General features: G+C 60.4%; 41 protein-coding genes and 4 pseudogenes. 23 read left to right on the forward strand and 22 right to left on the reverse strand.

Annotated features, from left to right (window positions below):
* Nucleotides 1-139, forward strand: a 139-nt coding sequence (tnpB, locus tag NCHOL11_RS13425) for an IS66 family insertion sequence element accessory protein TnpB (RefSeq protein ID WP_141397883.1), incomplete at its 5' end; no start/stop codon positions are given.
* A 53-nt stretch (nt 140-192) separates the two neighbouring features.
* Nucleotides 193-1,708, forward strand: a pseudogene (gene tnpC / locus NCHOL11_RS13430) (IS66 family transposase).
* A 431-nt stretch (nt 1,709-2,139) separates the two neighbouring features.
* Here tnpC and NCHOL11_RS13440 read toward each other — a convergent pair.
* From NCHOL11_RS13440 to NCHOL11_RS13460, 4 genes are all read right to left on the reverse strand, one after another.
* The gene (locus NCHOL11_RS13440) at nt 2,140-2,625 is read right to left on the reverse strand and encodes a thermonuclease family protein (protein ID WP_255254839.1); all 486 of its coding nucleotides are present in this window, start codon (nt 2,623-2,625) and stop codon (nt 2,140-2,142) included.
* A gap of 35 nt (nt 2,626-2,660) precedes the next feature.
* Nucleotides 2,661-3,260 (reverse strand): SOS response-associated peptidase, encoded by a 600-nt coding sequence (locus NCHOL11_RS13445; RefSeq protein WP_097093057.1) that lies wholly within the window; start codon nt 3,258-3,260, stop codon nt 2,661-2,663.
* Between the two features lie 8 nt (nt 3,261-3,268).
* Nucleotides 3,269-3,631 carry a hypothetical protein gene (locus NCHOL11_RS13450; RefSeq protein ID WP_255254840.1) on the reverse strand — a complete coding sequence of 121 codons (363 nt, stop codon included), beginning with the start codon at nt 3,629-3,631 and terminating at the stop codon, nt 3,269-3,271.
* A 331-nt stretch (nt 3,632-3,962) separates the two neighbouring features.
* On the reverse strand, nt 3,963-4,154 hold the full coding sequence (locus NCHOL11_RS13460; RefSeq protein ID WP_097093059.1) for a hypothetical protein: 192 nt from the start codon (nt 4,152-4,154) through the stop codon (nt 3,963-3,965).
* 212 nt (nt 4,155-4,366) lie between these two features.
* On the opposite strand from NCHOL11_RS13460, the gene NCHOL11_RS13465 reads away from it, so the two are divergent.
* Nucleotides 4,367-4,564 carry a hypothetical protein gene (locus NCHOL11_RS13465; protein ID WP_097093060.1) on the forward strand — a complete coding sequence of 66 codons (198 nt, stop codon included), beginning with the start codon at nt 4,367-4,369 and terminating at the stop codon, nt 4,562-4,564.
* Nucleotides 4,565-5,473: 909 nt separating this feature from the next.
* A pseudogene (locus NCHOL11_RS13470) lies at nt 5,474-6,106 on the forward strand (tyrosine-type recombinase/integrase).
* A gap of 176 nt (nt 6,107-6,282) precedes the next feature.
* Here NCHOL11_RS13470 and NCHOL11_RS13475 read toward each other — a convergent pair.
* The 4 genes from NCHOL11_RS13475 to NCHOL11_RS13490 are packed head-to-tail and all read right to left on the reverse strand — an operon-like array spanning nt 6,283 to nt 8,024.
* Complete coding sequence (locus NCHOL11_RS13475; protein WP_097093320.1) at nt 6,283-6,579, reverse strand: DUF1971 domain-containing protein; 297 nt, start codon at nt 6,577-6,579, stop codon at nt 6,283-6,285.
* Nucleotides 6,560-6,955, reverse strand: a complete 396-nt coding sequence (locus NCHOL11_RS13480) for a group III truncated hemoglobin (protein WP_097093061.1) — start codon at nt 6,953-6,955, stop codon at nt 6,560-6,562. Before NCHOL11_RS13480 ends, NCHOL11_RS13475 begins: the two co-directional genes overlap by 20 nt.
* On the reverse strand, nt 6,952-7,305 hold the full coding sequence (locus NCHOL11_RS13485) for a histidine kinase (RefSeq protein WP_097093062.1): 354 nt from the start codon (nt 7,303-7,305) through the stop codon (nt 6,952-6,954). Before NCHOL11_RS13485 ends, NCHOL11_RS13480 begins: the two co-directional genes overlap by 4 nt.
* Nucleotides 7,306-7,334: 29 nt before the next feature.
* Nucleotides 7,335-8,024: an alternative oxidase gene (locus NCHOL11_RS13490; RefSeq protein WP_097093063.1), complete on the reverse strand. Its 690-nt coding sequence runs from the start codon at nt 8,022-8,024 to the stop codon at nt 7,335-7,337.
* A 178-nt stretch (nt 8,025-8,202) separates the two neighbouring features.
* On the opposite strand from NCHOL11_RS13490, the gene NCHOL11_RS13495 reads away from it, so the two are divergent.
* The 6 genes from NCHOL11_RS13495 (at nt 8,203) to NCHOL11_RS13520 (ending at nt 15,561) form a co-directional block, all read left to right on the forward strand.
* Entirely contained in the window at nt 8,203-9,681 is a 1,479-nt protein-coding gene (locus NCHOL11_RS13495) for a sensor histidine kinase (RefSeq protein WP_097093064.1), read from the forward strand.
* Nucleotides 9,668-10,282, forward strand: coding sequence for a response regulator FixJ (gene fixJ, locus NCHOL11_RS13500; RefSeq protein WP_097093065.1), 615 nt, complete (start codon nt 9,668-9,670; stop codon nt 10,280-10,282). Before NCHOL11_RS13495 ends, fixJ begins: the two co-directional genes overlap by 14 nt.
* Before the next feature lie 430 nt (nt 10,283-10,712).
* The gene (locus tag NCHOL11_RS13510) at nt 10,713-12,869 is read left to right on the forward strand and encodes a TonB-dependent siderophore receptor (protein WP_097093067.1); all 2,157 of its coding nucleotides are present in this window, start codon (nt 10,713-10,715) and stop codon (nt 12,867-12,869) included.
* Between the two features lie 201 nt (nt 12,870-13,070).
* Nucleotides 13,071-13,217, forward strand: a complete 147-nt coding sequence (locus tag NCHOL11_RS18415) for a hypothetical protein (protein WP_217991081.1) — start codon at nt 13,071-13,073, stop codon at nt 13,215-13,217.
* A gap of 507 nt (nt 13,218-13,724) precedes the next feature.
* Complete coding sequence (locus NCHOL11_RS13515; protein ID WP_097093068.1) at nt 13,725-14,711, forward strand: TerC family protein; 987 nt, start codon at nt 13,725-13,727, stop codon at nt 14,709-14,711.
* 178 nt (nt 14,712-14,889) lie between these two features.
* Entirely contained in the window at nt 14,890-15,561 is a 672-nt protein-coding gene (locus NCHOL11_RS13520; RefSeq protein ID WP_097093069.1) for a cytochrome b, read from the forward strand.
* Between the two features lie 4 nt (nt 15,562-15,565).
* Here the strand turns inward: NCHOL11_RS13520 and NCHOL11_RS18830 are convergent.
* Nucleotides 15,566-16,351 (reverse strand): annotated as a pseudogene (locus NCHOL11_RS18830) (c-type cytochrome); the annotation flags it as partial.
* Between NCHOL11_RS18830 and NCHOL11_RS18835 the strand changes: the two are divergent.
* From NCHOL11_RS18835 to NCHOL11_RS13550, 5 genes are all read left to right on the forward strand, one after another.
* Nucleotides 16,286-16,576, forward strand: coding sequence for a c-type cytochrome (locus tag NCHOL11_RS18835; RefSeq protein WP_369680249.1), 291 nt, complete (start codon nt 16,286-16,288; stop codon nt 16,574-16,576). The pseudogene NCHOL11_RS18830 and the gene NCHOL11_RS18835 overlap by 66 nt on opposite strands.
* Before the next feature lie 4 nt (nt 16,577-16,580).
* A complete protein-coding gene (locus tag NCHOL11_RS13535; RefSeq protein ID WP_369680250.1) occupies nt 16,581-17,510 on the forward strand; it encodes a cytochrome c oxidase subunit II in 930 nt (309 codons plus the stop codon).
* Entirely contained in the window at nt 17,507-20,038 is a 2,532-nt protein-coding gene (locus NCHOL11_RS13540) for a cbb3-type cytochrome c oxidase subunit I (RefSeq protein ID WP_097093072.1), read from the forward strand. The genes NCHOL11_RS13535 and NCHOL11_RS13540 overlap by 4 nt, the downstream gene beginning before the upstream one ends.
* A 3-nt stretch (nt 20,039-20,041) precedes the next feature.
* On the forward strand, nt 20,042-20,326 hold the full coding sequence (locus tag NCHOL11_RS13545) for a hypothetical protein (protein WP_097093073.1): 285 nt from the start codon (nt 20,042-20,044) through the stop codon (nt 20,324-20,326).
* A 74-nt stretch (nt 20,327-20,400) separates the two neighbouring features.
* Nucleotides 20,401-20,997, forward strand: coding sequence for a DedA family protein (locus tag NCHOL11_RS13550; protein WP_097093074.1), 597 nt, complete (start codon nt 20,401-20,403; stop codon nt 20,995-20,997).
* A gap of 10 nt (nt 20,998-21,007) precedes the next feature.
* Here the strand turns inward: NCHOL11_RS13550 and NCHOL11_RS13555 are convergent, their stop codons facing one another.
* Nucleotides 21,008-21,442, reverse strand: a complete 435-nt coding sequence (locus tag NCHOL11_RS13555) for a VOC family protein (protein ID WP_037466032.1) — start codon at nt 21,440-21,442, stop codon at nt 21,008-21,010.
* Between the two features lie 172 nt (nt 21,443-21,614).
* On the opposite strand from NCHOL11_RS13555, the pseudogene NCHOL11_RS13560 reads away from it, so the two are divergent.
* Together NCHOL11_RS13560 and NCHOL11_RS13570 are read left to right on the forward strand one after the other, a co-directional pair.
* Nucleotides 21,615-22,446: pseudogene (locus NCHOL11_RS13560) on the forward strand (TIGR00266 family protein).
* 447 nt (nt 22,447-22,893) lie between these two features.
* Complete coding sequence (locus NCHOL11_RS13570) at nt 22,894-23,577, forward strand: CDP-alcohol phosphatidyltransferase family protein (protein ID WP_097093077.1); 684 nt, start codon at nt 22,894-22,896, stop codon at nt 23,575-23,577.
* Nucleotides 23,578-23,952: 375 nt separating this feature from the next.
* Here the strand turns inward: NCHOL11_RS13570 and NCHOL11_RS13575 are convergent, their stop codons facing one another.
* Together NCHOL11_RS13575 and NCHOL11_RS13580 are read right to left on the reverse strand one after the other, a co-directional pair.
* Nucleotides 23,953-24,354 (reverse strand): hypothetical protein, encoded by a 402-nt coding sequence (locus NCHOL11_RS13575; RefSeq protein ID WP_097093078.1) that lies wholly within the window; start codon nt 24,352-24,354, stop codon nt 23,953-23,955.
* An 11-nt stretch (nt 24,355-24,365) separates the two neighbouring features.
* Nucleotides 24,366-25,205: a TIGR02587 family membrane protein gene (locus NCHOL11_RS13580; RefSeq protein ID WP_097093080.1), complete on the reverse strand. Its 840-nt coding sequence runs from the start codon at nt 25,203-25,205 to the stop codon at nt 24,366-24,368.
* 467 nt (nt 25,206-25,672) lie between these two features.
* On the opposite strand from NCHOL11_RS13580, the gene NCHOL11_RS13585 reads away from it, so the two are divergent.
* Complete coding sequence (locus tag NCHOL11_RS13585) at nt 25,673-26,791, forward strand: App1 family protein (protein ID WP_097093082.1); 1,119 nt, start codon at nt 25,673-25,675, stop codon at nt 26,789-26,791.
* A 12-nt stretch (nt 26,792-26,803) separates the two neighbouring features.
* Complete coding sequence (locus NCHOL11_RS13590; protein ID WP_097093084.1) at nt 26,804-27,859, forward strand: DUF3616 domain-containing protein; 1,056 nt, start codon at nt 26,804-26,806, stop codon at nt 27,857-27,859.
* Between the two features lie 400 nt (nt 27,860-28,259).
* Here the strand turns inward: NCHOL11_RS13590 and NCHOL11_RS13595 are convergent, their stop codons facing one another.
* Both NCHOL11_RS13595 and NCHOL11_RS13605 read right to left on the reverse strand, forming a co-directional pair.
* Nucleotides 28,260-29,150: an ankyrin repeat domain-containing protein gene (locus NCHOL11_RS13595; protein ID WP_141397868.1), complete on the reverse strand. Its 891-nt coding sequence runs from the start codon at nt 29,148-29,150 to the stop codon at nt 28,260-28,262.
* A 335-nt stretch (nt 29,151-29,485) separates the two neighbouring features.
* Entirely contained in the window at nt 29,486-29,806 is a 321-nt protein-coding gene (locus NCHOL11_RS13605) for a hypothetical protein (protein WP_037463930.1), read from the reverse strand.
* Nucleotides 29,807-30,302: 496 nt separating this feature from the next.
* Here NCHOL11_RS13605 and NCHOL11_RS13610 point away from each other — a divergent pair, with 496 nt between their 5' ends.
* Both NCHOL11_RS13610 and NCHOL11_RS13615 read left to right on the forward strand, forming a co-directional pair.
* Nucleotides 30,303-30,623, forward strand: a complete 321-nt coding sequence (locus NCHOL11_RS13610) for a DUF485 domain-containing protein (RefSeq protein WP_097093089.1) — start codon at nt 30,303-30,305, stop codon at nt 30,621-30,623.
* The gene (locus NCHOL11_RS13615) at nt 30,620-32,323 is read left to right on the forward strand and encodes a cation acetate symporter (RefSeq protein WP_097093091.1); all 1,704 of its coding nucleotides are present in this window, start codon (nt 30,620-30,622) and stop codon (nt 32,321-32,323) included. The genes NCHOL11_RS13610 and NCHOL11_RS13615 overlap by 4 nt, the downstream gene beginning before the upstream one ends.
* A 117-nt stretch (nt 32,324-32,440) precedes the next feature.
* On the opposite strand, the gene NCHOL11_RS13620 is transcribed toward NCHOL11_RS13615, so the two are convergent.
* Entirely contained in the window at nt 32,441-33,736 is a 1,296-nt protein-coding gene (locus tag NCHOL11_RS13620; protein WP_097093094.1) for a cation:proton antiporter, read from the reverse strand.
* 308 nt (nt 33,737-34,044) lie between these two features.
* Between NCHOL11_RS13620 and NCHOL11_RS13625 the strand changes: the two genes are divergently transcribed.
* On the forward strand, nt 34,045-34,998 hold the full coding sequence (locus NCHOL11_RS13625) for a mycofactocin-coupled SDR family oxidoreductase (protein ID WP_097093095.1): 954 nt from the start codon (nt 34,045-34,047) through the stop codon (nt 34,996-34,998).
* A 326-nt stretch (nt 34,999-35,324) separates the two neighbouring features.
* Here NCHOL11_RS13625 and NCHOL11_RS13630 read toward each other — a convergent pair whose 3' ends face one another.
* Nucleotides 35,325-40,121 (reverse strand): autotransporter domain-containing protein, encoded by a 4,797-nt coding sequence (locus tag NCHOL11_RS13630; protein ID WP_176502274.1) that lies wholly within the window; start codon nt 40,119-40,121, stop codon nt 35,325-35,327.
* A gap of 210 nt (nt 40,122-40,331) precedes the next feature.
* Here NCHOL11_RS13630 and NCHOL11_RS13635 point away from each other — a divergent pair, with 210 nt between their 5' ends.
* Complete coding sequence (locus tag NCHOL11_RS13635; RefSeq protein WP_097093098.1) at nt 40,332-41,426, forward strand: helix-turn-helix transcriptional regulator; 1,095 nt, start codon at nt 40,332-40,334, stop codon at nt 41,424-41,426.
* Nucleotides 41,427-41,687: 261 nt separating this feature from the next.
* Here NCHOL11_RS13635 and NCHOL11_RS13640 read toward each other — a convergent pair whose 3' ends face one another.
* The 6 genes from NCHOL11_RS13640 to NCHOL11_RS13665 all read right to left on the reverse strand — a co-directional run bounded on the left by NCHOL11_RS13640 (nt 41,688) and on the right by NCHOL11_RS13665 (nt 47,605).
* Nucleotides 41,688-42,212: a glycine cleavage system protein R gene (locus NCHOL11_RS13640; RefSeq protein ID WP_097093099.1), complete on the reverse strand. Its 525-nt coding sequence runs from the start codon at nt 42,210-42,212 to the stop codon at nt 41,688-41,690.
* Nucleotides 42,213-42,530: 318 nt separating this feature from the next.
* On the reverse strand, nt 42,531-44,138 hold the full coding sequence (locus tag NCHOL11_RS13645) for a sensor histidine kinase (RefSeq protein WP_097093100.1): 1,608 nt from the start codon (nt 44,136-44,138) through the stop codon (nt 42,531-42,533).
* On the reverse strand, nt 44,138-44,506 hold the full coding sequence (locus tag NCHOL11_RS13650) for a response regulator (protein ID WP_097093322.1): 369 nt from the start codon (nt 44,504-44,506) through the stop codon (nt 44,138-44,140). The genes NCHOL11_RS13645 and NCHOL11_RS13650 overlap by 1 nt, the downstream gene beginning before the upstream one ends.
* A 37-nt stretch (nt 44,507-44,543) precedes the next feature.
* Entirely contained in the window at nt 44,544-45,986 is a 1,443-nt protein-coding gene (locus tag NCHOL11_RS13655) for an ATPase domain-containing protein (protein WP_255254842.1), read from the reverse strand.
* A 170-nt stretch (nt 45,987-46,156) separates the two neighbouring features.
* Nucleotides 46,157-46,684: a hemerythrin domain-containing protein gene (locus tag NCHOL11_RS13660; protein WP_097093101.1), complete on the reverse strand. Its 528-nt coding sequence runs from the start codon at nt 46,682-46,684 to the stop codon at nt 46,157-46,159.
* Nucleotides 46,685-47,170: 486 nt separating this feature from the next.
* Nucleotides 47,171-47,605, reverse strand: coding sequence for an AMP-binding protein (locus tag NCHOL11_RS13665; protein ID WP_141397870.1), 435 nt, complete (start codon nt 47,603-47,605; stop codon nt 47,171-47,173).
* Nucleotides 47,606-47,820: the final 215 nt, after the last annotated feature.

Here is a 47,820-nt window from a genome sequence, read left to right on the forward strand (position 1 = left end):
CATGGATCGGGGCCGGTTCATCTGGCCGATCACCAAGGCGGGCAAGGTCAGCCTCACCGCGGCGCAGCTTTCGATGCTACTCGAAGGCATCGACTGGCGGCGTCCCGAACGCACCGCGGCGCCCTTGCTTGCAGGGTAAAAAGTGGCGGATTAGTGTGGGTTTTACTGGCTTCGCGGAGCCCGTTTTGCTAGGTGTTCCGGGTGTCGGAACCAGCCTCTTCCAGCATCGACAAAGACGCCCGGATCGCCGAGCTCGAAGCCGCTCTCGCGGCTCGCGATACGCTCATCGATACTCTCCGCCACCAGCTCGCTCAGCTTCGCCGCATGACCTTCGGCCAGTCGTCGGAGAAGCTCGCGCTGCAGATCGAGCAACTCGAGCTTGCCCTCGAGGAACTCGAAGGCGAAGCCGAGGTCGCCGATAGCCGAACGACCGAACGGGCACCCGCCGAGCGACCCTCACCGGTGCGCGCACTGCCCCATCATCTGCCGCGCTCCGAACGGCGGATCGAGCCCGAGGCCGGCAGCTGCACCTGTCCCGATTGCGGCGGCGCGCTGCGCCCGCTTGGCGACGACAGCGACGAGCAACTCGACATTGCTCCGGTTCAGTGGCGCGTCATCCGCACCGTGCGGCCCAAGTATAGCTGCCGCGCCTGCGATAGGATCGTCCAGGCACCGGCGCCGGTGAAGGCCATAGCACGCGGCAAGGCCAGCTTCGCCACGCTCGCCCATGTCGTCGTCCACAAGTTCGATCACCATCTGCCCCTCTATCGCCAGGCAGAGATGATGGCGGCGCAGGGCATCGACATCGACCGCTCGACCCTCGCCGGCTGGGCGGGCCAGGCCGCGCATCCGCGAGGAAGGACTGAAGGCCGCCAAGCTCCACACCGACGACACGCCGGTGCCGATGCTCGTGCCCGGCAAGGGCCGGACTGCGCGGGCGCGGCTCTGGGCCTATGTCGTCGATGATCGCGCATCGGGCGCCGCCACCCCGGCGCTCGCCTGGTATCGGTTCACGCCCGATCGCAGCGGCATCCATCCGCAGAGCGAGCTGGGGTCATTCACCGGCCTTCTTCAAGCCGACGGCTATGCCGGATATGACAAGCTCTACCAGGGCAACGGCATCCAGGAGGTCGCCTGCTGGGCGCACTTCCGCCGCAAGATCTTCGAGTGCCACCAGACCAGCCCAACCCCGCTCACCACGGATCTTCTCGATCGCATCTCCGGGCTTTACCGGATCGAAGAGGACGTCCGCGGCCAGCCGCCCGATGTCCGGCGCCGACACCGGCAAGAGCAAGCAAGGCCACAGATCGACGCGCTTCGCGGCGCGATCGACGACGCCCTACGCCGCCTGTCGCCCAAGTCGGCGATGGCGAAGGCGCTCGCCTATGGTCGCAAGCGCTGGGACGCGCTGACCCGCTACATCGACGAGGGCATGGCGGAGATCGACAACAATATCGCCGAGCGCGCCATCCGATCGATCGCGATCGGGCGCAAGAACTGGCTGTTCGCCGGATCGAAGGCCGGCGGCGAACGCGCCGCCGCCATCTACTCCGTCATCGAGACGGCCAAGCTCAACGGGGTCGAGCCGCAGGCCTACATCGCCGACGTCATCGAGAAGATCGCCTCAGGCTGGCCCGCATCCCGGTGGGACGAGCTCATGCCGTGGAACTGGCAGTCCGAGCAGCAGCAGATCGCCCAGGCCGCGTAGCTGCGGCCTTCAGGAAACGCTTACGATTGAGGGGCCATTCAAGTTGTAGTTCGACGGCGTAGGCCTCCAACTTTGCTGCTCGCTCACCTTCCATCTCAGTATCGGCGGCTTCGTCGGCGAGGGACCAGCCAGGTTCGATTCCCAGCAACCAGATTGACCGATTCTCGGGCGAGCCAGGGTCGCCCCCTTCGCACGTCGTGAGAAAGGCCGCTTCGTCCTCAACGCGGTTACGGAAAGCGGCGGCGGCTGGTGAGAGCGGTGTCACGATCATTGTTCATCCCGTTAATGATTTTGGTGCTGCCCCGACCGAAAACACGATGGCTTTCGGATTGGCGGCGAACACAGGCTTGAGGTCGTCATAAGCGCCTAAGCGTAAAGATGAAGGTTGAGCTGGCAGGCGATTATGCCCGTGCGGCTGAATTCGCTGACGTTCAGCACCAGGGCTCCCGCCTGCCGCTCCATGTTCGGGCTAGCCCCTCGCTAACCAACACATCACCGAGTGACTGACCGCCCCGTGTCAACACCCGCAATTTTCTCCCATATCGATCAGTATCGCGATCAAGCGTGGCCACAGTGAATGGCCCGGCATTGACCAATTGGTGAAGCCGCCGCGTCGCACGCTCGCCTAACTCTGCTTCTGCTGGGCAGCGCGGCGGGTGCGTTTCTGGCGCATCAATATCGGCAACTCTGATCTTCTCCCCATCAAGCCAGATCGTATCGCCATCAACCACGCAGTTGGTGCCGCCGCCGGTATGGCAGAGGGCAAAGGTGCGGGAGACATCATCCCCGGCCTTCGCTCCATCGGGCACTGAGAGCGAGGCGAGTCCTCCGGCGATGCCGATGATGGCGAAGCTTGCCAGCATGACAGGCGAACGGGGCGCCTTTTTGCGGCGGCGGAATTTGACGACATTAGACATTGGCTGGGATTAGGGCCTTAGCTTCGTTACGTAAATCAAACGTCACCGACGGCCATCAACTGGCTAGGATATGCGCACGTCAGCGATAGCGCATCGTCAAGATCCCCGCGCAGCCAGCGGTCATAGTCGTCCGGGTGAAGGATGACAGGACAGGCCTTGGGGTGGATAGCGCCGACAACATGCGTGGCAGCGTCGCCATCATAGCCACAGGTCAGGAAGGAATAGACCGGCAGGCTTTCCGTGGGTCGCCATATTCCAGCGAAGGCGAAAACCGGTTGGCTGGGGACGCGAAACCAGAAGGGCTTCTTCTTGCCTGTGTCAGGCATTGGCTCGACCGACCATTCCTGGAACTCAGTGACGGGCACCAGACAGCGCCGGGAGGGATTTGCCAAGGCAGACTTCCAGAACGGGCTGGTATAGTTACGCACGTTGGTGACGGGCCGTCCCTGGAATGGAAAGCCCCAACTCATTGCCGACAGAATGCGCTGGCCTTCCTGCTCCCGCACGACGTGGCCGGGCTTGCCCGGAGCGACATAATCCTTTTTGACCGCGATCTGGTCGGCCGGATCGGGAAGCGCGCCGAATAGCCGGGCGAGCTCTTCGGCACTGCTGCGGGCCTTGTAAAGATTGCACATGGTCGCTCCTAGTTGAGCTTGGTCGGCATCACTCCCAACATATCAAGCAGCTGGTTGCCTGTCCGGTCCTCGCCATCGTGCAGGATCGTGGCAAATCCGCCGATCAGTTTGCCGAAATGTTCACCCGCCAGGCGAATATCGCGCGGGGTTCGCTTGGTGTCGTCAGCCGTAATCAGCATGGCGACACCCATGGCGAGCGCTTCAGCCAGCATCGGCATCGCGATGGAGGCATGGCCTTCCTTCACTTCGCGCGAACCCATGGCATAGGTTACCGCCTGAAGGGCCACCTGCGCACAGACATGGCGATATTCCCCGGGTGAAAGATTGTCGGGGATGTCGAACAGTTCTTCTGGGACAGCCTTGTAGCTCATGATCCTATCCTCTGAAGCGGTTTACCGCGCGCTTCCATTCCCGCTCATCCGGCAGTGGAAAGCAATAGCGCGGCGATTCCCTGCTTGTTTCAATGACGGCTGGGCGCACCTTCCGGCCGTGCCGTTTTAGACAGGTCTTGCAGTGAAAGCGCCGTCGGGCGTCCCGAAAGTCATCGCTCCAGCCTTTCCTCTCAAATTTCCACCAGAGCCCGTGAGCGTCAAAGAATTCCTCCCTGCCGCAGCGGCAAGCCACCCTCACCGAATAGCGCCAAGCTGCGGCTTCGAAGATGCAAGTCGCTACCTTCAGCCCATCGCGATAGCGGGCCATGGATCACAACAGCGCGCCTTGCTCGACCGGCTGAAAATAGCGGGCAGCGGCGACGGCGTTTCGATAGTGGACGGTCTGAAGGCGCTCAGCCTCATCGAATGGCACCGGCGTCCATTCCGACGAAGGGTATACCGTATCGTAGATTGCCTTGGCGCCACTGCGCAGTGGCGCCTGATTAGGGGTCTGCTCTGCCATCGCAGAATCACCTTTCCTACATGAGAACAAATATGGAACATGCCTCACAGAAAAGGAGTCGGCAATGATGAATATCGATGGCGCGTTCCTGATGGGCGTGGCGGCAATTCTGACGAGCGTGGCGCACTTATGGAGAGCGGCGCGGTCTGGCAGGGCGGAGGAACCTTGGCGTGGTTCATGCGCTCATCGCAGGCAAATTGGAGAGATGACGCATGAGAAATCTGATCGGAACAGCAGTTGGGGCAGCGATCGACCGGCGGGACGGTGACAGCGGCGTGAAGGGCGCGATCATTGGCTATGTGGCATCTGGTGCGTTGAAGACCGTCGCAAAGCTGGGGCTGCTGGCGGCGATCGCTGCTGGAGCCTACCGCTTGGTACGCAAGTCAGATAAACCGCAGGCCACTTACTGACGCAGTCGCTGGCAGGGTCATTGCGTATTCATGATCGCGACCTAATATTGGATCTGCCGCCTGTTCCCCTCGGGCGGTCCTGAACCTCGGCCTCGTCGTTGAGCTTGCTCCGGCGGGGCATTTTCTTTTCCAGCGACCAAATTGTTTAGGGGGATCATACCGAAAAGAGATCGACTATCAGAATGCGGCTCCACGCTCATAACTGGCTTGCAATAAAATCTTCCGATGCGTTGTCTCAGGGAACGAGCATTCACGCTATGAACGCGCGGGCAATCGTCACCATCAGCGCTGCTCCAACTCATCCTGTGGTAGACCCATGACTGGCATCCTTATTGCCCAAAGAAAATTCACTGGGTCTCGTTGATGGCCTGCCGGAGGCCGGATCAAACGTCCTGCCGTCCAGGCCAAGGCAGTCCTTCGCTGCGGCATAGTCAAGGCTAACCGCGACGTCATTCGCGCAGGCGGAAACGTCAGCCAGACGAAGCAGCCGCCTATGACGAATAGCCCGCGCTACGCGGGATGGATAACGCGCTTCGTGAATGCGCGGATTACAACACTTACAAGCGACGGACCCAGCGGCTGACCGCGACGCTCGTCGGGTAAGACTAGCTCTCCGGTAAGTCTATGTCTGCGGGACAGGTTTCGGTCATAGCGGCGGTTCGCGACGTTGTCGCTGAACGGCGCATGTTGGTCGCGACCTGCCGGTTAGCGGAAGGTCCGCACCTAGGAACAAGAAATTGCCAGCTGAATGGCGACAAAGGGTCGCCGTCAGAGGTGATCTATAAGGGAGTTAGGTGAGTTTATCGAATTTCCCTGACTTTGATGCACAGTGCGGCGAATCTGGATGTGCCGCATCCTGCCTGGTTGGACGTTCATCCCCTTGGCCATCATGGCCACTGGAGATGTGTCATGGGATTATCAGAATTTGATCCCGCCGCTCGCGAGCGGGTGTCGTGGAACGCGGGACGTAAGGTAGGTGCAAAGCGCGCGCTCAAGCCCCGTCAGATCTGGGCGATCCGCTTCTTTCTTGATCAGCATGGACGGACCCGGGATCGGGCGCTCTTTGATCTCGCCATCGACAGCAAGCTTCGCGGCTGTGACCTGGTGAAGATCAAGATCAGCGATATCGTCTGTGACTGAAAAATTCGGACGCGGGCGATCGTCGTCCAGCAAAAGACCGGGCGGCCGGTTCAGTTCGAGCTGATGGACGATGCTCGCGCCAGCCTGCTCCGATGGCTGGAGCTGAGGGGAGGCTCCTTGGAGGATTATGCCTTCCCGAGCCGCACCGATCACGCGACCCATATGAGCACCCGCCAGTATGCCCGCCTGGTGGATGAATGGGTCACAGGCATCGGCCTGCCAAGCGAGGATTATGGCACGCACTCGCTAAGGAGGACGAAGGCGTCGATCATCTACAAAGCCACCGGGAACCTGCGCGCGGTCCAGATCCTGCTTGGGGATATGAAGATTGAAAGCACCGTCAGATATCTCGGAGTCGATGTAGAGGACGCCCTGACCCTGGCGGAAGGCACGGAAATCTGAATTCGGCTGGCTCCTCGCGTCAGCGAGGAGTCAGAACCAACGGCGTGTCCGCCACGCGCCACTTTTTGCCGTCCGCCAGCGATTTTCGTAAGCGCGGAAGCGGTCACTCAATTCATGCCCCGGGCTCGGACTTTTGGAGGCGTTGGACAAGGGTCCACTTAGCAATTGCGTTCAAGTCAGGAATTCGCCCTGTAAAATTCGACATGGAAGCGCACGGCCCTCATTGGTTCGACATGGTGCAAGATGGTGGGTTCCACCACGCCGGGAGGCGTCCCACTGGACAATACAAGTTCCGACGGGGTCCTGCGCGGATCAGTCACTATATAGCGCAGCTCGCCTTCCTCCACACGGATCAGGCCCCAGGTGCCTTCCTTCGTCTGATGATCTTTCAGCAGACCTGCCGGCATAGTGTCCTCGGTAAAGGTCGGTGTGCGTTTATACGGCGTGACGCCGTCAGGAAGGTGATCGATCATGCCCATGCCTTTCGCGGTAGAATTGGACGCCAAGTTGCAGGCTTTCCGCGATCCGATCCGCCCTTTGCTGGAAAGCCGTTGCGGCGGCGGGAGAGAGCAGCTCGCCGCTGACCTCCCGCCACAGCGCCAGCCATCGGGCAAAGTTGTCGGCAGTCATGTGCTGGGCGTGCCGAACATGCTCGATCATCGGTTGCCCCTTGTAGCGCCCCGTCGTCAACATGACCGAGGACCAGAAGTCCTGAAGCTTGCCAAGATGATGGGGCCAATCGTCTATCACGCCATTGAAAATCGGCCCCAAGGCCGGATCTTGCCGGACCCGCTCATAAAAGGCCGGTACGAGGCGCTCGATATCTTCTTCCTTGATTTCAGTCGTCATATCGCTGCCTTCTGGCTTTGCAGGATCAGGCTCAGGGTTCGCATGAGTTCGTCTTCCAGCAGCGGCTTTTCAATGAGAATGGCGTTTAGCTCAGCGGCTGAAGCGCGAAGCGCGCGGGTGGGATTTGTCGCTAGCAGGATCGCCGGGGTCGCGCATTTTCTCCGAAGGTCGGCAAGTCGTTCAAGCCCCTGCGCGCAGTCCCGATCGACCACAAGCGCAACGGCAGCGGCCGGATCGGATAGGTCCGACCCTGCCGCTGCCTTGATCCCCACCACTGACAGGGCGAATTCGATTGAGGAGAGGAGCGCTGTATCATCGATGAACAGCAGGACCGGATTGTCGCTGGTCATCTTCGCTCTCCTCTCCCATTGAGGCCAGGTCAGGCCGCCTTCTTCCAGATGGGCTCCAGCGGCACGTGGGGCGGGCAGTGGGCGATTGCGCCCACGGGCAGGCCGCCAAGTTCATTGGCAAAGCCATGGTTGACGTCGCGGTGATGAGCCTCGTCCGCCCGGACAACCAGCACCACGTCGCGGAGGGTCGCGCCGTCTGGCAAATTCCAATAGTGCTTGGCGATGTCCGGCGCGGGCACATTGGGACTGCGGCCTTCGTCGATCTCGGCAAGATAATGGGTGTAGCTGATCACCGCCTCCTCTTCGAAATAGCCGACCACGCGGTGAGCCGTCTTGGCGCTTACCAGATAGAGAGCGAAGAAAAACAGGTAGAACACCCACTGCACGCCCATGATCACCGCGCGCTCGAACCAGGTCGGCTTAGAGATTTCGATGAAGGTCATGAGGTGCATGCGCTCATTTTCCGCTTCGTCCATGAGCGTCTTGATCCAGCCCTTGTCATCGCAGATGCGCCGCAGGCAGGCGAGATGGGTGATGGTCGCGCCGACCATGCCGGGGACCGCAGCTACCGTTTCCAGAACCACAGCGCGATGGCCGTAGCGAGCGGCGAAGAAGGTGTCCGCGCACCAGCGCAGCGTCTTGGTAAAGCCAAAGGCGACCCGGTCCGACACCCCTTTGGGCTTGTGATGGACGGCAAGATCGATGAACGGTGCGGTCATGAAATTATCTCCAGATGCGAGCCTGTTTGCTGTGACGCTCATCTATGCCGCTGGACGGCCGGGAGAAATTCGGATGTTGTCCCTACCGCAAGTCCCCTAAGGGCTTTACCGGAGGTGGAAGCGAAGGCGCCGAACCGATGAGGAGGATGTGAACAAAGCCGCATTATCTTTCCGGCCCATGAGCTTGCCCGCGCCGCCCTTTCTCGTGACGCTTGCGCTCGCCGCCGTCGCTGTGGCGATCGGGGCGGGTGTGCGCATCGCCTTCGCCGAGGAGCTTGGCCAGCGCGCCACCTATATCTTCTTCGTTCCGGCGGTGGTGGTCGCGAGCGCCTTGTCAGGTCTGCGCGGCGGGATCGCCGCCTGCATAGCTGGAGCCGCAGCAGGGCTGCTGTGCGACCGGGCGATCGCTCCCCTGGAAGCCGGAAGCCTCATAGCGGCGGCGGCGTTCGTGATCATCGGTCTTGCAGTGGGGCTTGGGGGCGAATGGTTCCAACGGGCGCGGGCAGAGGCGGAAACTGGCACGGCGGCGCTGGCACGGCGGGAGGCGCATCTGCGTTCGTTGCTCGACACAGTGCCGGATGCCATCATCGTGATTGACGAAGGCGGGTTGATACGGGATTTCAGCCCGGCAGCGGAGCGGATGTTCGGCTGGAGCATGGAGGAGGTGCGCGGACGCAATGTCAGCATGCTGATGCCTGACCCCTATCGGTCTGCCCACGACGACTATCTGGCCCGCTATTACAAGACTGGCGAGAAGCGGATCATCGGCAAGGGCCGGGTGGTGGTGGGTCAGCGCAAGGACGGTTCGACCTTTCCCCTGGAACTGGCTGTTGGCGAGATGCGGGTCGGCGGCCAGCGGCACTTCACCGGCTTCATCCGCGATCTTACCGAGCGACAGCAGGCTGAGGCCCGGCTTCAGGAATTGCAGAACGAACTGGTTCATGTGTCGCGGCTGACCGCGCTTGGGGAAATGGCGTCTGCATTGGCGCATGAACTGAACCAGCCCCTGTCCGCGATCGCCAATTATCTCAAAGGCAGCCGCATGCTGCTGACGCGCGAAGAGGTGCCGCTGGACCGCGTGGGTGAAGCACTGGAACGGGCAGGGGCGGAAGCGCTGCGAGCGGGCGACATTATCCGCCGCCTGCGGGACTTTGTCGCGCGGGGCGAGACGGAGCGCTTGGTCGAAAGCCTTCCCAAGATGGTTGAGGAAGCAAGTGCCTTGGCCCTGGTGGGTGCCAAGGAGCATGACATCCGGGTGCAATATGAGTTCAGTCCCGAGGTCGATCTGGTGCTGGCGGACAAGGTCCAGATCCAGCAGGTCGTTCTGAACCTTATCCGCAACGCAGTCGATGCGATGACCGATGTCGCACTGCCCCGTCGCGAATTGCTGATCGGGATTGAGCCCGCAGGCGATAATATGGCGCAGGTTACGGTGGCGGACACAGGCCCCGGGATCGATCCCGAGGTAGCCGACCGGCTGTTTCAGCCTTTCATAACGACCAAGCGAACCGGGATGGGCGTCGGCCTTTCCATTTCGCGCACCATTGTCGAGGCGCACGGCGGGCGAATCTGGGCCGAGCCGTGGGAGGGCGGCGGCGCGTTATTTTGCGTCACCCTGCCGCGCGTGAGTGAGGAGGATCTGTATGACGGGGAGTGAAGCGATCGTTTACGTCATCGACGATGATGACGGAGCGCGTCATTCGCTGGAGTTCCTGCTCGATTGCGTGGGAATACGGGTGCGCTCCTTTTCATCCGCCGATGCCTTCCTCGCCTCGTCACCGCCGCTGTCAGGCGCCTGCATCGTCACGGATGTCCGGATGCCCGGGCGCAACGGCATCGAACTGATGGAGGAGCTAAGGCGCCGGGGCGCAAATGTGCCGGTCATCGTCATTACGGGCCATGCCGATGTACCGCTTGCCATACAGGCGATGCATGCAGGGGTGGCCGACTTCATAGAAAAGCCTTTCGATGATGAACTCATGCTGTCATCCATCCGCAAGGCGCTTGCCCGGCAGGCCGGGGACGATCAGGCGCAGGCGGAGAAGCGATCGATACTCGACCGCATCGCCAGCCTTAGCCCGCGCGAGCTGGAAGTGATGGACGGCCTGGTTGCGGGACACGCCAACAAGGCGATCGCCTTCGATCTGGAGATCAGCGCCAGAACCGTGGAGGTTTATCGGGCCAACGTGATGATGAAGATGCAGGCGAAGACCCTATCGGAACTCGTTCGCATGGTGACGCTGGCGAGACTGCCCTGAAGGGCGCAGACGCAAGCGGCACCCACTGCGTCCTGAACGATGTCCCGAAAAACAGTACAATGGCTGCTCTTCCCGTCCTTCATCTGAAACCGATCAGTCTGCAATTGGCCCGGGTTGGAGGTGCGTGGATCGGATAGCTGCCCTTCCGGACCTGCGGATCGAAAATTGGCTCCTGAACGGCGACAAAGGGTCGATGGTGGCGGCGACATCTGAGACAAATCTGCCATCAGCAGAGGCTCCGCTAAAGGGCGATCTTGAACGGAAGCTGTCCTTTCAAACCGAGTTAGCCTCGGATTGCCCATTCGGAAAGATCTTCATCGCCCAAACACTGTGGCGTGCCCAAATGCATTAACTGCTACCTTTAATTAACGATAATGACTTGCAAAAGCAGTTCTTCCGAAGTAGGTGCGCGGCCAAGTTCAGGGGAGTCATGACAATGCCCATTTTCGTCGCCGCTCTCGCGGCTGCTGTCGCCACGCCGTCCGCCGATGCAGCAGTCGATCAACGATCGAACGAGACGCAGATTATCGTCACGGGGACACGCACCGAAGGCAGCGACGATTATGGCATCAAGGATCAGCGCACCGCCGCCCGTATGGCGCTGACCCTGCGCGAAACCCCTCAGTCGGTCAGCGTCGTCACCCGCGCCCAGATCGAGGACTTCCAGCTTACCGACATCAATTCTCTGCTGGCGACCGTGCCTGGCATTAACGTGCTCGCAGGAGAAACCGATCGCTATTACTATTCGGCGCGCGGTTTCGATATCCAAACGTTCCAAGTCGATGGGGTAGGCCTGCCTTTCTCCTTCGGCATTCAGACAGGGTCCATCGACACCGCCATTTTTGACCGGATCGAAGTGGTGCGCGGCGCGCCGGGCTTGTTGTCGCCAACCGGCAATCCCTCGGCCATCGTCAATTTCGTGCGCAAGCGTCCCTATCGCGAATTCAATGCCTCGGCGAATGCCCAATATGGTTCGTTCGACAGCCTGCGCCTTGACGCCGACGTCAGCGTCCCGCTGACATCGGACGGCAGCATCCGGGCTCGTGGGGTAGGCGTCTTTTCGGACGCGGACAGTTATATCGACCGTTATGGCGTCAGGCGCTGGACGGGCTATGGCATTGTGGAGGCCGACCTTGGCTCCAATACCGTTATCAGCGCCGGATACGGTCATCAGGATCATCAGAGCCGTGGCGCGATGTGGGGAGCCACCCCGCTTTACTATACCGACGGCACCCGGATCACTTTCCCCCGAACCGCCAACTACGCGCCGGACTGGTCCGGTTGGGGCGTTGTCGATCGTCAGATTTTTGGCGACCTTACCCATGACTTCGGCCATGGCTGGACCGGTAAGATAACGGTGCTGCGCCGCGCGATCAGCGAAGACGACAAGCTCTTCTATATCTACGGTAATCCTTCGCGCGAGGCGCCCGGTGGCATCGACCTCAGCGATCCCAACAATCCCAAGGGCGTTTTCAGCTATCCCGGCGCCTTCAAGGGCGCGACCCGGAACCTGACGCTTGATGCCTATGTCAGCGGCAAGGTTTCGGTCGGCGGACGCGATCATGACCTAATGTTCGGCGCGACCCGTGGTGCCGAAAAATATCTTCAATATTCCAGCTACGATTACTCGCAGGTCGGGGTGCCCCTGCCGCTGGAGACGCTCTTCGAGGGCGGCTTTCCGGAAGTCGCCTTCCCCACCCCCTATGATCTCAGCCTCGATATCCACAATGTTCGCGAAACCGTCTATGGCTTGGTCCGCTTAAATCCCGCCGATCCGTTCAAGCTGATGGCAGGCGGCAGCTATACCCATGCCGCAAGCACCGGCACATCCTATGGCGCGCCGCAAAATTTCGATAAGTCGCGCTTCTCGCCTTTTATCGGCGCGACGCTCGACCTGACACCGTCGATCAGCGTCTACGCCAGCTACGCGACGATCTTCCGGCCTCAGACGGAATTTGATGCGAACAACCGTCTGCTCGACGCCGTTACCGGGGACAATATGGAACTGGGCCTGAAAGGCGAATGGTTCGGCGGACGCTTTAATGCCAGCGCCGCCATCTTCAAAGCGCGACAGAAAAACACCGCTGAGAGCGCAGGGTTCGACGCGGTGTTAGGCCGCAGCATTTATCGTGGCGTCGATGCCACGTCGGAGGGGATCGAATTGGAAATGAGCGGCCAGCCAGCGCCCGGCCTGCAGGTGACCGGGGGCTTCACCGCCATGCGCATCCGTGGCGAAGATGACGAGCCGGTTCGCACCTTCGTCCCGCGCCGCACCGGGCGGCTCAACGTCAGCTATTCGCCACCTACGCTCCCAGGGTTCAAGCTCGGCGCATCGGTGCAGTATCAGAGCAGCTTCTATTTCAAGCCCGGCGGCGTTTCGGACACCACTGCGCTGCCGATCCGGCTGGATCAGGGCGGTTTTGCCCAGATCGATTTAATGACACGCTATGAATTGACGCGGCACCTGTCGGTCGGCATCAATCTGCGCAATGTGACTAACGCGAAATATCTAACGGCGCTCACCTTCGACCAATCCCGCTACAGCGCGCCCCGATCAATATTGGCAACGATCAGCCTGCGATACTGATCGGAGCGATCGTCGAAGTCAGCCGGGACGGCCGAGACGGATGCGGTCTAGTGCTATGTCCTCGCGTTAAGTCAAATTGCGTCGGCAATCGAAGATGCGCGGCTCTGGATCACGGACATGGAGGTGCTTCGCCTCCATTATGCTCAGACACTTTCACATTGGTATCAACAAGTCATTTCCTCACGCGAATAGATCATCGCGATGTACGATGAGCGCTTCTTCCGTATGTGGCAGTTCTATTTGGCAGGAGCGATCGTTGCCTTCCGCCATCATGCCCATATGAATTTCCAGATTCAGCTCAGCCGTCGTCGCGAGGCGTTGCCGTTGACAAGGAACTATAGAGGCTGAGGTAGAACGGGCGCTAATCGGGAGGTCAAGCCATCCGCAGTCATTCGGCAAGGGCAGTTTTGGAGGCTCAGCTCAAATAGCTGACTTTCCCCACCTGGACGATGAAAATTAGCCCATCAACGGCCCGACTTCGGTGTCGGTAACGCGCCGTAGGCGGATTGGCTTCAACGAGCCAAGCCGAGAAACGGCTTTCAGCTTCGCGCGGCTTTATGGCGGAAGAAGATCGGCATGAATTGATGCCGATGAGGCATTGGTCGCGCGAACTTCATCAAAGCCACTGTTTATCTCGATAGGCCTGAGCCTGCCGGGAAGTGGACGGTTGATTGCCGGAAAGCTGGGCACTATCATGCGCCGGCGGACCGGGCCCCTCTGGCGCGCTGATTTTCAAGGCGCGTGATGTCGGACCGCATCGGGAAATCCGGTGCGAATGCGGCTTGGTCTCATCCCTTCCTCTCTTCGCAGCGGCTTTTCCGGTCAACCTTGCCGTTGAAAAGAGGAGCATCTCCCATGGAATTTTTCTCCGCTGACTGGCTTGGAACCCCTGCTTGGTTCTGGATGGCATTCCTTGCCATCGTGGTGGCGCTGACTGCGTTCGACTTGGGCTTTCTTCACAAGGAGAACAAGGCAATCGGGATCGGTGAGAGCCTGAAACTCTCCGTCTTTTACATCAGCATCGCCTGCGCATTCGGCGCGTGGGTATGGTGGGCCCGCGGGGCCGACCTCGGCATGCAATATTTCACCGGGTTTTTTATCGAGAAGGCGCTGTCGATCGATAATGTCTTCGTCATCAGCCTGATCTTTTCCTATTTCGCCATTCCCGCCAAATATCAGTATCGCGCGCTGCTCTGGGGCATATTGGGCGTGGTCGTGCTGCGCGGGCTGATGATTGCGGGCGGGGCGGCACTGTTACACGAAGCCTATTGGGTGATTTACCTTTTTGCCGCCTTCCTGATCCTGACCGGCATCAAGATGATGGTCGGCGCCGACAAGCCGGTGGATTTGGCGAAGAATCCAATCATCGGCTTTATCTCCCGTCACTTGCGGGTGGCACCTGAACAGCATGGCGAGCATTTCCTGGCGCATGTGCCAGATCCGAAAACCGGCCGCATCAGAGTTGCCGCGACGCCGCTGCTTTGCGCGCTTATCGTCATCAACTTCGCGGACCTGGTGTTCGCGTTGGACAGCGTGCCGGCGATCTTTGCAATCACCACCGACACCTTCATCGTCTACACCTCTAACGTGATGGCCATATTGGGGCTGCGCGCTCTGTATTTCGCGCTCGCGGCCATGGTGCACCGCTTCCATTACCTCAAATATGCGCTGGCAGCGATCCTGGTGTTCATCGGCAGCAAGATTTTCGCGGCGGATTTCCTGCTGGACGGCGGCAAATTCCCGCCGGCGCTGAGTCTGGGAGTCAGTTTTGCGCTGATCGCCATCGGAGTGGGATGGTCGCTATGGGTGACCAGAAGGGAGAAGCAGCGGCTGGTGCCCTGATGTGCCGGGCGGCGCCCCGACGCTTCCGGGCGGTGGAACGGCAGGGGCCGCCGTTAATTGAACCAGTGGGATAATCAGAGTAGGTGACTCTGGCCGAGGGCGCGTGGGGACTGCGGGCGCGCGGCGTTGGCCAGTGCGTCCGCTGGTTGAAACAAGAAAGGGCTGCGGCGGTCGTGGCATGATACGGGCACTTCGCGCATGGGCACGCAAACACACGGAACGGAGCCGCTATTCGCCCGTCGGCATCGCCTTTCACTGGGTGATGGCGCTTCTGGTCCTATTCCAGCTTGGTTGGGGCTACTACGCAAGCTGGTTGGGGGTGGGGGGAGAGAAGCTCCGCGCCTATGAGGTGCACAGCATGGTCGGTTTGCCGATCCTTGTGCTGGCGATCGCGCGGCTCGGCTGGCGCGTAATGATACCCGGACCGATCAATGACGCCGATCGCCAAGGATTGCAGACGCAGGTCGCCTATGTGATGCATTACCTGTTCTATCTGGCCTTTTTCGGACTACCGCTGAGCGGCTGGGCCATGTGGTCGGCCATCGCAGAGCCGGGGCCGCTCTATTTGGCGGGCGTCATTCCCTGGCCGCAGCTGCCGTTCGATCAGCTGCCGTTAACGACACAGTGGCGGATCGTGGACGTGGCGGAGGATGTTCATCTGGCGCTGGTCACGATGTTGCTGGCGATCATTCCGTTACATGTGGCTGCGGCGCTAAAGCATCATTTCTGGGATCGGCATGATGTACTGCGCGGAATGCTGCCGGAGATACCGGACGCGGAGGATCCCCGGGGAGAGACGACGCATAAGCCGCGAGAGCCGAAGATTCAGCCGGCGAAAGCGCCTGGCTGATCCGCAGCATGACGTTTTCTCCGTCATTCCGGCGGAAGCTTTTGCGCCACTGCGCCATTTGTTGGGCGAGGTAAGCGGCGGGCTGGCCCGCGAGGGGAGGGTTGGCGCCGCTCCCTTCGCCCCGCGTACCGTGACAGGAGGCGCAAGGGGCAAGGCCGCGCGATTCATCGCCTTGTTGATAGAGCGCGGCCGGTTCGCCTGATCGCTTGACTGGACCGGATGGGGCAACGAAGGGGAGGCCAGCGTAATAAGCAGATACGGCGTCATGCTGCGCCAGCGTCAGCTTTCTAGCGACGGCTTCCATTTCAGGGTGGCGGCGGCGCCCGCTCGCATAAGCTTCCATCTGGGCCGTCAGATAGCCGCGATCCAGGCGAGCGAGCCTGGGCGTGCCTGCCCCGTTGCCCAGCCCGTCAATGCCGTGACACGCGACGCAGGCGTAAGCGGCGCCAGCGTCGCCACCGCTAAGCGCGATGAGTTCGCCGGTCGCGGTGAAGCCGTCCGCCGACCCCCTGTCTATCGATCCGCAGGCGGCGAGAAAAAGGGTGACGCCGACCGCCAATGGGGCTCGCAAGGCCATGGACGGGAACCGCTTCGCCATCGCAACGGTTCCTTGCCTCAGTGTAAAAACGGCGGGAGCGACGAAAAGGGGCACATGAGGCTGTTGCACGCCTTGACGTTGTTGCTGGCGATGTCCTGCAAGCCGCCTCCCGCCGAGATGCAGCATATGCCGCAGGCCGATCCGGCGAGGGGCAAGGCAGTGATGGAACGAGTGGGGTGCGCGGCGTGTCATGAGATAAGCGGAATAAGGTGGCCGAAGGGAAAGGCCGGGCCGTCGCTACGTGGCTTTGCCGATCAGGGCTTGATTGCGGGTCGGCTGCCCAACCGGCCTGACAATCTGGCAGCCTTTGTGCGCGATGCTCCGGCAGTGGTGCCGGGTTCGACAATGCCGGCGATGCCGATCAGCGAAAGCGAGGCGCGGGATGTGGCGGCTTTCCTTTATGCAGGAAGGAAATAGCGAATTGCCGGAGAAATCAATCGTGCCGGTGTTCGATCCTGCAGGGCCCTATGCAGGATCCATAACTATTCTGTCATGGATCCTGATCACCATGGCGTGCGGGGTTTTGTTGATTGTGCTGGCCGCCTTGTGGGTCGCGCTGTTCGGGGGAGAGCGGATCAGGAAGAAGCTGGGCGGAGCGAAAGCGGTGTGGATCGGCGGGATCGGCTTTCCTGTGGTGGTGCTGACGGTGCTGCTCGTCTACGGCCTCAGCCTGACGCGCAACCTGACGGAGCCGGTGCCGCGCACCGCGATGCGGGTGCGGATCACGGGCGAAATGTGGTGGTGGCGGGTCGCCTATCTGGACGGGCAGGGGCGCCCCGCGATGATCGACGCCAACGAGCTGCACATCCCGGCGGGGCAGCCGGTGCTGCTGGAGCTGGAGTCCAACGATGTCGTCCATAGTTTCTGGGTGCCACGCCTGTCGGGCAAGCTCGACATGGTGCCGGGGCGGCGGAACATCCTGCCGATACAGGCGGACACGCCGGGCGTGTTCGCTGGACAGTGCGCCGAATACTGCGGCGGTCCGCACGCGTTGATGGGCTTTGTCGTGATCGCGCATGAGCCAGCCGAGTTCGCGCTGCTGATGGCGGGGCGGAGAACGAAGCGTCCCGCCGGTTCGGCGGAAGGTGCGGCGCTGTTCCGCTCCACCGGATGCGCTGCCTGCCACCGGATCGCGGGGACAGATGCGAACGGCATGGCGGGACCGGATCTGACCTATGCCGGATCGAGACGCTCGCTCGGCGCAGGCATATTGCCCAATAATCGCGGGACAATGATGGGCTGGATCGGCGACAGCCAGTCGATCAAGCCTGGCAACCGCATGCCGCCTTACAAGATGCTGTCCGCCGCGCAGCTGCAGACCCTCACCGATTATGTAAGGGCGCAGAAATGAGGTCGGAGACCGGCTTCGACCCGGCCCTCTATGACCGTTTCCCGACGAATGAGGAGCGCCCTCCCGAGGAACTGAAGCAGCTTGAGGCAATCTGGTGCAAGCCGCGCGGCTGGCAGCTACTGACCGCGGTGAACAATAATTATGTTGGCTTCTTCTATGTTGCCGCCGCCTTCCTCTTCTTTCTGCTGGTGGGCGTGCTGGCGCTGGTGATGCGGGTGCAGCTAACGCTGCCGTTGCAAGGGGTCTTGCCGCAGGAGACCTATAACCAGTTCTTCACCATGCATGGCACGGTCATGATGTTCCTTTTCGCCGTGCCGATGGTGGAGGCGATCGGCGTCTTGCTGTTGCCGCAGATGCTGGCGGCGCGCGACCTGCCCTTTCCGCGCCTGTCGGCCTATGCATTCTGGGCCTATTTCGTCGGCGGGCTGTGCTTCTTCGCGTCGCTCTTTTTCGGTCTCGCGCCGGATGGCGGCTGGTTCATGTATCCGCCCTATACCGGCATGGCCTATTCACCGGGGATCAACGCGGATTTCTGGCTGCTGGGCATCGGCTTCATCGAGATCAGCGCGATTGCGGGCGCGATAGAGATCATCGTCGGCGTGCTGCGTACCCGCGCCCCCGGCATGACGCTGGAGCGGATGCCGGTCTATGCCTGGGCCATGCTGGTGTTCGGGGTGATGATCGTGATCGCCTTTCCCTCGGTGATCCTCGGCACCTTGCTGCTGGAGCTGGAGCGCGCCTTCAACTGGCCCTTCTTCGATCCGACGCGGGGAGGCGACGCGCTGCTGTGGCAGCATCTCTTCTGGTTTTTCGGCCACCCGGAAGTCTATATCATCTTCCTGCCCGCCTCTGGACTCGTATCGATGATGGTCGCCACGCTCGCTCGTACGCGGCTGGTCGGTCATGCCCTGATCGTCCTTGCCTTCCTCGCCACCGGCTTCATCAGCTTTGGCGTGTGGGCGCACCATATGTTCACGACCGGAATGCCGAACCTCTCGGTCGGCTTTTTCTCGGCGGCAAGCATGGCCGTGAGCGTACCTGCGGGCATTCAGGTCTTTTCGTGGATCGCAACCCTTGCGATAGGCCGACCGCGCTTCAACGCGCCGACCCTGTTCCTGCTGGGCGGGCTTGTGACCTTTGTCATCGGAGGGCTGACCGGCGTCATGGTAGCAATGGTGCCGTTCGATTGGCAGGCGCATGACAGCTATTTCATCGTCGCACACCTCCATTATGTCCTAATCGGCGGCATGGTGTTCCCGATGTTCGCGGGCTTCTATTACTGGACGCCGATGACCAGCAGCCGGCCCTTGTCGGAAAGGCTAGGCAAATGGTCCTTCTGGCTGACGTTTACGGGTATGCAACTCACCTTCATGCCGATGCATCTCACAGGGCTCATGGGTATGCCGAGGCGCGTTTATACCTATTTGCCGGGCCGCGAATGGGAGGTGACGAATGTCGTTTCGACCCTGGGAGCCTTTGCCATGGGCGCGGGGGTGCTGGTCTTCCTGATCGATCTTGCCCGCAACTTCCGCTTCACGACCGATGATGATGCGGGCAATGTCTATGGCGGCGGAACGCTGGAATGGCTGCCGACCGGCCTATATTCGACGCGCAGCATTCCGGTGGTGAAGAGCCTCGAGCCTTTGTGGGACGATCCTGAGCTCGCCGAAAATGTGGAGGCGGGCCGCTACTTCCTTCCCGGTTCGGCGACAGGGCTGCGCGAGACGATCGTCACCAGCCCGCTGCGCGCCGAGCCGCAATATCTGCAGATCATGCCCGGTCCATCGGTCTGGCCGTTCCTGGCGGCGGTGATGACGGCGGGCTTCTTCATCCTGATGACGATACATGCCTATTATCCGTCCTTCGCCTGCGGGATTTTCGCGATCATCTGTGTGCTGCGCTGGCTGTGGGATACGGATCGGCCGGTCGGCCAAGAGGTGGTGGACGTCGGCGCGGGCATTCGTCTGCCGACCTATGTCACCGGACCGGGGAGCCATGGCTGGTGGGCGATGGTGATCCTGCTGGTCGTGATCGGTATGATTTTCGTCATGGGCGTGTTCAGCTTTCTCTATCTTTATGGCGTGCAGCCGCGTTTCTGGACAAAGCCGGCGGATTTGGGCGGGCTGGCGCTCATCTTGCCCGCCTATGGAGCCGCCGGGGGGCTGGCGCTGTGGTCGCGGCATATGCTGGCGCGTGAGGCGACGCAGCTGTGGACACCGGGGGTGCTGTTCCTGTGCGGGGCGCTGGCGCTGGCCGTGGGGATCGGCGCAGATATTTGGAGCTGGAACAGGAGCGGCCTCAGCCCGAGTGCAAGCGGACAGGGCGCGAGCGTCTATGCCCTGCTCTCGCTGGAAGCGGCGCTCGCGTTCATCGGCCTGCTGATGGCGGGATATTTGTCGGCGCGGAACAGCCGGGGGATGATCGTGCGGCCACGCAATAACAGCCTGGACCTTTGCGTGCTGTTCGTCGCCTATGCAGCCGGGCAAGGCGCGCTCACAGCGATCCTGACGCGCGTGGTGGGGGGCTGACCGATGCGCAGTTGGCTGATGCTGCTGAGCGGCTTCATCCTTTGGACCATCCATTTCTTCGCGCTCTATATCGCTGCCAGCGCATTTCCGGGGCAGCCGCCCTCCTACTGGCTGACGGGACTCATCACGATCCTGTGCCTCGCGGGCGTCGCCTTCGCGGTGATGCGGGCCAAGCGAGGGGATGGGGCGAGCGGCATGGATCGGTGGGTGCGGACGGTCGCGCTATGCGGGCTTGGCCTTTCCGGCATTGCGATCATCTGGCAGGGATTGCCCGCCCTGATCGTCTAGGATGTCGGGAACGCGACCGCCGACCGATCGTTCGACGGGGATGCCAACAGCCGTTCCCATGCGCCGGTGAGCCAATGTCCGATTGGATCACCGATTTCGTCGAGAAGATGGGATATGCCGGCATCGCCCTGCTCATGTTCCTGGAAAACATCTTCCCACCGATCCCGTCTGAACTGATCATGCCGCTGGCCGGCTATTCGGCGGGAGAAGGCAAGCTCAACCTGATCGGCGCGCTGCTTGCAGGAACGGCGGGCACATTTGCCGGGGCCCTGTTCTGGTATGCCGTCGCACGCTGGTTGGGCGAAGAAGGGCTGCGCCGATGGGCGGGCCGTCATGGCCGGTGGATCACGCTTGGCAAGCAGGATATCGACTCTCTCGACGCCTGGTTCTGCCGTCATTGGAGCTGGGCGGTCCCGGTCGCGCACCTGATCACCGGCCTGCGAATGCTCATCTCCATTCCCGCCGGTATTTTCGCGATGCCGATCCTCCGCTTCATGGTCCTGACGGTGCTGGGTGCGGGCGTGTGGAACGCGGCGCTGGTCAGCGCAGGCTACGGGCTGTGCCAGGAGTTCGGAGCGGGGGACCGCTATCTGGGGCCAGTGAGCATGGCGATCATGGCCGTGTTGTTCCTCTATTATCTTTGGCGGGTCGCGCGCTTCAAGCCGGGCTGAGCGCCCTGCCTCAGCCGTCGAAGCTGATGGCGACGCTGGGTGCGGATCGCACCGCCTCGCCGTGAAATACCGCCTCGATATTATTGCCATCAGGATCGAGCACGAAGGCGGCATAATAGCCGGGATGATAGGGCCGCTCGCCCGGAGCGCCGAAATCGATGCCGCCATGCTGAAGCGCGGCCTTGTGGAAGGCGTCCACCATGGCGCGGTCCTTCGCCTGGAAGGCAAGGTGATGGCGGCCGGTCAGCTTGCCCAGAGCCTCCGGCCCGTCCGGCGAGGAGACGAACAGTTCATCATACCAGAAATGAGCGTCGGCGCTGCCGCCGAGCGGGATCCCGAGAACGGCCATGACGGCGCCGTAGAATCTGCGCGAGGCCTCGACATCCTTGACCACCAACTGGATATGATCGACGAGCCGTCCGCGATGGAGTGTCTGGGCTTCCATTGTCGGGTTCCTCCTGCGCCAGTTTTGTCGCGGCAAGCTTTTGCTCCTTGCGGGAACCGAGCCATGGCGTTGAGGTTCCCAAACAATGTCACGCCCGCGCCGCGGCAGCCTTGCGCGTAGCGAAGCCTAACCAGTCGCGCTATGAGCGGCCGAATTCAAAGGAGTGATAGACATGCCGAGCACCAGTCCCTGGCAGCATCATCGCAACGCCGCCCTAGCCGACGACATCGACTTTGAGATCATCGGGCAGGAGCTGCAGTTCCTCGAGATCGAACTGGACCCGGGTGAGAGCGCTATTGCCGAAGCGGGCGCGCTGGTCTGGAAGGATGCGAGCGTCGGCATGACCGTGTTCGGTGACGGGAGCGGCCAGTGATGGCGGCTTCACGGGCAAGCTGTTGGGCGCGGGGAAGCGTTTGGTTACGGGCGAAAGTCTCTTCACTACAGTGTTCACGCATAACGGGCAGGGTAAGGCCAAGGTCGCTTTCGCTTCGCCGACACCGGGCGCGATCCTGCCCATTCGACTAGATCAATGTGGCCGGCGCTTGATCTGCCAAAAGGACAGCTTCCTCGCGGCCGCCAAAGGCGTGTCGATCGGCGTGCACTTCCAGCAGCGGATCATGGCCGGCCTGTCCGGCGGCGAAGGCTTCATTATGCAGAAGCTGGAGGGCGACGGTTGGGTGTTCGTCCAGATGGGCGGCGCGATCGTCGAGCGGAAACTGGCACCCGGAGAGCAGATCCACGTCGACACAGGCTGTGTCGCGGCCTTCACCGACACAGTAGATTTTGACCTTGACCGCGCTGGCGGAGTCCGCAGCGTCCTGTTCGGAGGAGAGGGTTTGTTTTTCGCCAGGCTCACGGGACCCGCAAAGGTCTGGATACAGTCCCTGCCATTCTCCTGTTTGGCTGGGCGGATGCTGGCGGGGGCTGGCAGCCGTGGGGGCCAGAACAGGGGCGAGGGCTCGGTACTCGGCGGACTAGGGGATCTGATCGGCGGCAATAACTAAGGCTGGCTATAGGAGCAGTGGTTACAGCTCGGAACGCGCGACTTAGCGCATGGTCGAACCTTGCGGGCATCTGGGCGAGGTGGATTCAAGCTTTGACCCAGTGGCCAGCCTCTTGAGGGGATGGTGCGGGACTTCCCGACTCCAGTAAGCGATGCACGAGACGAGCCCATTGAGGAATGCAGCGCTGCCGTGCTGCAGGATTTGAGGCCTTTGCTTCAACTATCTTCCGAATGGTGGTTGAATGCCCGGCGCAGCGCCGAGCTGCAGTGGCTCATGAACATTAGAAAGCGAGTAGCTGCCCGTCCGCACCTGGGAATTGGAAACCCACTTTGGAACGGCGACAAAGGGCCGAGCTTGCAAATTGACATGATCTACCATGCGTTTGACGTTTAGCGGGAGGCGCCATTCGTACGTTGCCCCTCGAAGCCGATGGCCGCATAAGGGCCTATGACAATTGAGTTACAGAACGCCGCCTCACTTTCCAGAATCCAAGAAAATTGGCTTGCCGCGAAGGAACGGCGGTTACTCAACTGCCTCTGCGCCCAAATGCCCCCATGGGTCACGCCTGATCGCCTCACCGCTTTGGGCATGATCGGCGCGGTTATGATCTTCCTGGGCTATGTCGGGAGCAATCTGCATTCATCCTGGTTGCTGCTCGCCATCGCGGGCTATGTTGTCCAATGGTTTGGGGACTCGATGGATGGTAGCATTGCGCGCTTTCGCCGGATCGAACGTCCCTCCTATGGCTATTTCATCGATCATAGCTGCGACGGCTTCGCGACGCTGCTGATTCTCGCTGGGATCGGTCTCAGCCCTTTTGTTACCATGGACGTCGCGATGGTGGCGCTGGCCGGCTATCTGTTGCTGTCGATCCATGCCTATCTTTCCGCTCGCGTGTTGGGAGAGTTCAAGCTGTCCTATCTGGCGGCTGGCCCCACTGAATTGCGGCTGATGCTGATCGGGCTGACGGTGATGATGATGGTCCTGGGCTCTGGTCCCGGATATTTCGGTGTCCTGTCGGGATTTGACCTGTTCGTAGGTGCGATAGCGCTTATCCTGATCCTGCTGTTCGTCATCCAGACGTTGGTCACGGGACGGCGCTTAGCCCGGTCTGACCGGGGAAATGACTGACATGCGAACCGGCGCGGATATTGCTGCCCCCATGATCCAGTTTCTGATCGACGGCGACGCACGAATAGCAAAGCGGACGGGCCGCACTTGGGAACGGAAAATCGGCAACTGAACGGCCGCAAAGGGTCGCTGCCACTAATCAGGATGCTTGTCTGCAACGAGATCAATGAGGCATGATCACGTTGCCGCAGACGATGATGTAGGGTGGAAAGTGGACCTGCCAACCGAAGTTGAGGCGGCCCGATACTGTGCTGCTATGGTTGTCTCACTAATGAACGGGAGCCACGCCAGGCGGCCGTCAGACCCCATTTTTACGTTGCCCGCGTCAGCCATGGCCTCATGAGTTGCGTGCGCGGCGGAACCAGTTGGTGCCGTTCAGGGCGATTGATAGCCGGTCGGACGGATAGTCAGCATTGCCCCGCGTGGATCGTGAGCGAAAAACAGGCCGCCCTCAGCGCGGCCATGGCCCGGCACATAGTCGATGGTGGCGACACTTCGTTCGGGCTCGTGCCCCGGGCGAGCCAGCATGCCCTCCACCTGCAATGCAGCCGCCGTGCCGCCGGCGCTGTTGATCGCCTCGAATGTCACGACATAACCATTAACGGCGGCTTTCACGCCCTGCTGCCGAATGGTGATGGATGGCGGCTGGTCCGGTCCAGCGGTGAGAGCCTCGCGCCCCAGCACGAACAGTAGTCCGGCAAGCAGCAGCAAGCCGAGGCCGGCCGCGATCCATTCGAGGAGCGGCGTGCGGTCGAGAGCGGCGGATCGGTCGGCCATCCTGTTCTTCCTCAAACGACAAGGCGCGCGATGGCCGCACCGATGGATGCGGGAAAGCCGAGCACCGCTGCGCTCTCGGCCACGCTCGCCAGATCGCCATGGTCGAGCCGCCCGAAGGTCCAGAGCACGTAAAGGCTCATAAGGATGGCGATGGCATAGCCGGGCACGGTGAAGATCAGGAAGACCCTGCCCGCGCCATAGCCCTCCGGCGCCGCCTCCTGTCCTGTCAATCCGACATTGAACACCAACGCATGCAGGACGAACAGCGACACGCCCGCAAGGGCGAGGCTGTGCCATGGCGTCATCTTGAACGCGATGAGCAGCACCTCCTCCGTTGGCGCGATGTTGAAGGCAAGGAACAGCGCGCCCGCCATCATCAGGAACAACTGTCCCGCGTAGCCGGCGGTGCGCGCCTCCTGATCCTCTTCGCTCTCCCCGCCGCCGGCGCTGAACTGCTTGCGGGTGATCATCGCGCCGAAGCTGGTGGGGATGCTCTGGATGGCGATCATGCCCAGCATTTCATCAGGCGGGATGCTGGTGTTGGCCAGCGCCAATAGGAAGAGGACCGCAGTCGACGCGACCATGCCGATGGCGTAAGCGGCGAGGGCGTCGAGGATATCTTCCGTGACGCTGGAGGTCGGTTCGAACCCGCCAAAGCGCGACAGGATGACCAGCAGCAGAAAATTGGCGAGCAGGAAGAGCGCGAGGCGCCGCGGTTCGACGTTCATACCGAGCGACCACATCTCCATTGTCATCAAGAGAGGTAGGCCGAACAGCACCGCGCCCGCCAAGGCCCGCGCAACGCCGCGTGCATAGCCCCAGTTCGCATCGCTGTCCCACAAGGCCGTCATGCCGGATCAACGCCGCTCGGAAATATTGGTTCGATCGAGGAACGACCTTTTGCGGGGCGGCGCCCGCGCTGGCTTGTTGATGCTTGTACCCCGCTCCGGAAGCGGCCGCCGTCTCGCCCGTGTCAGGGTCGCGTCCCTGTCGGCGGTCCAGCCAGCGCATGGCCGGGGCGACGGTGAGCCCGTCGAGCAGGATCGGCACGAGGGCGGCGAGGCCCACGATTGCCCAAAGCCGCTCCGCACCCACCCTCCATGTGGTTGAGGCCAAGCCTGGACGCTCCGAGGCCCTGGTCGCCTTGGTTTGAAATCAGAAGTTTACCCGCTGGAAGGCTAGGTGATCGAAAGCAGCCCGTCCGGAGTCTGAGGGCAAAGACCGGTGGCTGAGTGGCCGGAAGGGATCGTAAGGTTCATCACCATCGAGGGGAAAGGCTCAGGACGGAACCGGCTGACGGTCCCCTCGTTGCTCAATCATGAATGAACAGCTCTCCCTGACAGGCACCTTTCTTCGTGCCGCAGCGGCTGGTCTGGAATCCGACATCGATCGGTTCGAAGATCTGCTTTTCAAAAATGATGACCTTGCTGGCAAAGTGCGGCTGCTAACCTATGCCGGCTACCGCAACGCCCATGAACTGCGTGTCTCAGGCCGCGTAATCCGTTACAGAGAGCCGCTCAATGCTGGCGAGGGAACATTGTCGCGACTGCGGGCGATGATGGCGATCTACAATAGTGAGGAGGTGCCCGGCGTCTGCGTGCGGTGCCATGCTTGTGGCGGGACTGCCGAGACGCGGTCCGATGAAGAGGGCTATTTCAGCTTCGCGCTTCCGATCGACAAGCCGCTACCGGATGCCACGAGCTGGGAAAGCGCGACGCTCTGGACGCCTGAGCAGGAGGCGCAATCGGCCAGCATCAGGGTGCCCATCATGGCACCTGCTGCGGATGATCATTGGGGCGTCATTTCCGACATTGACGATACAATCATCGAAACTGGTGCGACCAATTTCGTCAAGAACTGGCGCCGTGTGCTGGTCGATCAGCCGGACGACCGGCTGGCGGTGCCGGGGGCAGCAAAGCTCTACCAGATGATCGCGCATGACCATCAGGAACCCGTCCGGCCCTTCTTCTATGTGTCGTCCAGTCCGTGGAATCTCTATGGCTTCATTGCCGAGTTCATGGGGTTGAACGGGATCCCGCATGGGCCGATGTTCCTGACGGACTATGGTATCGACCGGGACAAGCTACTCAAGGTCGCGCATGGTACACATAAGCTGGCCGCCATCGAGGCGATCCTCTCATTCTATCCACAATTACGGTTCTTGCTGATTGGCGATAATGGGCAGCATGACGTGGAAATATACGCGCGCGCCGTTCAAGATTTTCCCGGCAGAGTGGCTGCGGTGTTCATCAGGGATGTTGAGGGAAGCTGCAAGCAGGGAACGAAGGCAGGGTTGCTGAACGGCATCGAGGCGGACGGCATTCCGGTCTACTGCGGAGCGGGCTTTAACGATGCTCTGACAGCCGCGAAAGAGCTTGAGCTTGATCGGCCGCTGGAAGCTGCAAAGGCGATAAGCGCAAAAGACCTGAGACCATGAGGATCGCTTAGCATGACCATGTGGTCTGACCCGGCTACCCCTGTCGATCAGGTGGAGCTTCGTTTCGGCGAGGGGCAGGATACTAAGCTCCTGCAGAACTTCTCTGGGGCGACCCGCTACAGGGACAGCCTGTTCCTCGCCGCCGATGAGCGTTGCGGTATCGACCGGCTCAGTCTGGAGGGTGGCATATGGGCAGACCATCACTGTTTTCAGCTGAGCAGTTTGTTGGACCTGGCGGATCCGGACGACGAAGCTGACCTGGAAGGGCTTGCAGTCGACGATGGTTGGCTGTGGATCGTCGGCAGCCATGCGCGCACGCGTCCAAAGCTGGGGAAGAAAAACGAGGACTGTATCGATCTCGACGAACTCGCGGACCTCAATGACACCCGACCTAGATGCCTGTTGGCTCGCATTCCTCTAAAGCAGCAAGGCAGGCAGTGGCTCCCGATTCACCAAGATGGGAAGCGCAGAAGCGGGCTGGTGCGGCAGACGAAGCGCGGCAATGCTCTATCCAAGCAGTTGCGTAAGGATCCGCTTCTTGCTCCTTTCACCAGGATCCCGGCTAAGGAGGGTGGGATCGACGTAGAGGGGGTCGCCGTTCTGGGGAGCCGGGTTGCGCTCGGCCTGCGCGGGCCGGTCATCAGAACCCATGCCGTTCTTCTTGAAATGGAGATCGTCGGCAAAAAGTCGGGCTCGCTTGAGTTGGTGGGCCCCATCGCCAAGCGGCTGCTTGATTTGGAAGGGCTCGGCATCCGGGATCTCAAACGCTGCGGCGACGATCTCCTCATTCTTGCTGGGCCGACGGTGGGACTGAGCGGTCCCTGTGCAATTTACAGGTGGGTTGGCTGGGCCCAGGATCCAGTGCAGCACGAACAAAGGGTTCGGCTGCACAGGCCAGAGCATCTGATAGACCTGCCGTTTGGGCGCGGGGTCGATCATCCGGAGGGTCTGGCGCTTTGGCCTAGCAAAGATAATGCAATTCTGGTCGTGTGCGACAGCCCTTCTGTTGAGCGGCTTGATACCGCCCGTAAGATCCTGAAGGCTGATCTTTTCAAGTTGCCCCTTTAGGTCTGCTTGGAAGACTGCTCACCAGCTATAATCGTTGCAGGAGGTGCCGGCTGACCCGGAGCACCATCCCGCGGCCAGCGGTTCCCATTTCGGAGGTGAGCGGAAGGTCCGCTGCTGAGAACAAATGAATGGCACCCAGACGACCACAAAGGGTCGAAAATCAAAGGTGCGAGGTTAGGCATTGGCTTGCCGATTGGTTCATGCCGCGGCACCTCTCGCAGCGATCCCATGATAACGACGACTCGCTCCCTGCAATTCGGCTGCGGCACAGCTCGAAAGCTAGGATCATGTTGAGGTGCGCTACCGTGGGTCTGCCTTCCCTGGGAAATAAACAGGCGGGCTATCTACCGCGTGCAAGCTAAAGACGATCAATAGCTCACGCCGACAGCGCACAGAGTTCTCACCAGTAACGACCGGTGTTTAGGCACTGTTGCCACCGCCGCATGGCGCGCATCTTTCCTGTCGTGTCGGAGGAGAGAGCCGCGTCGGCCTGATATTTCTGCTGACATTCCACCTTTCGACTTGCGGGCGGGTTGGATGTGGAAGGCTTCGCAGTGGCAGTTCCCAGCAGCGCCTTCATCTCGGGTGAGGTGGCGAGTTGAGGCGCGGTCTGGCCATCCTTGTTGCGGATAGTTCGTTTGGCCCCGTGATCTAGTAGGATCTTGGCCAAAGCAACCCGATCCCGATCTGCGGCGTGATGAAGTAGCGTCCAGCCATATTGGTCCTGATCATCCACACCGACACAGTCTTCGATCAATCCGGTTAACTCGTCGGGATGATTGTACCAGATCGCATCCTTGGCCTTCAGAAATGGGCGCATGGCAGGGGACCGCCCGTCATTCACCTGTTCCGACCGAACCATAGCGCACATACCGTTTCCGGCAGGCTGTGTTGGCTGCGGGCGGCCGACGGCAGCGCCACCCGTCTGGCCAGCTGATCCAGCTGCGGTCGATGCTTTAACCATGGCCTTGCGAATTTCAGCCTGAACCATGGTTCCCAGAGCCATCTGATAAGGCGTGCTGCCCGAGCGTGATTTTAGGCTTGGATCGGCACCGCGAGCGAGGAGCGCCCTTACCATTTCGAGGTTCCCGGCATCCGCAGCATAGTGAAGAAGACTGAAGCCTTCCTCGGCTTGCATATTCACATCGAACTGACCGCTGTCCACAATCCTCAGAGCCTCAGCATTTTGCTTAACTCCCAGATAATAGCGTGCATCATCGAAGGGATCGCCTGCAATGGCGGCAGAAGACATAAAGAGGGCAGTTAACCCTATCAGCATATTACGGAACAAAGTTATCTACTCCCCCAAAAGTGGCATGTACTGCCTCTATATTGCCTCCACCGCCGAGGTGCAGCTTATGGGTGCGCACGCTCATGACTATTTCCTGCGCCGCCGTCGCACGGCGCGGGCGCAGAACTCGCTCAGTGCTGCAACCAAGAGCGCTAGAACGGTCGCTGCCAAGAGGACGAGAAGACCGATCAGCACCCATCCGGCGATCTCGGTTCCCCCGTCGATCCCGCAGCAGCGTATGCTCACAACTCCATAGGCGAGGGGTGCTAATAAGGCGATGGCACCGGCGAAAGCCAAGGCGGCGGAAATTTTCGCCGCCCAACTGATCTGCAACTTCAGTTTTGCACCCAGACCTTCATGTTCGCACCGCCAGCGGAGACGACGTTCGCTCCTCCTGCTGAGACAACATTGGCGCCGCCTGCGGAAACGACTCCTGCGCCACCCACAACAGGGTATTTTTGGCCGTTAAATTCCACAACCGCCGAACCGTCTTTGACGTGAACCTTGGCTCCTGCAGGCACGCGCAGATCGATCTGCTTCTTACGGTGGTAGGGGAATTGCGGACCGTTATTATTGTCCCACGGAGCGCAGCCCCAAACGAAGATGTTGACCACCCCATTGCATCCGGTGCCAGCTTCAGCCGGCACAGCGGTCATCCCGACTGTGACTAGACCCGCAGCAACGGCCACGGCCCGAACATGTGAACGCATAGATCCCCCAATAGTCTCCCAAACAGCCGAGGCTGCTAAAAGGCTGATTTAGCTAAGTGAAGCGTCAAGGGAAAGTAAAAAGCACAGCATGATCCCACATGGATGTCATTCTCCTAAAATTCTCGAGATCGAGCTCATCGTCGATGAAACATCACCCATTCACTAAAATAGATCAATGATCTTAGTTGATGCGTTTTTCCGCCGTCGATCATTGATTATGCGAGATAGCTGGACTTCTCCGGCATGTGGAATAGGAAAACTGTAGATACGCCTCTGTGGTTTGATGCGGTTATACTTTCGGACACGCTTTTGTCCGGGCGAAGGCTAGAGCGGACGGTCCGCAGCTCGCGAGCGCAAATTGTCATCTTAGCGGCTTGAGGGTGTCGGGCTTGCAATCCCATGCTTCAACCCTATCGTCACGCAACAAAGGGGGGGTGCGGTTATGACCGATGGAGAGGAAGCGGCGCTGATTTCGGCTATGACAGCCGACACGCGCTATGTGATGTTGGTAAGACGTCGCTCGCGGCTCGGCTGGTGGTTGTCGGCAATAATCTTCCTTACCTTCCTGGGATATTTGATGCTGATCGCGTTCGACAAGGCGCTGCTGGGAACGCCCATTGCGGGAGGCGTTACTTCTCTTGGTATTCCGGTCGGCCTTGGCGTTATCCTGCTCGCCGTAGCTCTGACTGCCACCTACGTCGTCTACGCCAATCGCCATTTTGACGCAGCTATGGCGAACATTCTGAAGGATCATGGCGCATGAAGGCTGCTTTGGCTGCCCTCACTTTTCCGTTGATCCTTCTGCCGGCACCGGGTTTCGCTGCTGCGCTAGAGGGGGAAGCTCAGCGTCAGCCGATCAACTGGGTAGCGATCGCCATGTTTGTGGCCTTCGTCGGGCTGACACTTTGGATTACCAAGGCCGCCGCCGCGCGGACGCGCACCGCGTCGGATTTCTATACGGCTGGCGGCGGCATCACGGGCTTTCAAAACGGCTTGGCCATGGCTGGCGACTACATGTCGGCGGCCTCTTTCCTTGGTATTTCGGCACAGATTTTCAATGATGGCTATGACGGCCTCATCTACTCGACAGGCTTCCTCGTTGGCTGGCCGATCCTGCTCTTCCTGATGGCGGAACGGCTGCGAAACCTGGGGCGATATACCTTTGCTGATGTGGCGTCCTATCGCTTCGCCCAAGCGCCGGTTCGCAGCTTCGCGGCGGCCAGCACGTTGCTGGTCGTCAGCTTTTACCTGATTGCGCAGATGGTCGGAGCCGGACAACTCATCAAGCTCCTGTTCGGCCTCCCCTATACCGTTGCAGTGCTGATCGTCGGCATCCTCATGATGCTCTACGTGTTGTTCGGAGGTATGCGCGCCACAACGTGGGTCCAGATCATAAAAGCGGTGCTGCTGCTCGGCGGGGCGAGCTTCATGGCGTTCATGGTCATGGCGCATATGGGCTTTTCATTTGAGGCCCTCTTTGCTCGCGCTGTAGAGGTGAAAGCGGGCGCCGCGCTTGCAAAGGGGGTGAACGGAGTTGAAGCCGCGGCGCAAGGCCGGTCGATCATGGCGCCAGGCAACTTCATCAAGGATCCCGTTTCCGCCATTTCGTTTGGCCTGGCGCTGATGTTGGGTACTGCGGGCCTGCCCCACATTCTCATGCGCTTCTTCACCGTTCCTGACGCCAAGGAAGCGCGCAAATCCGTGCTCTGGGCCACAGGCTGGATAGGCTATTTCTATATCCTCACTTTCATCATCGGCTTCGGAGCGATCGTGCTCGTCGGGACTGAGCCCAGTTATCTAGACGCAGAAGGAGCGCTGCGGGGCGGCGGCAATATGGCCGCCATCCATCTCGCGCACGCAATCGGCGGCAACGCCTTTCTTGGCTTCATTTCAGCGGTCGCCTTTGCGACTATCCTAGCTGTCGTAGCTGGGTTGACGCTGTCCGGAGCCTCGGCAGTGAGCCATGATCTTTATGCCACCGTATTTAGACACGGCAACGCTACGTCCGCAGACGAACTCCGCATGTCACGTCTGACCACCCTGGCGCTTGGCGCATTGGCGGTTCTGTTGGGCCTGGTGTTCGAAAAGCAAAATGTCGCTTTCATGGTCAGCCTGGCCTTCGCGCTGGCAGCTTCAGGGAATTTTCCGGTGCTTATTCTCTCGTTGCTTTGGAGCGGATGTACTACACGCGGCGCTGCATGTGGCGGCACAATCGGGCTGCTCACTGCTTTTGTGCTCACTCTGCTCTCACCAGCAGTGTGGACCAACACCTTCGATCTCGGAACTGCGCCATTCCCCTATAGTTCAGCAGCGATCTTTTCAGTTCCTGCGGGCTTCATCGCAATTTGGCTGATCTCGCTTTTGGATCGCTCCCAGCGCGCTGTGATCGACAAGGCGGGCTATCCGGCGCAACGGGTGCGGGCGGAGACTGGCATAGGAGCTTTTGCCGCGAGCGATCACTGATACTCTCGCGAGGTTGGGCGCGGCGAGTACCGGTATTAGCGGCAGCTTTCCGGAGCTTCATCTCTGCTCGGGAAGGATCGTCTTGGGTCGCTCTCGCTGGCATGGGCGAGCGCTGGATCAGGCTTTGCCCCGATCATGAGCCTCATCCGTCGTCTCGCCCTTGTCCGGATCACGCCCCTCGCGGCGATCCAACCACCGCATAGCGGGCGTCACCGTTAGGCCATGAAGCAGGATTGAGACCAAAGCCGCCAGACCCACGACGGCCCAGAGGCGGTCCGGGTCACCAACATCCATGTGGTTAAGCCCATAAGCGAGATAGTAGAAGGAGCCGACACCGCGTATACCGAAGAAAGCGATCGTCAGATTTTCAAAGCGGTTCGCCTGGAAGCCCGTTAGCGCGACGAGCCCTGTGGCAGGCCGCACCACAAGCAGGATCAGCAGCACAAATGCCGCGTCCATTGCTTGGAGTGGGGCAAGCAGACCGGTTATGAGAGCTCCGCCGAACAGGAGCAGGAGAACCATCATGGCAAGGCGTTCGATCTGCTCGGTAAGATCGTGCATTTGCACGTTGAACTCATGGTCGCGATGTGACGCACGCAGCGTCAGCGCCGTTACAAAAACCGCCAGGAAGCCATAGCAGTTGATGATTTCCGTAGCGCCATAGGAGATGAACGTGGCGGCGATGGCAATCAGGCCATCGCCGGTCTTCGCGAGCTTCGTCTCTGCCGGAATATGGAAGGTCAGCCATCCAAAGAGTTTACCAATCAACCAGCCGCCGCCCACGCCTGCAACTACCTCCCAGACTACATTGACGCCGAACCAGCGGCCAAACCATGGCTCCCCGGCACTCGCTGCGAGCACGATGGCGAGATGGACGAACGGAAAGGCAAGGCCGTCATTGAGCCCTGCTTCCGAGGTCAGCCCGAACCGGACTTCATCTTCTTCACCGCTCCGAGGAGGGCCGACCTGAACATCGGCGGCAAGAACGGGATCGGTGGGCGCGAGGCTGGCGGCGAGCAAGAGAGCGATGCTCCATGGCAGGCCCAGCAAGGCCGCGCCCATCAGCGTGATGATGCCGATGCCGAGCGGCATGGTGATCGCAAGCAAACGCCAGGTTACGCCCCAGCGCCGCCAGTGAAAGGGGCGGTCAAGCTTCAACCCTGCGCCCATCAGTGCGATAATCACCACAAATTCGCTGAAGCGTTCGGTGATAACGGGATAGTTGATCGGCGAAGGCCGGAACTTCACCTCCGGCAAACAGAAGATGCCAGCGCCTATGAGGATGCACACGATGGGTAACGACAGCGGGAGCTTTTTCAGCGCAAGCGGCAGCCAAGCGACCAGCGCTATCAGGAACCCCGCGCCTGTCAGCATCAGAATATACGGCTCGGGCGCAGTGAAAGGCAGATCCATCAACCGCTAACGCGCCGGTTGCAAGGACGTTGCTGGCCCTCTCTCCACCGCGTACCCTCACATTCCATAGCAGCGACTGTACGGCCTCCATCAACCGCTCAATAGCTGTGGCCGACATGCAGTTTGCTGGGGGACCGGACGCCTCGCCCTGCTGCCCTTTTCGCAGGCAAATGCCACTTCTGCGGACGCCCATGTCCTTGCGGAGCTAGGCTCTTGATGGTCTTCGTCAGAGGCTTGACGTAGATCGCTGCACCGTGGAACCTCCCTTGAAAGAGGGTCCCGAAACCACTGTTCGAGAGGATTGAGCCATGCCTGGAGACGACCCAACTATCTCACGGCGCCAGTTCGTAGCTTCAGCGGGTGCTGTCACTGCATCGTCGGCTATCGGCACGGCCCAAGCAGCGGCACCAGAACGGTCCGCTGGTCGATTTGCCGGTAAAGTGGCTTGGATTACCGGCGGCGCACGTGGTCAAGGTCGCAGTCATGCTCAGCGTCTTGCCGCGGAGGGCGCTGACATCATTATTTCCGACAGCGTGACTTCGCTGCCGACGATCGAATACCCTATGGCAAGCCAAGCGGACCTGGATGAGACCGCGGGGATGGTACGTGCAATGGGGCGGCGGGTGCTAGCGCTCAGGTCCGACGTACGCGACCCTGACGCGGTCACGGAAGTCGCGCAAAAAGGCGTCGAAATGTTCGGCAGGATTGATCTGTTGGTCGCTAATGCGGGTGTGTACGGCACTTCCCCCTTGGCGTCCATGAGCGACGGCTTGTTCGATGATGTCCTGCGCACCAACCTCTATGGCGTCTTCCACAGCATGCGCGCCGTGCTCCCGGGCATGGTCGCGCGCCGGTATGGGCGCATTGTTGCCATCGCATCGCTAGCTGCTCGAACGGGGCAGATGAACTCGGGCGCTTATTGCGCATCCAAATGGGGCGTCATTGGAATGGTCAAGGCCACCGCATTGGAGGTCGCGAAGAGCAATGTGACGGTAAATTGCGTTTGCCCGACCGGCGTCAACACTCCGCTGCTCAATAACGCGGCCGCGTGGAAGCGGGCCTTGCCTGGCGACGCGGAGCCCAGCCGGGAAAAATTCGAGGCGAAAATGCGCCTCCATCCATTCGCCCCCCAAGGTGTGCCTTGGGTGGAACCGGCTGACGTCAGCGACAGCGTCCTGTTCCTCCTGTCTGAAGAAGCACGGCATATCACTGGTTCAGCCATTGACGTGGCGGCGGGAAGCATGGCCAGTAACGTCGCGTAGATGCCCTTTTTTCTGGTGCCGTCATGCATTGATAAAAGGCTGCAAAAACGCGTCACCGATCGCGGTGGATTTCAGCGGCTAAGTCCGCTGAACCCACAGCCGGCCGCGAGTGGATGCTTCAATGGAGAGCTAACTTACCGCTGCCGGACGAGATAAACTTACTCCTGAATATGCAACAAGGATCCAAAAGCTGAAGCGACCGCGCGCCACACTTTATTCTGCCCGGTCCATCAGCGGCTCTTATCTGGAACCTTAGTTCGGTGGGCTGCCAACCGTGCGATCGGCAGCCCGCTTGCATGCTCCAGATATTTTTGGGCTCTCGAGCCTCAGAATGCGAAACGCACGCCAACGTTCACGTTGTGACCGTGACCGCCACCAAACTCGCCCTGATAGGCGCCGTAGAGGCTGAGGCCTGCAGCAAGGTCATAGCTGGCGCCAGCGCCGATGGTTGCCATAGTTCCCTTACGTCCCGCGCCCAAGACCGCGAACCGTTCGGCGTTGCCAACAAATCCAGCCCGAGCGGAAGAGCGCTCGCCTTCAAGCTGATGACGCAACCCCGCCGACACCCATGGGTGGAACATCGCGCCTTCGCCGAGGCCGCCCTTCAGCTTGATCGCACCATCGACGAAGGTCGCGCTCGTTTTCTTGCTGTCAACCGCCAGAGCGAAAGCCGCACTGCCTGTTTCGCTCGCCGATCCACGGCGGGTCGAGATGTGGGTCACGCCCGCTTCAGGGCGAACGGCCCAACTGCCCAGGGGAATGCTGTAGCCGACCGTGCCGTCCAGCACCAGGCTGCGCAGGCGATAGTCGCCGGACAGCGCGGTGCTCCCGGGTATCGTGCGGCGGGTGTGCGCCTCGCTCCAATCATAGGCGATCGTCATCGTCCCGTCGAAGCCACCGCTCAGGAAGTGGCCCGAAAGACCGGCAACCAGACCATTGGCGTCTGTCCGGGCGCCCAGGCGTGCGATTGTCTGGCGACTGTCGATATAACCAATGAACGCACCAACTGATGCATTTGCGCTACCAAAGCCAATCCCACCGACGATGCCATAGCTATGGCTCCTAGCCGACGATGTACCGACTGAGCCGCGGCCCTTGAGCGTGCGCCAATCGCCGAGCCCCTGCGCAAAGCTGAAGGGGCCGGCGGTCTCGCGCGTTGTTGCGGCAAGGCCGGCCCGGCCAGCCTTGGCGAGGACCAGCCCTTGTTCCACACCAAGCTGAGACGCGCTGGCATAGGCTTCGGGCGTCAATTGCCCGAACGCCGCCGCATTGGCGGTGCCGCCGCTCAGCAGTACCGGAACCGCACTGATTAGCGCTGTACTGGCTGTTCCGGCGACCAGCAGGTCGTTGACATAATCCACGGCCGCATTGGCCTGGAACGAAATCCCGGTGGGAGCAACGAAGGTTCCAAGCAGCTGCAATGTGGCGCCATTGTTACGCAACACGCCGACAATTCCCGGATCCCGATTCACGATGTCGAAGTCACCAGTGATCGCGCCGCCGCCGTTCACCACGATCAGATCACGCGATGCACCCGGTGTCAGCGAACCGGTGAGGTTGACGGTCGTATTATCGCCGATCGTTACCGAGCCGCCATTGACGACGATCTGATCGCTCTCGCCCACGGGCACGAACTCGAACGTCGTGGTCGTGCCGTTGGCGATCGTCAGATTGCCGTTGATCGTCATGATAGCGGGGGACGCGCCCGGCGACAGGGTGCCGCCCGTACCGATCGTGACATCGCCGCTCACCGTGCCTGCGGTGCCGAAGGTACCGCCGCTGGTGACATCAACCGATCCGGTGAGGGTTGATCCTGCCTGACCGATAAGCCGGCCTCCAGACACATTTACCGCCTCGACATTGAGGTCGCCGGTGAAGCTGTTGACGCCAGCTGTGTTATTCACCTGCTCGAAGCCTGTGAAAGCTGACCCGTCGATCGTGGTCTGGGCCGCATAGGTGCTGCCGGTGTTGAAGGCGAGGACATCGGTGCCGCTGCCTGCGGCAACCGTGCCGCCAAAGCTGCCACCGGTGCCGATTGTCAGCATGTCAGCGCCCGCACCCAGATCCACGTCGCCCGAGATGGCGCCGCTATTGACCAGACTATCGGTGCCGCTTCCAGCCAGGACATTCCCGTTGATCGTCCCACCCTGGTTGCTGATCGTGTTCGCGCCATTGCCGGTGATGATGTTGCCGGTGATCGAGCCGCCGGATGCGTTGGTCAGAAGATTGTTGCCTTCGCCAAGATCCACATTGCCCACAACCTCGCCGCTATTCGAGATGCTGACGCTTTGGCTGCCACCGCTGATCGCTGTCTCGCCAGGAGCCACGACGATGCTGGACCCTTGCGTGAGGTTCAGTTCACCGCCGCTGGATACCTCTACCGTCTGCTGGACTACGACCTTACCTGTGCCAATGATCTTTTCGACTTCGAAGCTTGCGAACAGCTGGCGAAGTGCCGGATCGATCGATCCGGTGTAGGTCGTACCGGTGATATCGAAGGAAAGAATGTCCTCTCCAGCGCCGCCGTCGACCGTTCCATTCAGTACAGCTGAGCTGAGCAGGTGCGTGAAGCTGTCATTGCCCTCGCCCATACGGACCGTGCCGGTGATGGTGCCCGCATTGGTGATCGCGTCATTGCCCTCACGCATGTAGATGTCGCCGCTGATCTGACCGGCATTGTCGATGCGGTCATCGCCAGCATTGAGGTCGATCGAGCCGATGATGACGCCGGTCGCGCTATTCGTGACATGGTCGGTAGAAGGTAGATAACCGCTTTCGTCATCCAACTGGTCACCGCTGGTGTGGATCGCCCCTGCAAGATAGCCATTGGGCTGGCCGATCGCATTGTCGATGATGGGCGTGTTGGGGAAATAGTTGGTTCCAGCTCCACCCTGGATGGTACCGCTGTTGACGATGTTGATGGTCTTGGCTGCGACAGCCACGGCCACGCTATGGCTGCCCTCGGTATTAGCGATCGGGCTGTAGACCCAGAAGGGTTGGGGAAGCCCCTGCACCTGCGCCCCGACGACGGCCGTCAGCCCACCGCCGGCCTGGATGACGCCGCCTTCCAGATTCTCGATGTTTACGGTGCCAGCGCCGCTACTTTCAACGTCCACGCCCAGAGCTGCGATCTGCGATACATAGGCCGTGTTTTGTCCCAGGCCGATAAATTGGCCCGGTGTGACCGTTGCGCCTCCAGTTGCCTTGATCGTACCGCCGTTGACGAGGTTGACTGTCGCACTGGCGGCCGGAGCGCCCAGGATTTCGTCATCGCCAGCCTCTACTTCGAGGACAAGGCCCGAGCCGCCCCTGTCCTGACCAAGGATGCTGCCGCTGTTGTTGAACGTGATCGTCTGGCTTTCATCGGTCTCGGATTCCACGTCGAAGGCGGACATGCCGCCAAACAGCGGAGGTTCGCCCTGATTGATGGCCAGCTCGGTACGAGTCACAGTGCCGCTATTGTCAAAGCTCGCCACTCTGTTGGCGATGTTGATCTCGGCCGCGCCTTCGATTGCGCCGGTGTTGGCAAAAGCAAAGTTCTGGGCGGGGATGTCCAACACATCATCGTCGCCCGGGCCATCATCCTGCAACAGACCGGTGCGGATGAGCAGTGCCTGACCGCCTTCCCGCGCCGAGGCTAATATCTTGCCGTGATTCTCGAAGTTGAGGTTTTGAGAGGCGACCGCAGCATAGAAGCCATCCCTGATCTCGCCATCCGCCGTGTTGATGATGGACGCGCTGTCCGCATTATATTCATCGTTGGCATTCGGCAGCACCAGGTCCAACGCACCAACCTTCAGCGTCAGGCCACGCTGAAAATATCCGTTGGCATCGATACCCGCGATCAAGCCGCTGTTGGTGAAGGAGAAGACATCCGCTGCAACATTTGCATCCAGGCCGCCGGTTATGATGCCGCTGTTCTCGATCGTCGCCCCCGCCACGCTGGTGGTTTCCAGCGCCTGCCGTATGCGAACCGCGGCATTTACGCCGTCATCAAATTCCCATTCGATATCCGTGGTGAAGGAGCGCGAGCCGGTGAACGTCGTCTCGATCGTGCCTGCATTGCGGAAAAGGAAATTCTCCCCTGCCGAAGTGGTGATGATCGAACCAATGCCGCTGGTGACCAGATTGATCTCATCATTGTTGACGAAGCTGGCGGTGGCGATGCGGATGTCGCCATTAACGGTGCCTTCATTGGTGAAGCTTGTCAGTGCATCGCCATAGGTCGGCGTGTAAAGTGGAACAGTGCCCGGCTGCACATTGGAGCGCTGGAAGGTCGCGAAGCGCTGCTGATAATAGCCGATCGCGGCGGGGACGATGGTCACGCCTTGAGGGTAGAGGCCAGACGTGTTGAGCAGGTTTATCGTGCCGTTGTTCACGACATTGCCATCTCCCATCAAGCTGATCGACGTTCCCTGTCCTGAGAGGGTCAGCGTGGTAGCACCGCCTCGCACCTCGAACCCTTCGATTTCGAAGGTCGCGGGCAGCGCGCGTGTTCCCAGCTGAAGCGACTGCGATTGGCTGTAGCTTCGGGTGTAGATGTCGATGCCGCCACCGGCCGCGATGGTACCAGTCACCCCGTCATCACTACCGCGCTGGATGAAGTTGGCGGTACTAAAACCAGTGCCGAGCTGCAGATTGCCGTTCAGCGTGCCCCCATCGGAAATATAATAATAGACCGCACCAGCCAGCGGATTCTGCGGCGCGGAGGGCGTGGGCTCAACATAGGACACATTGCCGTTGATCGTGCCAGCGTTGGTCACATTGAAGCTGAGCAAGGGAATGCCCGTCCGGGCAGGCGCGATGATCGCGTTTGTACCCCCGCCAATGACCCCGCCGCTCGCATTGTTGACCGCGAGCACAACGGCCTGACCTGCGGTGATCGCTGGGTCGCCGGAGATCGCGCCGCTATTGTTGACGATGATGGCCGTGCCCAATGTGCCGGTGATCGGTCCCGTCGAACCGCTGTTGCTGATGATGCAGACCGGTCCGGCGCTGCCGTCGGGGCAGGTCAGGGTCGGCGCCTGTTGTGCTAGTGCGCTGCTGGCGCCAAGCGCAAGGACGCTGACACTCAGACCCAAACCGAGACGAATAGGCGTGCGCACAGAATTGCTGCCGATCATGTAGAAAACCCCTCCAGACGAATTGCCGCAGGGATAGGCAAAATGCGCCGGTGTCCGCATCCCCCGATGAGGGTATCGAACCACTGCTGCTAAAATATTGTGTTTCTCGATAGACCTGCCTAAATCCACTCGCTGATCACTCGACATTTTCGTGTGAGCAGCCAAAGATATTGACGTTCTGACCGGGTCGCGGGACAGGAACGAAACAGGGTGGAAGATAAGATTTGGGCGCTGGGCGAGCGTTTCGCCATGGCTGCCATTGATGGGGATGAGTGGCTTGGCGCGTTGCGGGCCATGGCCGAACTGACTGGCAGCTCTTACGGCCAGCTTATCGGTTTTGCGCCCGGTGAGGTGCCCTTCAATTGGATCAATGATATAGGTCAAGATGAGATCGCCCGCTTTGTCGAGCAGGAGCGTGGCGATCCCAATATCAACGTCCGGGTGCGCGCGTCGCTGAATGACGAGGCATTCGTTATTCGGAGCGAAGCAGATTACCGTGCGGTTGGGCGCGGTTCTGGGTTCGATCTCTATCGGGAGATGTGCGACGCCTATGACATCATGGACGGCTGCCAAACCAAGTTGCTCGAAGGAGGCGGCCGGTTTGTCGGCTTAGCCCTCAATCGCAGCCGGAAGGATGGTAAGACCGACGCCGAGACGCGCGCACTTTTTGCCGCGATAGCCCCCCATGCGCGGCGGGCCGTCAAAATGCAGATCGCGCTTGAAAATCGCGGTTCGGCGTTGATCGCAGGCGCGCTCGAATATGTAGGTCTGCCGATCTTCATTTGCGACGAGGCTGGAAATTTGAAGGGAGAGACGGGCGAAGCTGCGGCGCTGCTTTCTGCCGGACGCTTCAGGGTGATGGACGGGAAGCTCGGTCTTCCGCACCCACGTGACGACGCGGCGCTGTTGAAGGCATTCGCGCGGCGGCATCGTCAACCTCTTGGGATAGAGACGTTGCTGCTGCACGGTGCCGGCAAGCAGATGCCTATGGTGTTCGATATCTGCCGCCTTCCTTCCCAGCCGTACCGGCTGAGCCTTGCCTCGCAAATTCTGGTCATCGTCCGTTCGGGTCGGCGCTGGCATGAGGCCGCCCCTGCTGTTTTGCGGGCAGCATTTGGCCTGTCTGCTGCTGAAGCCGAGGTCACATTGGCTCTCGCTAGGGGCGTGACGCGTGATCAGATCGCCGCTGCGCGGGAAACGAGCACCCAAACCGTCAAAACCCAGATCAAATCCATTTTCTCCAAGCTTGGAGTTAGTCGGGAGATGGATCTGACGGCGATGCTCGGGGACCTGCTCCGGCGATGAGGCAGCTCGGGCATCAGCCCGTCACAGGCAATCAAGCTGTTGGCGAAGAACAACTATTGAGCCCGGAGTTTTCCGCGCGTCTCCCCCGATCGGGGTATGACCTACCTCAGAGAGATCAGTAAGGAGAACCCGCGACCCGAAGGCTCACGGCTTAGCCGCTGAGACTTTAAACTGGCCCGGCTGACATCATGACGGCCAAGCTTTCTTTTTTGATTTCCTGGGGGACTAGCGCTTAGTCACGCGCGGGACGCGTGGCTCTTTCTAGCTCAAAGTGGGCTCGGGCAAAAAATCTACCATGATCTCGCCAGATATGGCTTCGAGTGCCTCCCGCACCTCGTCGGTAGAGAGGCCCGTGGGCAATGCAATCTGGACATTGGCGCGGAACAGCGGTGCGCCAGACCAGGCGCTTCCCTCGATCCTGGTAAGGAAGTCGTCGATATTGACGTCGAGCTTCGCAAGTGCCGAGGTCACTTCGCGAACTATTCCAGGACGATCCTGCCCTACGATTTCGATGGCCAGCGACAGCCCGCTGCGTTCTTCAGCATCCGCAGCCGCGATGATGTCGATCTTGATACCCATCGCATCGATGCCGCGGACCGCAGCTTCGAGTTCGTGCATCCGATCCTCGGGCAATTCAACCAGCACGGATCCAACATATTTACCACCCAAGCGCGAGAGATGGCTCTCAAGCCAATTACCGCCTGCAGCATACACCGCCTCTGCGACTGCGCGGGTCAGGCCGGGTCGGTCACTACCGACTACCGTCAAGATGACTGCTCGATCCATACCTCACCTCTATGCTGATCTCTGTTTCGCAATCATGATAGCGCATCCGGATCATTTTAAAGAGCAAAGTCTGGTTAGTAGAATGTCCGCGCTTGGACGCCGCGTGATCTCGGAGGAACGTCCAGCATCGGTCGACTGTTGCCGGAGGCGAGCGCCGGATCGTGGTACGTTGCTACCATTCCTGTAAGTGCGCGCGAACGGCGGCTTTCGGCAGGAGTGGACATGCGAGTTTTCCTTTCCGCCACGTCAGAACCACAAGAGTTGGCCGATAGCTGCCCGCGTTCTCCACCACTGCTCGTCAGCCGCCGTTGCGGTTCCTCAAGTAGACCCGTCAGGGGCTATTTCGTCGGAGACTGCAAGCTGAAGCCGGAAGCGCAATCCTTCCGGGCGAAAATCGAACTCGGCCCCGCTACCTTCGCCCCGAAGAGCGCGCTCAATCATTCTCGAGCCGAACCCCTTTCGCGTCGGCTGCGTTGCCTCCGGACCGCCGCGTTCGACCCATTGCAATTCTAGCACTTGGCCAGGCCCATCATCGGGACAATTCCAGGATATTTCCACCGCTCCATTCAGATTGGATAGCGCCCCATATTTTGCGGCGTTGGTGGAGAGTTCATGAAGTACCATCGCGAGCTGCAACGCCTTCTCCGAGGGGATCTCAATCTTCGTTCCGGAAATGTCGAACCGCTGACCTTCTTCGGCGGCGAACGGACTGACCGCTCGGCGAACAATATGCTCGACGTCGACCATCTCCCAGTCGCGCTGGGTGAGCAGATCATGCGCTTCAGACAGCGCGAGTAGACGAGAAATGAACGCATTGAGCTCAGCGCGAGGTGCCTCGCGAAACGTCTGCATCGCCACGGCTTGGATGGTAGCCAGCGTGTTCTTCACGCGGTGTTTCAATTCATGAAGGAGCAGCTCCTTCGAGTCCTCTGCACGCCTTCTGCGTTCGATTTCCAGTTGTGCCGCCGAGTGTAGCCGAGCGTTGTCCATCGCCACCGCCGTCTGCGCGGCAATCGCAGAAACAAGATTTTCCGTGCTGGAGGTGAACCGTGCCGGCTCGTCATGAGCGAAGAATAGCCCGCCGAGCACTTCGCCGGAAACAGAAGTCACCGGCACAGCCAGGTAGCTGACAACAGGAAGATGGCCAGCTGGCATGCCATAGTGCGGAGCGCTGTGGCCGTACCGGGCATCGGTGCGAATGTCATCGGACCGTACCACCCCTTCGCCAGCGAAGGTCGGCGCGAAAATTTTCGTATTCCGCGGCATCCCAAAACGGTCGAAGGCCTCCCGGGGTGCGCCCGAAAGAGTGTAGAGCTGGTAAGACTCGCCGGCGCTATCTTTGACATTGTAGAAGAAGGCGCCGAACTTGGCGCCCGTCAATTCGGTGCCAATATCGGTCACCGACTGTACAATCCGATCAAGGTCGAGATCGCGTGAGATCACGTTTGCAATCCGATTAAGGGTCTGCAGCCGGTCGGATTGTTGCGCCAGAAGGGCTTCGGTCTGCTTGCGCGCCGTGATATCGCGAGCGATCTTGGAAGCGCCGATGATCGATCCATCTGCCGCCTTGATAGGAGACACGGTTAGCGAGAGGTGGATGAGTGCGCCATCCTTGCGCTGGCGCATCGTCTCAAAGTGCTCGATCCGCTCGCCGCGTTTCAACCGCGCGATGATCTCGTTTTCTTCGGCCCTGCGATCCACCGGAATAAGCGTCAGGATCGACTTTCCTATGATCTCAGCAGGAGCGTAGCCGAAAATGCGCTCGGCTGCAGCGTTCCAGTCAGTGATGATCCCGTCGAGTGTCTTGCCGACAATCGCATCGTGGGATGACTCGACAATCGCAGCAAGCCGGTATGCAGCCGTCCAGGCATCACGCCCCACGGAATGCTCCCCATCGTTCAAATTCGCTTCGCTATCCGCAGCCATCAAGAACGACTCCCGCGAATGCCGAACTCTCCGACAGCAGTGAGCAGCCGGTCCATCGCGTAGGGCTTGTCGAAAACAAGGTCGAATAGGTCGCCTCGGGAGCGCGCCTGCGCTCCCTGCGCGCCGCTTACAAGGACTATAGGGATGCGTTGCAGCGCCGTGTCTGCTCTCATTGCCTCGGCAAGTTCCAGGCCTGTCATCAAGGGCATCATGAAGTCGGTAATGACCAGATCGGGAACGACATCGCGGATGATTTTGAGCGCAGCCGCGCCATGCGCGGCCTCGTGCACTTCATGTCCAGCCTCCTCAAGGCTTACCACGAGCATGTCCGCGATCAGAAATTCATCCTCTGCCACTACAATTCTCATGGAGAGCTCCATGGACGTGTCCGACCCATGGGGAGCGCTACGCCTCAAGAGGCTTGGCCAGCCCGGTTGAGATCCCAGTCGCGGGCTCAAAAGGACCTTTGATCGCGAGGCCGTGCCCATCGATGAACACCTCTTGCGGTGCGGATTGAAACGACTGATCGCGGATCTTCAAAACGGACATCACCCGCTTGTACTCGGCCCTGATCTCGACTTGGCGCATCAGTATCAAATTATCGAGCAGACTGGAAATCTCGGGACCGGGAGCTGCTACCTCGGACGCGAAAAGGTCACGCAACTCCCACGTGCCGATAGTAGTAACGCCCTTGGCCCGCAATTCGTTCGTCAGAGCGGCAAAAAATTCTACAAGCCGAGTCCGGTTAACAGTTGCGCGCTCGAACCCACCGAAGGAGTCGATGAACAGGCGCTTCACGCCGCGAGCGGAGACGGCGTCAAGAAGCCGATAGGCCATTTTGTCGAGGAGGTTTTCCGTCAGCGGCTGCCACAAGATTTCGACCACGCTTCTTTCGATATGTGCGCGGAGATCAAGACCCAGTGCGTTCGCCTTCAGCAAGAGGCGCTCCGGAGTTTCGTAAAAGCCGAAATGAAGGCCCGGTTCTTTCTCCGAAGCGGCAGAAAGAAAGTTCATGCCGAACGAGGTCTTCCCGCATCCGGAAGGCCCGATCAGCAAAGTGATCGAGCCATGAGGAAGTCCTCCGCCCGTAATATCGTCGAACCCTTCGATGCCTGATCGAAGCGGTTTAGGATCCGGCTCGTCTTTGACCGACGGCGTGTCAAATGCAGCTTCTATCCGCGGGAAGACCGAGATGCCGCCATTTGCGATCTCATATTGATGATAACCGCCGAGAGCTGCGCTGCCGCGAGATTTGCGGACACGAAGACGTCGGACGGTGCGTACACCGACGAGCTCGTCATGAAGCTCCAGAACGCCATCCACCATCGTGTGCTCCGGGCTATCGTCCTGAACCCTGGCGCTCGTGAGGAAAAGAACAGTGCAACCAACGAAGGCTGCTTGGCTTTGCACTTCGGCGACGAAGGTTTTCACGTCGAGGTCAGTCTCTGCGCGGTCGCGAGCGTTCAGAAGACCGTCGAAGACGATCAGCGAGGCGTCCTGGCGCTTGGTCTCCTTGCGAAGCAGGTCCACGACAGCTCCCAACCCCTCCTTGCTCAGGGTCTGAAACACACTGACATAGACGATGTTGCTGCCAAGCTGGTTCTTCTCGAAAAAACTCAGGGTCGACAGGGATTGAAAAAGGCGATCGTGCGTCTCTGCGAGCAGGGTGACGTAAAGCACCTTCTTCCCGGCAGCGGCCGTGGCGAACGCAATCTGATTTCCAAGGATCGTCTTGCCTGCTCCGGGCTGTCCTTGCACAATGTAGGACGCGCCCTCAATAAGGCCACCGCCGAAAATGGTATCAAGACCGGGGATGCCGGTGGAGAACCGGGGCGGTAACAGGGTCACAGACAACCTCGCAAGCAGAACGGCCGAGAGACCAATGCTCCTGCCGATAGCAGCCTCGACATCAATCGTCTTGAAGAAAAATTGAGCTTCTTGAGGTGTTGTGAGATATGAGAAGCTGGCCAGGGCACGGCGTGCGAGGAAGGCCGCGCGCCATGCTCCTGCCCGGGGTTTTACTTGCCCGCTTGCGCCATCAGCTCCGCCTTCCGCTCGGCGAGTTGAAGGCCGAGCGCCTTCAGGTCCAGATCGCTGTCACGGCTTTCAGGGAACATCTCCTTTTCCTCTTCTTCGACATGATGGTTCACATATTCGCCCAGAACGGTGACCTTCGCATCGAACAGCCGGTCGCCCGCCTTCATCGACTGTATCTCGGTGATCAGCTGCTTGGCGCTGGCATGCTCGACCTCGGCTTCGTCGAGCAGATCGTCGTCGTCGATTGCGTCGCGCGCAGCAGGGTAATAAATCTCCTCTTCGATCTGGGTGTGCACGGTGAGTGCAAGGCAAATGCGGTCGGCAAGCTCCTGCTTCTCCGCCTCTTCCTCGAGTTTCTCATACTCCTTGAACCAGTTTTTGACCTCGCGATGCTCATCCTTGAGCAGCTTGATCGCATCAGTCGGCTTGGCGGCTGCGCGCTGCGTCTTGCGCGCTGTTCTTGAACCGGGTTTCCCCTTCGATTTGCTCGCGGTTTTTGTCTCAGCCATGTGTTGCTCCTCGTGCGGAGCGATTTCTTCCGCTCCTCATCCGCAAGACAACTCACGAACGCGGGAAAGGTCGCCAGGGCAGTGGCACCGATAGAAGCATTCGCCTCGAGATCTGTTAAATAGCCGAGCAGGATCTGCTCACACTGCTAGACCTCCATCCGTAATGATGGGAAATGTGCGTCCGCTTTTGCCAGTAAGGCAAGCGAACTGAAATGCCGACCACTCGACGCACTGCCGTCTGGCCATACAACGGCGCGCTAATTGCTGGTCCAGTCGGAGTTGGCCGTTGGCAACCTCATCTCGAAGTGGCTTGCGGTGGTCGACAGCTGAGACATTCTTTTTCAGAAAACGGCAGCCATCTATCTGCGCCACTCCGGATGGGCCATTTGGCAATTGTCTCGGGCATCGGCATCGCCCCATAGTACAGGCGCTCGAGGCTAGTCAGATCGAAGCGTTCACGTTCGGGCGAGTCAAGCAGAGCCTGTATCATCGTCGGCACCGGATCACATCGGTGATCCGGTGCCGCTCGATTGCGCGCATTGTCTCCGCCGGATCGAAGCGCAGAATGATCGCATGACAGCCGCCAACGAGAGTCATCGAGTGGACGAACAGGGCGTCGGCGACGTGGAACATCGGGGCCACGTGCAAGAACCGCGCGCGCGACGTATCGATTCCCAACCCAGCCCAAAGCGCCAGCCCGTTCACGACATGGTTGACGTGGGTCATGATCACGCCCTTGGCACGGCCGGTCGTCCCGCCAGTGTAGAAAATGCTCGCCGCATCGCCCCCGCTGCGCCCAGCGTCGGCAATCGGGGCCGTATGCGCGACCAGCCGGTCCATTTCGGCTAGCGTCAGCGGCCGCGGCTGGCCGCTGTCTTGCTCAGCGCAGAAACAAAGAAGCGGCTGATGCGCCTCGTCCACCAGCACAAGTCCGGGGGCGGCAGTCGTCGAGGATGTAGGCGACCTCTCCCGGGCTTAGTCGGATATTGACCGGCAGGATGATACCGCCCGGGCACGGAACGCCAAAAAATGCTTCAAGGAACAGGTCGTTGTTGTCCGCGAGGACGGCAGTGCCTAGTGGACTGGCCGGGGGGACTCGCCGGCTTATCATGGCCGCCGACCTCAACCGCCCTTGG

The sequence above is a fragment of the Novosphingobium sp. Chol11 genome (assembly GCF_900218065.1).
In the GTDB taxonomy this organism is placed as follows: Bacteria; Pseudomonadota; Alphaproteobacteria; order Sphingomonadales; family Sphingomonadaceae; genus Sphingobium; species Sphingobium agri.

Excerpts from the sequence above, each read along its gene's own strand:
- NCHOL11_RS13545 (WP_097093073.1), top strand. The coding sequence starts at position 20,042 with ATGCGCAGTTGGCTGATGCTGCTGAGCGGCTTCATCCTTTGGACCATC.
- NCHOL11_RS13440 (WP_255254839.1), bottom strand. The coding sequence starts at position 2,625 with ATGTCTAATGTCGTCAAATTCCGCCGCCGCAAAAAGGCGCCCCGTTCG.
- NCHOL11_RS13540 (WP_097093072.1), top strand. The coding sequence starts at position 17,507 with ATGAGGTCGGAGACCGGCTTCGACCCGGCCCTCTATGACCGTTTCCCG.
- NCHOL11_RS13650 (WP_097093322.1), bottom strand. The coding sequence starts at position 44,506 with ATGAGAATTGTAGTGGCAGAGGATGAATTTCTGATCGCGGACATGCTC.
- NCHOL11_RS13450 (WP_255254840.1), bottom strand. The coding sequence starts at position 3,631 with ATGAGCTACAAGGCTGTCCCAGAAGAACTGTTCGACATCCCCGACAAT.
- fixJ (WP_097093065.1), top strand. The coding sequence starts at position 9,668 with ATGACGGGGAGTGAAGCGATCGTTTACGTCATCGACGATGATGACGGA.
- NCHOL11_RS13575 (WP_097093078.1), bottom strand. The coding sequence starts at position 24,354 with ATGGCCGACCGATCCGCCGCTCTCGACCGCACGCCGCTCCTCGAATGG.
- NCHOL11_RS13475 (WP_097093320.1), bottom strand. The coding sequence starts at position 6,579 with ATGATCGATCACCTTCCTGACGGCGTCACGCCGTATAAACGCACACCG.
- NCHOL11_RS18415 (WP_217991081.1), top strand. The coding sequence starts at position 13,071 with ATGTACGATGAGCGCTTCTTCCGTATGTGGCAGTTCTATTTGGCAGGA.
- NCHOL11_RS13485 (WP_097093062.1), bottom strand. The coding sequence starts at position 7,305 with ATGACCAGCGACAATCCGGTCCTGCTGTTCATCGATGATACAGCGCTC.
- NCHOL11_RS13490 (WP_097093063.1), bottom strand. The coding sequence starts at position 8,024 with ATGACCGCACCGTTCATCGATCTTGCCGTCCATCACAAGCCCAAAGGG.
- NCHOL11_RS18835 (WP_369680249.1), top strand. The coding sequence starts at position 16,286 with ATGCCGCAGGCCGATCCGGCGAGGGGCAAGGCAGTGATGGAACGAGTG.
- NCHOL11_RS13570 (WP_097093077.1), top strand. The coding sequence starts at position 22,894 with ATGACAATTGAGTTACAGAACGCCGCCTCACTTTCCAGAATCCAAGAA.
- NCHOL11_RS13590 (WP_097093084.1), top strand. The coding sequence starts at position 26,804 with ATGACCATGTGGTCTGACCCGGCTACCCCTGTCGATCAGGTGGAGCTT.
- NCHOL11_RS13510 (WP_097093067.1), top strand. The coding sequence starts at position 10,713 with ATGACAATGCCCATTTTCGTCGCCGCTCTCGCGGCTGCTGTCGCCACG.
- NCHOL11_RS13480 (WP_097093061.1), bottom strand. The coding sequence starts at position 6,955 with ATGACGACTGAAATCAAGGAAGAAGATATCGAGCGCCTCGTACCGGCC.
- NCHOL11_RS13550 (WP_097093074.1), top strand. The coding sequence starts at position 20,401 with ATGTCCGATTGGATCACCGATTTCGTCGAGAAGATGGGATATGCCGGC.
- NCHOL11_RS13585 (WP_097093082.1), top strand. The coding sequence starts at position 25,673 with ATGAATGAACAGCTCTCCCTGACAGGCACCTTTCTTCGTGCCGCAGCG.
- NCHOL11_RS13555 (WP_037466032.1), bottom strand. The coding sequence starts at position 21,442 with ATGGAAGCCCAGACACTCCATCGCGGACGGCTCGTCGATCATATCCAG.
- NCHOL11_RS13625 (WP_097093095.1), top strand. The coding sequence starts at position 34,045 with ATGCCTGGAGACGACCCAACTATCTCACGGCGCCAGTTCGTAGCTTCA.
- NCHOL11_RS13630 (WP_176502274.1), bottom strand. The coding sequence starts at position 40,121 with ATGATCGGCAGCAATTCTGTGCGCACGCCTATTCGTCTCGGTTTGGGT.
- NCHOL11_RS13645 (WP_097093100.1), bottom strand. The coding sequence starts at position 44,138 with ATGGCTGCGGATAGCGAAGCGAATTTGAACGATGGGGAGCATTCCGTG.
- NCHOL11_RS13515 (WP_097093068.1), top strand. The coding sequence starts at position 13,725 with ATGGAATTTTTCTCCGCTGACTGGCTTGGAACCCCTGCTTGGTTCTGG.
- NCHOL11_RS13520 (WP_097093069.1), top strand. The coding sequence starts at position 14,890 with ATGATACGGGCACTTCGCGCATGGGCACGCAAACACACGGAACGGAGC.
- NCHOL11_RS13465 (WP_097093060.1), top strand. The coding sequence starts at position 4,367 with ATGAGAAATCTGATCGGAACAGCAGTTGGGGCAGCGATCGACCGGCGG.
- NCHOL11_RS13615 (WP_097093091.1), top strand. The coding sequence starts at position 30,620 with ATGAAGGCTGCTTTGGCTGCCCTCACTTTTCCGTTGATCCTTCTGCCG.
- NCHOL11_RS13610 (WP_097093089.1), top strand. The coding sequence starts at position 30,303 with ATGACCGATGGAGAGGAAGCGGCGCTGATTTCGGCTATGACAGCCGAC.
- NCHOL11_RS13620 (WP_097093094.1), bottom strand. The coding sequence starts at position 33,736 with ATGGATCTGCCTTTCACTGCGCCCGAGCCGTATATTCTGATGCTGACA.
- NCHOL11_RS13580 (WP_097093080.1), bottom strand. The coding sequence starts at position 25,205 with ATGACGGCCTTGTGGGACAGCGATGCGAACTGGGGCTATGCACGCGGC.
- NCHOL11_RS13640 (WP_097093099.1), bottom strand. The coding sequence starts at position 42,212 with ATGGATCGAGCAGTCATCTTGACGGTAGTCGGTAGTGACCGACCCGGC.
- NCHOL11_RS13445 (WP_097093057.1), bottom strand. The coding sequence starts at position 3,260 with ATGTGCAATCTTTACAAGGCCCGCAGCAGTGCCGAAGAGCTCGCCCGG.
- NCHOL11_RS13460 (WP_097093059.1), bottom strand. The coding sequence starts at position 4,154 with ATGGCAGAGCAGACCCCTAATCAGGCGCCACTGCGCAGTGGCGCCAAG.
- NCHOL11_RS13660 (WP_097093101.1), bottom strand. The coding sequence starts at position 46,684 with ATGGCTGAGACAAAAACCGCGAGCAAATCGAAGGGGAAACCCGGTTCA.
- NCHOL11_RS13495 (WP_097093064.1), top strand. The coding sequence starts at position 8,203 with ATGAGCTTGCCCGCGCCGCCCTTTCTCGTGACGCTTGCGCTCGCCGCC.
- NCHOL11_RS13605 (WP_037463930.1), bottom strand. The coding sequence starts at position 29,806 with ATGACCGCTGTGCCGGCTGAAGCTGGCACCGGATGCAATGGGGTGGTC.